Consider the following 57,671-nt stretch of genomic DNA (forward strand, 5'->3'; position numbering starts at 1 on the left):
TCGCTGGGATAGATGAGTGCCAGGACGGAGGCGGCGCGGGCGGTTTCGGGGGCCTCGGTATGGTGTTGGCGTAGCGCGTGACCCATTATTTCCTGGGCCCGGTAGCCGGGAAGCTCACCGGTGGCCAGACGCCGGCGGATGCGATCGAAGTATTCGGTACCCGCGGGGGCGGTGGGCATCTACGGTTTGTTCGACTTCTTGAGGTAGTTTTCCAGGGCCATGCCCATGCTCGGTACCCGGGGCGGGTCGGGGGCAATATTGACCGTGAGCCCGTGACGCTCCACGGCGGCGGTGGTCTTACGGCCGGCTACGGCCAGGCGGGTGTCCCGCTGTTTGAAGTCGGGAAAGTTCTCGTACAGCGAGTCGATGCCGAGGGGGCTGTAGAAGATGATGATGTCGTAAAATACGCTGCCGAGGTCGCTCAGGTCGGCGGATAGCGTACGGTACATAAGGGCGGGCGTCCAGTCGAAGTTGTTCTCGTCGAGGTACTGCGCCACGAATTCGGAGCCGAGATTGCCGGTCGGCAACAAGAATTTTTCCTTGCTGCGGTGCTTCTTGAGGGTGGGGGCCAGATCCTGTATGGTCCGCTGGCCGTAGAATACCTTACGCTTACGGTATACGATGAACTTCTGCAGGTAGTTGGCGATGGCCTCGGTCATGCAGTAGTACTTCGTATCCTGGCTCATCTCAATGCGCAGGGCCTTGCAGAGCCGGAAGAAGTGTTCGATGGCCAGTTTGGAGGTGAAGATCACGGCGGTGAACTCGTCCGGGCGCACGCGCTCCTTGCGGAACTCCTTTTCTGAAAGGCCTTTGACCTCGATGAAGGGCCGCCAGTCGATCTGTAGGCCGTACTTTTCCTCCAACTTGGCGAAAGGACTCCGCTCGGGTTCTGGCTGGGAGACCAGGATAGTACGTACGGGTTTGTAACCTTCCTGTGGGGATTGACTTTCAGCCGCCATAGGTGTCAATTGTAATCAGTGAGTCTTTTAGGGATCCTCCACTCAAATCAGTGTGTTGTTCAAATAGTGGTAAACCAGGAGCAGAGGGGCAATTTCGATGGTGCAAATATATAACAAAAAATGCAGCGGTCTGCTCCCTACGTATTGGTTAGCAATGAACAGACCGCGGAGCAAATGCAGGAGGTAGACCAGTACCAGAATCCCCAGCCCCCCGTAAAGAAAGTACGGACGCCACGGTACGGGGGCGTAGCTGATGAGCAGATTGACCGGCACCAGCAACAAACCGGTCAGGATGGAAAACACCATAAGGGCAAAGGCGTAACGGCTTAATTCCTTACGTAGAGGATATATCCGGCCGAGCAAGAGCAACACCACGAACTTGAGGCCGACGGCCGCGGCTACGATCAGGCTATAGGTCAGCCAACTTCCCCAAATGCCCAGGCCGAGGTCCACGGAATACTCCGCCGCAAAAAGGTACAGATAGAAGCCAGCCGACAATAAGAAGAAGCCGTAACACAACCATAGGGCCCCGACCTGCCCTCCGGACCGCCTCCGGTACAGCTGGGTCATGATGCTGTCGTTGAAGATGGCCGCTACGCACTGTCGCAGCAATCCGCGGAAGAGCACGTACAGGCTGGCCATCGTAAGCAGTAACAGCAGGTGGATGAAAATCACCCCGCCCCCGCCGGGAGGAGCTTCCCGCGCGGGAGGCTGTACCGCTGCCGGTGGCCGGGTCCGCTCCGCCGCCGCCCCGGCCGCTCCCCGCCGCACGTCGAACGGGTTGACCGCACTATCCCGTGCGGGTAACTGTGCCGCCGCCGCCACCCGGTCCGTGCGATCGAAGGGATTGCTTCCCGACTGCCCCCACGCGCCGGTGGAAGCCATTACGATCAGCCACAATGTGAGGAGGAGGTAGCGCAAAGCAGAAGGGTATCGGACGACAAAGGTAAGGCCCCGTCACGCGAGCGATCAGGCCAGCAGCTGGTACACGACCATGGCGCCTACGTAGGCGATGACCGTCATGAAGGTGAACTGCACGATCGGCCACTTCCAGCTGTTGGTCTCCCGCTTGGTGACGGCCAGCGTAGACATGCACATCATAGCAAAAACGTAGAAGATGAGCAAGCTCCAGGACGTGGCCCGGTTGTAGACCGGCTCGCCCGTTACCGGGTTACGCTCCTCCGCCATCCGTTCCCGGATGCGAAACTCGTCGTCGGAACTGCCCACGCTGTAGATGGTGGCCATCGTACCCACGAACACCTCCCGGGCGGCGAAACTCGTGAGCAAGGCAATGCCAATCTTCCAGTCGTAGCCCAGCGGGCGGATGACGGGCTCGATGAACTTGCCGAGGTGGCCGGCGTAGCTGGCCTCCAGGCGCTCGGAGGCCAGCAGGTCGGCTGCTTGTTCCTCCGATAGCTCCCGCGCCCCAGCCTGCTCCATAACCTGCGCTTCGGCGGCCGCCATATCGTCCGACGGCCCGTAAGTAGACGCTGCCCACAGAACGATGCTGATGAGCAGGATGATCTTACCGGCCTCGAGCACGAAGGTTTTCGACTTTTGCCACACGGTGGTGGTCACGTTGCGCCAGACCGGCGTGCGGTAGTCCGGCAGTTCGAGCATGAGAAAGCTGCGGTCGGGGGTACGCAACAGATACTTGAAGGCCAGGGCCGACAGCATGGCCCCCGCGATGCCGAGAAAATACAGTCCGGCAAAGGCAAGTCCCTGTAATCCGACCCAGCCGTTGAGGTAGGTCACCTGCGGTACGGCAAAGGATATGAGGATGACGTATACCGGAATACGGGCCGAACAGGAGGTCAGCGGCGTGACCAGGATCGTGAGCAGCCGCTCCTTCCAGTTGGCGATCGTGCGGGTGCTCATAATGGCCGGAATGGCGCAGGCGTGCCCGCTGATCAGGGCCACTACCGAACGGCCGTTCAGTCCGAAGTGCTGCATCAGGCTATCGAACATGTAGGCGGCCCGGGCCAGGTATCCGACCTCCTCCAAAATAGCGATGAAGAAGAAGAGAATGGCGATCTGGGGTACGAAAACGAGTACGCCGCCCAGCCCGGCGATGATGCCGTCGACCAGCAGATCGGTAAACCAGCCCGCGGAAAGGGTAGCGCGGATCGTTTCCCCCAGGGTGCCGAAGGTGAGCTCGATGAGGTCCATCGGTACGCTCGCCCAGGCGAAGAGGGCCTGGAAGAGGAGGAGCATGAGGACGATGAAGATGACCGGCCCGAAAACGGGGTGGGTGACGATATTGTCGATCCGGTCACTGTGGGAAGCCGTATCGCCGGCGTGACGCACGCTCGACTTTACGATGGGTTCGAAGGTGTTGTAGCGGTCCATCGTCTCCTCGACCTGAGCGCGCAGACTGTGAAAGCCGTGACGTACGCGGGCGGTCTGGACCTTATGGCGGGTCGGCTCGGGAATGTGCTTGAGCCAGGGAGCGTGGTGGGTGAGCAGGAGGGCGTGGTAGTCGTTGCGTGCGGGCAGTTCCCGGCGGAGTTCGCCGAGTACGTCGCGCGCGCTGGCACCCGGCTCGTAGAAGGGCAGCCGCGGGCGGAAGGCATCCGGTGCCCGCAGAAGATCGGTGATGGCGGTCTTCAGTTCGGTGATGCCGCGGTGCTCGCGGCTGCTGACCGGCAATACGGGCACGCCGAGTTCCTTACTGAGGCGGGGAATGTCGACGGTGAGTCCGTTGTTTTCCATCAGGTCGGCCATGTTCAGCACCAAGATCATGGGGAGGTCCAGGTCGCGCAGCTGGGTGAACAACAGAAGGTGCTTGTCGAGTTTGGTGATGTCGGCGACGTAGACGATGGCATCGGGGAAGAGATCGCCGGCGGGGTTGGTGAGTTCCTGTACGACGAGGCGCTCGTCGAGACTGGTGGGGTAGCAACTGTAGGCGCCGGGAAAATCGACCAGCTCGACCGTTGGCAGACCGGGCAGCCGGAGCATGCCGGCCTTTTTCTCCACGGTCACGCCGGGAAAGTTGCCGATCCGCTGGCGCAGACCGGTGAGCACGTTGAAAAGGGAGGATTTTCCGCTATTTGGGTTGCCGACCAACCCGACGACGGGAGTGGCCTTTATTTGACCATTATGCATGCCAACTCTTTCTTGCGCAACGCCAGACACTGCCGGTCGATCTTCACGTACCAGCTTCCCCCGAAGGGCGACTTGCGCACTACCCGAAGACGGGAACCGGGGCGTACGCCGATATCCAATAACTTACCCGCCAACTGCTCGTTCGTAAATCGCTCGATGGTACCCGACTGGCCGGGCGAGAACAGCGAAGCGGCGGCGGGGAGCGAAAAGGGCATGAGCGTTGGGTTGGTCAGTAGGTTCGGGGCAAAGATACGTAATCGATCACTGTCTATACCCAGTCTAAATAAATTTGTTTCCCCGTGACCCCTCCGGAAACGGTAAGAAGCGATGTGCCCCGGGTACCGTAGTTTTACCGCAAACTTAAAACCATGAAAAACATATCTTTCCTTGCCCTGGCCACCCTCTTACTGGCCGGCTGCTCCCCCAAGATCGCCCCGGTCGTGGGAGAAGACGGTACCGACTGGAACGCCCGTGCCGCCGAGTACCGCGAGAACCCCGCCGCCCTGCGCGATTTGGTCGAGGATTGCGACCGTCGGCAGGAAGAAGTGGTGACGCTGCGCCAGCAGCTTACCGGCTTCGAAAGCCAGCGCGGCGAAATGCAAAACCAGCTCTCCACCGCCGAAGCCTCCGCCGAACAGGCCTACCAGGAGATTCAGGATTTACGCCAGCAGCTCGCCACCCTGGAAGCCGCCCGCCAGCCCGACGAGATGATCACCGACCAGCCCGCTACCCAGGTGAAGGGTGTAGTATTTCAGGTACAGCTCGGCGCCTACGCCCAGCAGCAGAATAAGGTAAACTCCGACATGGCCACCGGCGATGCCCTCGACCTTACCGATCAGAACGGCATGCAGAAGGTGGTCGTAAGCCGCTTCCGCACTTACCAGAATGCGGCCAACCTGCGCGATCGCCTGAAGAAGATGGGCGTAAAGGATGCCTTCGTCGTGGCCATGAACGACGGCCAGCGGATCGACGTGCAGGAAGCCATTCGCATGAGCGGCCAGAACTGATCACCGGTGCGGGAGACCGACTTCATCGAGCGCAACCGGGAGAAGTGGAAACGGTACGAGGAAACCCTCGACCAATCCGACCCGGATCCGGAATTGCTCGCGCAACTCTACGTGCACACCACCGATGATCTGTCGATCTCCCGCACTTTCTACCCCAACCGCTCCGTGCGGGTCTACCTCAACGGGCTGGCCCGGCGCACCTATCTGCACCTCTACCGGGGGCGCCGCGGGGAGGCGGGCCGCTTTGTAACCTTCTGGACGACCGAGCTGCCCCTCACCGTTCACGCCAGCCGCCGCCCCCTGCTGGTAGCCCTGGCGGTCTTCGTGCTCGCCATGCTGATCGGCATCCTGAGTTACCGCATCGACCCCGACTTCGCGGAGATGATCCTCGGAGCCGACTACGTTCGCATGACCGAGGCAAACATCGCCCAGGGAGACCCCATGGCCGTGTACGCGGGCCGCGATGAATTCGGCATGGCGCTCCACATCACCCTCAACAACCTTTCCGTCGCCCTGCTCACCTTCGTGGCCGGGGCGTTTTTTTGCGTGGGCACCATCGTGCTGCTCGTGCGCAACGGCGTACTGCTGGGGGTATTTCAGTACTTCTTTTACGCCAACGGAGACTACGGAGGGTCCGAAGTCACTACGGCGACGACCACTTGGCTCTTCCGTGGGCTCAGTTGGTTGCTTACCGCCGGCGGCGGCGGACTGGAGCACGTATTATCGACCCTCCGCTACCTCGGTACCGGCACCGGGGTCTTTCGCGAAAGCCTGCTTACCATCTGGATCCACGGCACGCTGGAGATCAGCAGCATCGTCCTGGCCGGGGGCGCGGGGCTCACGCTGGGCAGCGGACTCCTGTTCCCCGGTACCCGTACCCGCTTGCAGGCCTTCCGGCGATCCGCCCGTGCCGGACTCAAGATCATGCTGGGTACGGTGCCTCTCTTCGTCGTGGCGGGATTCCTGGAGGGATACGTCACCCGACAAACGGACCTCCCGGATCCTCTGCGCTTCGCCATCATTCTTTGTTGTCTGCTGTTCGTCGGTTGGTACTACCTCGTGCTTCCCCCCGCCGTGGCGCGGCGTGCCCCCCGTGCCCGCGCGGACCGTCAGGATCCCCTGGATACGGTCCCCGGGGAACGCCACTTTCAGCGGATCCGCTCCGTAGGGGAGCAACTTTCCCTCACCTTTTCCGTGCTGCGCAGCCAAGCCGGTCGCTTACTGGGGGGTGCCGCCGCGCTGTCACTGGTCTACTGCTTGTTATCCTTCGCTTTCGGGGGGGCGGCCGAATTTCGTTACCGGTTCGTTGCTTATCCCTTCGGCGATCTCGAGAACTTCTACGAGCTGCTGGCTTCCTTCGGCCGGGGGCGGGCGCTTTCCTTCGCGGTACTGGTCACCCTCGGGTTTTATGCGACCTTCCGCCTGGCGTTGAGCATGCTCTTCCGTACTACGGACCTGACGCCGAAGCCCCGCTCGCGACGCCGGGAACTGCGTTTACTGGCCGTGTGTGGATTGCTGACGCTGAGCATGAGCTTCGGGGGTGCCGCCGCGGCCCTTATCGTCTTTCTGACCTTCCCCTTCCTCCTGTCGCTGGGCGTGAGCGCTTACCTGGGCGGATCGTCTCCGGGGCAGGTCTTTCGCATGGTGTACACCAATCTATCGGCCAGCTACGGGCTCTGTGTCCTGGTGCTGCTGATCGCCTTTCCCCTGACGTTCCTGGTCGACACCGTGATCGGAGCATTCCTATTCACCTTTCTGGACTGGGTTATTTATACGGACGTCACGACCATCGATGGCCGCAACGTGATGTTGCAAGCCTTCTGCTACTATTTTCTCCTCGTGCTGGTGAGTTGTACGTGGATCGTGGCCCTTGCGTTTTCGCTGGGCACCCTACGGGAAATCGAAACGGCCACGGAACTGAAAAAGGCCATCGCGGGCGTAGGGGGGAAGCGGCGCCTGCGGGGCGTGGAACGGGAATAGGGCGGGTGCGCGGGAGCCGGTAAACACCGGACTAAGCAAAGCACGCTTGGCATTTAACTGCGACCACGATGGCTAACCGGATCTGTTCTACCGTTATCACGGAGCGAGCACCTATGCCCCGGCCGACAGTATGTACTTCGTGTCGCTAATCCTCCAAGACGACCATAGACTGATCAAAGATTAATGGTCGTTGGGCCCCGTTAGACCGCTCGCTGACCGCGTTCGAAGCGAACGACCTCGATATCCTCGACGTGGCGCTCGAACCAAATGAGGGGGGCGGGATTCTTGTCGCCCGTACTCGTATCGCACTTGAAGAAGAGGTAATACAATTGCCAGTAGTCGCCGACCCGTTCCCTTAGCTGTTCCAGACGGGATTCCGCCTCCGACACCTTACCGTAGAGGTGAGACAGTCGCCAGCAGTAATAGGCCTCGTCGTGCAGTTCCACGACGTTCAGCAGGAGAGGGTCGTCTACGTAGCGGGCCAGAAAGTTGCGGGCATAAACGGAATGGTGCTTCGACCAATCGCGTGGGTTGCCGCGGTGTTCGACGTGCTTGAAGGTATCGTGAACGAAGGATACGATGCGCAACTTGCGGCGGGTATCGGGGCAGACGGGCAGGGCGTCGATGTTCCGGTTGATCTCGATGATGTGCCGCCAGATGGTCCCCTCCGGATGTCCGTAGCGGGGTACGCCCCAGACCAGGCCACGGCGAAACTCCTCATCCTGCAGGAAGCGGGCTTCAAGGGGCGTTTCGGGGTCGAGCAGGTCGGTAAGTTGCTGGGTGGTCAATGGAATAGGGCGGGCTGCGGGGTGTTAACGTCCGTGAAAATAGCTTAGTTGCCCTAAAGTCGGCGAACAGCTAACCAAATGCCGGGTATCTTCTGTTTCCTTAGCGATGAAATTCCGCTACCTGTTTCTTGCTTCCCTTGCCGGCGGCCTGGTCGCGGCCCTGGCCGTAGTGTGGGCAACGGACCGGGACGCCGCCCGCGTCACCACCCTGACGTCCGCCCCCCGCACGCCCCTGTACTGGTCGGAGGTCACTCCCGCGACCGCGCCGCTGGCTGATCTTCCCGTAGCTGCCCTGGACCTGCGCCCCGCCGCCCGTCGGGCCACCCCGGCCGTCGTGCACGTGGATGCTCGGGTGGTAGGACGGGACCGGGCCACCGTCAAGGCGCTCTTCGGACGGGAAGAATCGTCGGGTACGCTCGGCGGCGAGGGGTCCGGAGTCATTTATTCTCCCAACGGCTACATCATCACGAACTACCACGTGGTCCAGGCCGCGGACCGCATCACGGTGACGACGTCCGACCGTCGTCGGTACGCCGCCGAGATCGTGGGTACCGAACCGAAGAGCGATCTGGCCGTGCTCAAGGTGGAGGCCTCTGACTTGCCCTACCTAGAATTGGCGGATTCCGATACCGCTGAGCCCGGACAGTGGGTGCTCGCGGTGGGAAGTCCGCTTGGACTCACCAGTACCGTGACGGCGGGTATCGTCAGCGCCAAGGGGCGGAGCCTGAGCATACTGCGCGAACCCGACGCGATCGAAAGTTTTATCCAGACGGACGCGGCCGTCAATCCGGGCAACAGCGGTGGCCCGCTCGTCGACGCCGAGGGTCGTTTGCTGGGGATCAACACCGCGATCGCCTCCCGCACCGGACGCTTTCAGGGGTACAGTTTCGCGATTCCGATCAACCTGGTCCGCCGGATCGCCGACGACATCATAACTTACGGGCGCTATCGCCGCGCGTTGCTGGGAGTCGAAATCTCCACGCTGACCGTGAGCGACATCGACCGACTCGATCTGCGGGACCGCAGTGAAGGGGTGATCGTAGACGCGGTGATGCCCGGGGGCGCGGCGGCCGTCGGCGGGTTGCTGGCGGACGACCTGATCGTTGCCGTTGATGGTCGCGGCATTCGGGATCTTCCGGAGCTGACGGAAATCATCGGACGGGCCCGCCCGGGCGATCGGCTCCTGCTCACGGTGGTGCGGGAGAATAAACTCCTCGAATTGGGCATTAACCTTCAGCCTGCGGGCCAATAAATTCAATCCATGCGTCTGAAGAGCGAAAACCTGGTCAAGAAATACGGCAGCCGAACGGTGGTCAAGGGGGTCAGTATTCACGTCGATCGGGGAGACATCGTCGGCCTACTCGGTCCGAACGGGGCCGGCAAGACGACCACCTTCTATATGACCGTCGGCTTCATCAAGCCCAACCAGGGCCGCGTCTACCTCAACGACGACGACATCACCAACCTGCCCATGTACAAGCGGGCACAGCGCGGCATCGGGTACCTGCCCCAGGAACCCTCCGTATTCCGCAAGCTGAGCGTGGAGGACAACATCTCGGCCGTGCTGGAGATGACGAAACTCAACAAGTACGAACGCGCCGAAAAGCTGGAGAGCCTGCTCGACGAATTCAGTCTGCATAAGGTCCGAAAGAGCCACGGCGACACCCTCAGCGGGGGCGAGCGCCGGCGTACCGAGATCGCCCGTGCCCTGGCAACCGACCCGAGTTTCATCCTGCTGGACGAGCCCTTCGCCGGCATCGATCCCATCGCCGTGGAGGACATTCAGTACATCGTCGCCAAACTGAAGACCAAGAACATCGGCATTCTGATCACCGACCACAACGTGCAGGAAACCCTGAGCATCACGGACCGGGCTTACCTCATGTTCGAGGGGAACATCCTGAAGGCAGGTACCGCTGAAGAACTAGCTGCCGACGAGATGGTCCGTAAGGTCTACCTGGGGAAAAATTTCGTGCTGCGCCGCAAGGTCATGGACGTCTAAATTTTAAATTGAAAATTGGCAATTTAAAATTGTCACCCCAGCATTCCCCCGTCGGCCACGATCACGCTGCCCGTTACGTAGCTGGCGGCATCACTGGCGAGGTAAACGGCCAGACCGGCTATCTCGTCGGGGGTCGCCATGCGGTTCAGGGGGATGGCATTTTTCCACTGCGCCTCCGCGCGTTCGTCTTCCCAGAGGGCCCGGCTGAGTTTGGTCTTGACCAGTCCGGGACAGATGACGTTGACGCGAATGTTGTCCCGGGCCCACTCCGTCGCCTGACTCTTGCCGAGCATGATGATGCCGGCCTTGGAGATGTTGTACGCCGCAAAATTGGCGTTGGCGTGCAGGCCCTCGATGGAACTGATGTGAATCACCGATCCCCGGCCCGACGCCCGTAGGTGGGGTAGGGCCAGGTTACTGAGTTCGAGGGCGGCGGTGAGGTTAACGTCGAGGGTTTTCTCGTAAGCGGCGGCGGTAAGGTTTTCCACGGGACCGAAGTAGGGATTGGTCGCCGCGTTGTTGACCAAAATATCGATACGCCCATAGGCGGCCAGCGTGCGATCGATCAGTTCCCGGCGGGCGGCGGGGTCGCCGACGTGGCAGGCTATCCCCGTGGCTTCCAGGCCGTCCGCACGGTACCGCGCGACCACTTCATCGACGGCTTCCTGACTCCGGGAACTCACGATGACGCGGGCACCGAATTCGGCCAGTCCGCGGGCCATGGCCTCCCCGATCCCCTTGGAGGATCCGGTGACGATGGCGACGCGGCCGGTCAGGTCGAAGCGGGAGCGGATTCGAGATTCCACGTCGGCCTAATGGTCGTGGTCGCCGTCGCCGTCCATGTGCTCGTGCATTTCCTGATTCAGAATGCGCTCGGCATTGGCCAGACTGGCTTTAATGTTGGTTTCGATCTGGGCGATGTCGGCGGTTTCGGTCTTGATGTGCTCCATCATCTTGTCGCCGTCCATCTCGGCCCGGATCTCGTCGAGGGGGCGGATGCGGTTCATCCAGTTCATCATCCCGTCGTTAGCGTCTTCGAGTTGCTCGTTGGCGGCGATGAGGAGCTCGCGGTATTCCTCGCTGATGCCGCCGGCGGCTAGCTGTTCGGTAATGGTGCGCTGTGCCTGATTGATCTTGCCGATCATGGGCATCACCCGGTCGTGGCCGTCCATCATGGACTGGTAGGCTGCTTCCTGAGCAGCCAGGTTAGCGTCCTTGGAGGCTTGTTCGGCGGCGTTATCGCTGCTTCCACAGGCGGTCAGGAGGAGGATAAGGAACAGAGAAGTAAAGATCTTCATGGGGTAGATTTACGGTAAAGGTAGGTTGCCCGCGGACGAGCCACTATTCGGGCGGGTACGCGGGTGCAATGATAGGCGGGTAAAGCGACCAACGTCACCCGATCGACGGTGCTACAGCCAGGCGAAGCGGTAGCTCAGTACGGGAATCAGGCCGAGAGCGGCCCTTTCGTTGGGGCGCCCTAGTTCTACATCGTAATAGATCGCGGCGGTGTTGGAAATTCCCGCTACGTTTTGCAGATCGAGGGCCAAAGTGGCGGTGGTCCGGTCCTTTCGTACGGTTCGGTACAACCGCAGATCGGGGCGGAAGTAGGTGCCGTTGGAGTTCACGAAGCCCTGGCGGTAATCGGGGGCCGCGAAGTAGGCGTTCACGTTGCCGGCGTAGGCATTGGTAATGATGCCGGTCCGTTCGCCGCCGTACGCGATCAGGGCCAGGTTCATGCCGTAGGTCCGCTCCCGTTCCCGCCGGTCGGTACCGGTCCATTCCCGGCCGAGGACGAGCTTTACGGCATAGTCGCTGCTGTACCGGTCTTTAGTCCACTCGTCGTCGGCCTGTTGCGTTTCCGCCCGGTACACCGAAGTGCTGCCGCGGTAATACCAGCCCTCCTGCCGCCGGCCGCCGCCGACTTCGAGTTCCAGTCCGTACCGGCGGGTCGCGGTGCGTTCGGTAAAGGCAAAGGAGGGGTCGAATTCGAGAAAGTTATTGGCGCTAAGCAGAAATCCCTGCACGCTGGCGGCGTAATCTTCCGGCGTGTACTGAAAATAGGTGGACAGCAGGGCATTGATGGGGCCGATACTGCGTCCGTAGGCCAGGCTCAGTTGATGGTTGACCGGAATGAAGTCCCGGACCGAGGTGCGACTGAGCAACAGGCCCGCGTAGGGAGTCTGGCTCACCCGTTCGGCAACGGCCACGATCCGTTGGCCGTTCCAGCGCCGCCGGAAGCGGAGGCGGGGTTCGGCGATCCAGGCCTGCACCAGCCGCGGCTCGTCGTACCGCGCAACGCGTAGGCTGACGTCCAGATCATTTTCGCCGAACAAGTAAGAAAAGGACAGGTAAGGGGCGAAGCTGGTAACCGCGGGTACAAGGGTCCGACTGTTCGTTAAGGTGTCGCGGTCGTAAAAGTTGAGGACCTGTTCGTAGCGGTCGGCGAGAATCTCCACGCCCCCCCTGGCCACAAGATTGGCCGTGAGCGGATTCTCGACTTGGAGTTGCGCGCTGATCCGGTTAAGTTCCGATCGCTGGTAGTTGATCCACCCGCCGCCCCGGGTGAACTGTTGGAGTCGCTGGGCGGCGGTCCGGGAGTAAGCTACGCCCGTACTCAGCTCGCCGAACGACAGACGTGTCCGGTAGGTGCCGCCCGCTATGGCGATGTCGTTGGTATAGTCGATGTCGAAGAGGTCCTTTTGTTCCGTCACGGGCTCCTCCGGGTCGGGGGTAAAGGTGTTGGTGCTCGTGCCTAGAATAGCGAAAAAGCTGACCTCCCCGTCGGGGAGTTCCCGGTGGAGGTGAAGGTTGAGGTCCGAAAACCCGATCGCTTCACCCCCGAAGTCGACTCCCGCCTTCGCCAGCAGGCCCGTGAAACTGTACCGGCCGTTGACGAGGTAGCTGGTGCGGCCGTCGCTTCCCAGCGGGCCCTCGGTAGCTGCATCAAAGCCGATGAAGCCGGCCTGTACCTGGTGCTGTCGGCGTTCCGTATTGCCGGGACGTAGCCGGAGGTCGAAGGTGCCGCCGGTGGCGTAACCGTAGCGGGCGGGCAGGCCGGCGGTGAGGAATGCGGAATTGTCGAGGACCTGCGCGCTGAGGGCGTTGACGCCCCCGCCGCCGAGGGTAGGGTAGTCGTAAAACGTGCCGGCGTTGGAGGTATGGTTGGGGTTGGCGATGGCCAGTCCGTTAAGGCGCCAGAGGTTGGCATTGGGGCTATTGCCCCGCACGCTGAGGTGGTTGGCCTGATCGTTGGTTTGGACGGTGCCGGGCAGCAACGCGATCAGGCGGGCGGGGTCGTAGAAAGTAGCCGGGAGCCGGCGAACCTCCTCGATCGTAAAGGCCTGAGCCAGGGGGCTCACTTGTCGGTAGCTGGCCCGTACCTCGGCACCGGGCAGGTCGATACCCCCGAAACTCAGACTATCCTGAGCGGGAAGCAGGAGGGTAGCGAATAGGAGAGCGCTGAGGAGCAGTAGTCGGGTCATGTCGGGGGGAGTGGGATCGGTAAAATTACCAAATCTTCCGCCGCCTACTTGCAGGATTCAGGAGCGCGAATGTATATTTGCGGTCCCTTAAAGGAAAGGGCGGTTAGCTCAGTTGGTTCAGAGCACCTCGTTTACACCGAGGGGGTCGGGGGTTCGAGCCCCTCACTGCCCACTTTTACTTGCGCTGCCGCCGGCAGCGTTTAAAAAGCCCCATCGGTACCGATCGGGCTTTTTTTGTTTGGAGAATGGTCGCAGGGGGCACAGCCGCCCTGCGACGGAAGGACGACGCCCTCCGGGGTCGGTAAGTCTGACTACTGACGTAGAAACTTGTAAATGATATGCGACGGAAGGACGACGCCCTCCGGGGTCGGTCTATTCTTTAACCCAGAGGTCTACGGCTTCGAACGCCTCCCCATCGAATAAGCCGAGGTCGCTAAGTTTCAGTTTGGGGATGACTAGCAGGGCGAGGAAGGATAGGGTCATGAAGGGAGCCTGCAGGCCGCAGCGAAGCTTGCGACGTACGAAGCCACTGATCTCGCCGTAGCGGGCGGCTACACGCGGACCGGTATCCAGGCTCATGATGCCGGCGACGGGCAGGGGGAGCACTTCCAGGTACTCATCCCGACCGGCGGCAATGCCCCCCCGTTCGGTAATGATGGCATTGACCATACGGCAGATGGCATCGTCGTCGACTCCCACGACAACGATATTATGACTGTCGTGGGCCACGCTACTGGCAATGGCCCCCCGTTGGAGTTTCATGCCGGTGACGAAGCCGACGGCCGGCGGGGCATCCGCGTAGCGATTGACGACGGCGATCTTCAGCAGATCGCGCTCCGGAGCGGAGACGGGCCGTCCGTCGCCGTCCAGCACCGGTGTCAGTTCGCGGGCACCGGTCGTGATTTCCCCATCGGTGACTTCGATGACGCGAATTTTGCCCCCCGCCGGCCCCGCCGCCGCCCGGAAGTCCTCCGGTTTTTTGAGGCCGCAGTTGAAGTTGTTGATTGGCTCCGGGCGGTAATCGGACAAGAAATGTGCGCCGGCCTCTGCGACCTTCTTACCGCCGATCCAGGTCGCCATGATGCCGAAGTGGCGGAGATCGTCGACCTGAATGAAGTCGGCGCGGTCCCCTACCCGCAACTGCCCGACGTCAAGACCGTAGTGGTCTACGGCATTCCGGCAGGCAATCCGGAGCACGTCGAATACATCGTGGCCTCCGCGCACCGCCCGAATGACGAGTCGGTTAATGTGGCCCGCCAGCAGGTCGTCGGGATGACTGTCGTCGGTACAAAACATCAGCCGATCGGGAAACTCGTCGATCAGTTCCTCCAGGGCGGCATAGTTTCGGGCGGCACTTCCTTCGCGGATGAGGATCTTCATACCGGCGGCGAGTTTATCGCGGGCCTCGGCGGCGGTGGTACACTCGTGGTCGGTGGAAATGCCGGCGGCGGCGTAGGCGGTCGCCGCTGCTCCGCGTAATCCGGGGGCGTGACCGTCGACGGGTTTGCCCGCCGCCCGGGCGGCGGCGATCTTGGCCAGTACCTCGGAGTCGCCGTGCAGTACGCCCGGGTAGTTCATCACCTCGCTTAAGTAGCGGATGTCGGGGCGCGCCAGTAAGTCCGTTACGCGGTGACTGTCCAGTACGGCACCCGCGGTTTCGGCCGCCGTCGCCGGCACGCAGGAGGGGGCACCGAAGTTGATGGACAGGGGCGTATGGCGGGCGTTGTCGATCATGTACTCGACGCCCTCCATACCCATTACGTTAGCGATTTCGTGGGGGTCACTGACGGTAGCCACGGTACCGTGCACGACGGCCAGTTTGGCGAACTCGACGGGCAGCAGCATGCTGGATTCCACGTGTACGTGAGCGTCGACGAAGCCCGGCATGATAAACCAGCCCCGGCGATCGCGTTCGGGGTCACGTTCGATGCGCTCGATGCGGCCGGCATCGTTGATTGTCACGACCGCGCCGTAAATTTCCCGGGCGTCGATGTCGACGTAGCGCCCTTTAATCTCCTGCATGCTGGTTCTGCTTTGTGAGCGGAACGGATTGTCGGGGCCGGGGTTGCAAACCCGTCGGGTAAAGTCGGGTTAGTCAGAAAGGAATGGACAGACTGCGGGAAATCATTTTACTGGATTATAACGGATTTAGCGTCAGTGGCTACCAGCTGCTGCTCATCGCCGTTGCCGCCTTCGTGCTGCTGGGCGCCCAGGCCGTGGTGTTGCGGCGCACCCTCCCCTGGTATTACGGTCGGGAGAACGTATCGGAGAAGAATCGGAATCGGGTACGGGCCGTCATCCGCTTTTCGCTGCTTAGTTTGCTGGTCATTGCCGTACTGCGGATCCTGGACATCGACATCACCTTTATCGACGAGGCGATTCAACAGGCCTCCACGGAGGACGGTCCGCCGGTGTACCTGACCGTCCGCATCAGTACCATCGTCAAGGCCCTGCTGGCCTTTATCGTGGCCAACGTCCTGGATATTCTGATCGAAGAGTTGCTGGTGCAGCGATACCACCGGATGCACCTGTCCAACTCAGCTACGGCACAATCCCTGACCGAGGAGCAGGCGGCGGCCGATCGCTTTCGGGCGGTGCGGCCGTTCATGTACACCCTGGCGGTGTTGGTGGTGTTGCGCGATACCGGCCTGGGTAGTTACGTACTTTACTGGTTCAACGATCCGGGTGATGAGGGCGTCAGTACCATCACGGTGGGGAACATCGTTTTCGCCATCGGCATCTTCCTGTTTCTGCGCCTGCTCCTCATGACGATCACCAATTTGATCCTGGGGGCCTACTACCGGCGCTCGAAGGTGGACGTGGGTAGTCAGTACGCCATCAATCGCCTGATCACCTATTTCGTCTACGTAGTGGGCGTGCTCCTGGTCCTGCAGGCGGCGGGCTTTAATCTGCTGGTGCTCTGGACCGGTGCGGCCGCCCTCCTCGTCGGCATCGGCATCGGGCTGCAACAGACCTTCAACGACCTGATTTGCGGCATCATCATCCTCTTCGAGCGGGGCGTGATGGTGGGCGACGTAGTCGAGATCGCCGATCATCAGGTCGGTACGGTGCGTAAGATCGGTGCCCGGACGGCCACGATCGAAACCCGGGACGACATCATTATTTTCGTGCCTAATTCCAAGCTCATCGGCGAGAACGTCGTCAACTGGAGCCACGTCGAGCGTAAGGCCCGCTTCCACGTGGGCGTGGGGGTAGCCTACGGGTCGGATACGGAACTGGTCAAGGAGATTCTGCAACAGGTTACCGCCGACCATCCGCGCATCCTCACGTCGCCCAAGCCCATCGTTCGTTTCCTCGATTTTGGCAGTTCGAGTCTCGATTTCGAGGTACTATTCTGGTCGCGGGACCTGTTACGCATCGAAGACGTTAAGAGCGACGTACGCTTCGCCATCGACAAAGCCTTCCGGGAGCGGGGCGTGGAAATTCCCTTCCCCCAGCGCGATCTCTGGATTCGGGGCGGCGCGGGGCTGGACCGCGCCATTCGGGCATCACCTGAATCGGGCGGGGACGCAGGAGCGTAGACGTCCAAGTCGTGCGGTGCTCAATTACGAAAGGAAAACTTATGCAACTCAACCACAAAATTTTCGGCGAAGGCCCCCCCCTCGTCATTCTTCACGGGCTTTTCGGTAACCTCGACAACTGGCAGACCCTCGCGCGTAAGTGGGCCGAGCACTACACCGTGATCCTCGTCGACCTCCGCAACCACGGTCGCTCGCCCCACGCCGAGGAAATGACCTACCCACTGATGGCGGAGGACGTAGCCGCGTTTCTAGAGACCCAGGGCATCGATACCTGCCACGTGCTCGGTCACAGTATGGGCGGTAAGGTAGCCATGCAGGCGGCGCTGTCGTATCCTACCCTGGTGACGAAGCTGATCGTGGTGGATATGGCGCCCCGCCGCTACGGTCGGGGGCACGATGACGTTTTCGCGGCCCTGCACGCACTGGATCCGGCCAGCCTGAGCGATCGCCGGGAAGCTGACGAACGCATGGCACCCCACATGGAAGACGCCGGAGTACGGATGTTCCTGCTCAAGAACCTCACCCGCGACGACGATACCGGTTTTCGCTGGCGCATGAACCTCGAGGTACTGCACCGCGACTACGAGAACCTGATCGATTCCGTCGGAACGCTCGGGCAACAATATAACGGCCCCGCTCTCATCGTGCGCGGCGGCGAGAGCGGTTACGTGCACGACGACGATTGGCCGGCCATCGAGCAACGCTTTCCCGCCGCGAAGCTCGTTACGGTAGCGGAAGCCGGTCACTGGGTGCACGCCGAACGACCGGGAGAGTTGGAACGACTGGTGCGCGATTTTCTGGGGTGAGGGTGTTGCCGTGCAGCTGGACGGATGAAGTCATCGCTACACGTGAAGATTGATAATTGGAGTGGTCATTGCCGTATAGCATGACGACTAAAGTCATCGCTACACGTGCAGCTTGACGACTAAAGTCGTCGCTACACGTGAGGATTTATAATTGGAGCGGTCGTTGCTGTACAGCTTGACGACTGAAGTCATCGCTACACGTACAGCTTGACGACTGAAGTCATCGCTACACGTACAGCCTGACGACTGAAGTCGTCGCTACATGAGAGGTTAGATAACCTGAGTGGTCATTGCCGTACAGCTTGACGACTAAAGTCGTCGCTACACGTGGAGTCGTCGCTACACGTAAATCTTGTAACTTGGCCCCCGATGCGCCACCGAATTAGCCTTGCTCTTCTCGTTGTTCTTTGCTCCTGCGTCCCCGCCCTAATGGGAAGCCTGCAAGCGCAGTCCAGCCACCGTGCCCTCCGGCGGGGAGACCAGGCCTACCGGGAAAAAAACTACGCGGAAGCCGAGCGGGAGTACAGCGCGGCCATCGGAGAGGAGAACAGCGCGAAGGGCAACTACAATCTCGGTAATGCCCTCTTCGAAAACGGGGAATACGCCGAAGCGGCCAAGCGCTACGAGGAGGCCGCCGGACTGGCCGAGGATCCGGAAATTCGTTCCCGGGCCTACCGGAACCTGGGCGACAGCTATTACCGCCAGGAAAATTACCAACAGGCGGTGGAGTCCTACAAGAACAGCCTGCGGCTCAATCCCGACGATCAGGAAACGAAGTATAATCTCACGAAGGCCATCCGGGAAGTGCAGCAACAACAACAGCAGCAGCAACAAGACCAGGACCAGGAGGGGCAGGAGCAAGAACAAGACGGACAGCAGCAACAACAGCAGCAACAGAGCGGGGAGGGCAGTGAGGGCGGCGACCAGCAAGCCAGCGATCAGCCCCCCCAGGACGGTGAGCCCCGCGAGCAGACCGGCGAAGAAACCCGTAACGAAAGCGGCGGCCAGCCCGACGCAAACCCCGACGGAAGCCCGCAAATGAGTCGGGAGGAAGCCGAACGCCAGCTCGGGATCGCGGCGGAGGAGGAAAAGCGCACCCTCAGTCGCCTGCGGCAGGGCAACCGCGAAGGCTGTACCGGAGATAAAGACTGGTGATGAAGAATGGGCTCCTGATCATACCGTTGCTGCTGTGGGCAGTCGCGTTGGCCGCTCAGCACCAGGACATCACCTTCACGGCCGAGCTGAGTAAGGATCGTATGCTGCTCAACAGTACCGTAGCCTACAACCTCACGCTGCGTAATGCGCAGGGGGAGCAACTGACGCCGCCCGACTTCAGCGATTTTGAAGTGCTGCAGGGCCCCAACCGCTCCATCGGTACGACCATTTTGAACGGCGTGGCCTCGAGTCAGATGACCTTCTCCTGGATGCTTCAACCCAAACGGACCGGTACCCTCACCGTAGGACCCGCCACCGTACGGGCCGCCGGACGTACCTACCGGGCAAACGCGGAGCGAGTCGAGGTGCTGGACGCCGACGCCGGTAACCCGGGAGCCGCACCGGAAAATTTTCTCCGGGCCGAGGTGTCGACCGACCGCGCGTACGTAGGCCAGCAGATCATCCTGAACCTCAACCTGTACGCATCGGTCAATCCCATATCCCGTAATATGGTTCGGGAACCGGATCTCGACGGTTTCTTCGCCCGCCCGCGCCGCCGCTTCGACGCGGCACCCACCAACGTGATCGAGAACGGGCGGGAGTACCAGCGCCGCACCCTGGCCAGTCTGGCGCTGTTTCCCATCAAGAGCGGCACTCTTACCATCGACCCCTACCGCATGGTGATCGGGGCGGTGCGCACCCGCGGCAACAGCAGCTTTTCCCGCCGCTTCACGGAACAGATCCCCGTCAACTCCGATACCGTCTACGTCGAGGTACGAGAACTGCCGCAACCCCGCCCGGCGGACTTCAGCGGCGGGGTGGGTACTTACCAACTGGACGTGCAGGTGGACCGGAACCAGCTAACCACCGACGATGCCCTACAAATCGTGATGCAGGTGACCGGACAGGGTGACGTGCAGCGCATCGAGGCACCGACACCGGTGGACGCCCGGGACTGGAACATTTACGATCCCCGCGTTACGCGCGAAGAGTTTCTGGACGGCCCGTCAGGAATGTTCGGCCGTAAGACCTTCGAGTACCAGCTGGTACCCAAACGGAGCGGTACGTACGACGTCGCTCCGAGCCTGACCTACTTTGACACCGACCGCGGGGAGTACGTTACGCTTACCCCCGAGAATTTTGCCGTCACGGTAGCCGGGGGAAGCGGGCAGAAGAGCTACACCATCGATACGGCCGCAACGGTGGTGGAAGCGCCGCTGACCCTGCGCCCCGCCCCGCCCCTCCGTCCCGGCCGCCGCTTCGACGCCGACCCGGCGGCCCGGCCCTGGTTCTGGGGAATGATGGTGTTACCGTTGCTGATCGGGGGAGGCATCATCGGATGGAGCCGGTACCGCGCTCACCGCGACGCCCGTGACCCGGCAATCGTCTTGCGGGAGCGTGCCGGCCGGGTGGCAGCGGCCCGTCTGCGGGAAGCGAAGGTGCACTTGGATAAGGTCGAACCCCGACCCTTTTACGATGCCATTGAGGGGGCTTTGCTGACGTATCTGCGGGATCGGTTTTCGTTGCGGGTAGCCGATCTCGGCCGGACGAACATTCGTCAGATACTCGGGGCGGCGGGGGCGGAAGCCGGTTTGATCGAGCGGTACGACCTGCTACTGGGGCGGTGCGAGATGGCGCTGTACGCCGGACAGGATTCGGCCGCCGACCTCGGGGATACCTACGCGACGGCCGCGGAACTGATCACGGAGACGGAGCGACAGTTAAAATGATTCTATCCCTCTTTCGCACTAACCAATCCTACGCGAGCCTGCTGTTGTTCGGCTACGCGCTCGTGCTGCAACTGCCGGTGTTCCTGCTGGGGCAAGCGGAAAGTGAAGGCGAACGGGATACTTACTACGGCGGACTGGTACGGGAGGCCGTCGGGACGAGTGGCTGGGTATCCGTGCTGATCCCGGCTCTGCTGATCGCGGTGGCGGGGATCGTGGCGAACAACTACGCGGATCGCTTCCGGGTATCCCGGAAAGTGACGCAGTTTCCGGGGGTGTTCGTCGTATTGCTGTGGGCCCTGTCGCCGGCCTTTCACGCCTTCGATCCCCTGCAGTTCAACCACCTATTCCTGTTACTGGCTATAGGTGCGCTGGGGAGTACGTATAAGGGCAAGGCCACGGAGGTGGCCCGCTTCAATGCGGGGTTCTGGCTTGGCCTGGCGTCCCTGTTGCACCCCAGCTACCTGATCTTTATTCCGGCCTTCGTGGTGGGCATCGGTATCTTCGGAACGGCAAAATTGCGTACCGTCTTTCAGCTCATTGTGGGGGTGTTAATCGCCTACTTCCTCGCAGGCACCTGTGCCTACCTGCTGGATGATCTGCAGTCCTTCTATGCGACCCAACTTGCCGGACTGCGGTTCGGGGAGTTCGAGCCCGCCGGGCGGTACGCACTGGTCGGGGCGGGGCTGCTGGCATTGCCCCTGCTGATCGTCGTGCTCGGCGGCAACCGGGCCCGGCTCATGCTGAACATCGAGGGTAGTAAAAACGTGTCATTTCTGTACTGGGTGCTTTTGTTTGCCCTGCCGGTGGCCACCTGCGCGGTGGTGCTCCGCGTGGCGGATGCTCAGGTTGTAGTCCCGCCGCTGGGCCTGCTGCTGGGTCTCTGGTTTACCCGGCAGCCGCGGGCACGCGCCGAATTTTATCACCTCCTGTTATTTGCCGCGGCGCTCGTACTGACGACCGTGGCGCTCATCGATTAAACCGAATCCATGGCTGGATTTTTGCAAGAATTTAAGAAGTTCGCCGTCAAGGGCAACATGATCGACCTGGCCGTCGGGGTCGTTATCGGAGCGGCCTTCAATAAGATCGTCGACGTACTCGTCAAGCAGATCATTACACCGCCCCTGGGCTACCTCACCACGGGAATCGAACTCGCCGACCTGGCCTGGGTGCTTAAGGAGCCGGTGCAGAACGAGGCCGGGGAAGTGACCGACCCGGGCGTGGTGATCGGCTACGGACTCTTTTTGGAAGCCGCGATCGACTTTCTGATCATTGCCTTTACCCTGTTCGTCATCATTCGCTTCATCAACTCCCTACGCGACAAAGCCGAGGATGCCGGCGATAAAACCGTCCCGACCCCGAAGGATATTCAGTTGCTGACCGATATCAGGGAAGAAATGAAGAAGTTGAACGGATCGGCGAACCCAACGTCAACGCCGCCCCCAGCCTGATGCCCGCCAGCGCACTATTGCCGGTGGTGACGAGCGTCAGAAATTTATCTGAGGAGGCGAACAGCCGGAAGCGCCCGGGGCTGGCGTAGAGGTGAAGGCCCACGTCGGTCCGAATATCCGGGCGGTGGTTCACGTTTACCCCGAGTCGCAGCCAGTCGAGTACCGCGTAGCGGCCCATCACCGCGAAGGCCGGAACGGTCTGCCCCAAACGTTGTTCCAGTACGACGAGCGCTCCGGCGGACATGCGGTCGGTAATTTCGTATTCGCCCCCGAGGTAAACGGTAGTACCGATCTCGGAGCGGTAGGCCGCCGATACTTGCTCCGGCTCGAAGGAAAGCGTGAGGCTGTCGACGGCGGCTTCCAGGGAAATGGAATCCCGCAGCAGATCGTCGAGCAGATCGAGTCCGCTGAAGGTGCGGGTTCCGGAAAACCGGAGCGTCGTGATGTCCTCGGTCCAGTCGATCGCCGCTCCGATATCGGTAATCGATGCGTTCAGACGAAGCCGATCCAGGTTTACCGCAACGCCCAGGTCAACGGCCAGCCCGTTGTCGGGGGTGAACAGGTCGCCGGGGTGAAGGCGACTGGGGTTGTACTCCAGACCGGGATTGCTGAGGCTTTCGTAGGTGAGGGCCCGCACGGTATTCAGGGTAAGGTTTTGCTCCACGGTCAGGCCGAAGTTGGCCGCGTCCGTCGTCAGGCGCAGGCTGCTTCCCTCGGCAATCTGGATGCTCGATACTCCGGCCAGGTACTTGATCCGCCCGGCCAGCGCGATCTTATCGGAGACGGCATAACTTAATCCGAGTCCGATCTCCTGAAAACTGATCACTTCCCCCCGGGGGGCAATGTCGCTCGTGCGGCCGATGAAGGGGGCGTTGCCGAGCGCCAGCAGGTCAACGAGTGATTTGGGATACTCCGCGTCGCCCTGCACCCGCAGCCGGTGGTAGGCACTGAATCCGAATCGCCCCCGCCGTACGGCGGCCCCGAGCGTTTCGATGGAGTAGACATTCTGGACGCCGTTGCTTTCGCCGGCGAGTAGCGACCAGGTATCGAGTTGTAGAACTCGCTGGCCATTGATCTGGGCGAAGATGTCGTCGTAGTCTACGTTCTCCAGCCGCAGGTCATTAGCCACGCCGGGAAGGCCCAGAGTCGTGGTCGTGGGGAGGAAGTGCACCATCGCCGGATTATGGTACGTCGACTGCCAGCTTCCCGACAGCAGGGGAGCGGTCAGGTTCTGCGCCGATAGGGTGCCCGCCGTCAGGAAAACCGAAGCGATCAGGAGGGGTAAAAAGCGAGTGAAGAGTATTCCCATGCTAGGGGTTATTAACGGTCAGCCGGACACCGACGCGTATCCGCAGATCCTGGTCGTTCGTGATCCGGACATTTGTCGTGGCGGGGGAGGGGGTGGCGAAGGCGGTCTGCAGAATGAGTTGGTTCGCTTCCCGGAGCCGCTCCAGGCGGTCGCCGGTGAAGGTGATATCGGTGGTCGTTTGTCGGCTTTCCGTAGGATTACCGGCCGTATCGACCGGACTGGCGCTGACGACGAGCAGGGCACCGTCGGTCAGGTCCACCAGGGCATTCCCCCGGGCGTCGACGAACGTACCGATAACGGAAAGATCGAGGGGCAGGTTGTTGTCGGTGGTAATGCGGAAGGTCGCCGCGCTTACGTCGCCGTACTTGTCCCCGAGATCCAGCGGGAAGCTGTCGCGTACCGTAAAGTCGCTTGCCGATCCGTAGGTAGGCAATTCGACCTCCAGGGTGGCGGTATAGGTACTGGTGTCGGCCAGAAAGCCGGTGATCCCGGCGTCGGCGTCGGGATTGAGCAGGGCCCCGATCCGGTAGTGCAGGGCCACGGGATTCGCGGAAATCAGATCCAGTACGTTGCTGTTACGCTCGTCGATGAGGTAGGTGGTGTAGGCGTTTTCGCCCTCCGTCGTGGGATAGTCGAACGGAAAGCCGTTGGTAACGACTTCCCCGGTCACGTCGATCCGCTCCCCCGTCACGGTGGTTACGTAAAGCTCCTCGATGGCCGCGCGGGAGGGCACTCCGAAGCCGTTTCTGACCTCCACCCGGATGAGGGGGTTGACGAAACTAACCGATCCGCTGACGTAATTCTTGAAGAAATCGATCTCCAGTACGTCGCTCACGCCCGGGTAGGTGGAACGGCCGAAGTACCCCTCGATGTAGGAAAATTCGAGATTGGACAGTGCCGTCACGGTCCCCGGGGCTGGTTCCAGCGGCGTGCCGTCGAGATCGTTGATGGCGTAGTTGATGAGCAGCGAGTCGGAGGAGAAGTCGAGGGCGTAGCCCGCGAAGTCGAGGGGGTTGGCGGCGTTGCTCAGGAGCGGTGGGGTGCCGTTCCCGGTGTGGGCGGGGAGTTCGCCGGTGACCCGGAAAGCTTCTCCGCCACGAGTAGCGTTCGGGATTTCCAGGGTGATGCGGACGGGACGGTCGTAGGTATTGGGCAGGTAATAGGTGAATTGTCCGCGACGGACCCGCAATTCGTCGAGAGAGATGTCCGCGGGGAGGGGAAAGGGCAGGGCTTCCCGGCGGCGCGTGATCGGCAGGGGTATACCGCGGCCGAGGGCAGCAAGTTGGTTAAATAACGGTCCGCTCGTCACCGGGGGGACCGTATCGATGTAGTGAAACCGCAACAGGCCGTCGGGATCGATGGTCAGGGTGACGCGCTCGTCGACGATACCGGTCAGTTCGGGCAGGGCGGTGCGGCTGTCGACCAGGGGAATAGCGTACTCGGCGCGGTGGCGCACCGCATCCGGTTCCAGGATGATTTCCAGGCCATGGTCGCAGCCGGTCGCGAACGCGCAGCAGATCAGAAGTAGCAATAGGCGCATACACGGGGATTGATTTGGGAACGGATGAAGACGGGGCGGATAATAAGTTGACCGGATTTGGCATTCCATATAGGCGACGTTACCTTCGATCAAATCGCCCGGCCAAAAACGAGTTTCATGACCACTGGACGTTTCAGTGCATTACACATTAGCCACCTGGCCGATCAGGCGGAGCGGTTCATGCTGACGTCCTATGAACGTCTGCCCCGCTCCCTGGTATTGCACAACGACAGTTGGGCACTGTCGCTGGCCGCACATTCCCTGGAAATCGCCCTGCGGCGACCGGGCGTTTCCCCCGACCTTCCCCACCTGGCCCGGACGGTCGCGTTTCTGGAGGCCTGTCGCTACTGGGGTCCCGGCAGTGAACTCCGTCGGTGGAACGAAGTGGCCCAGGAGTTTCGCGACTGGACGGGCCCCGACTACCTGAACCTACAGCTCACTCTCGCTACCGTGCTCCCGGAAGGAAGCTCCAGTCTCCGGGCCGAGGTCGCCGACGTGCTCTATGATGCCCAGCTTGCCCAGCGACTGCTCAGCGGATCGGAGGGGGCCGAACTGACCTGGCTCGAAAATCGCTACGCCCTGGACACCGGCCTCGGCCCACGGCGCAGTATGAACCGGACCGATGCCCTTTCCCACTACCTGAACGAACTGCGGCAGGCCCGCTTCCGCGACGGTGAACTGCGGCGGCGGTACCAGCATACCCACAGTGCCGTACTGCTGGACCTGCAAAAACTGGTCGACCGCCTCGAAAAGAAAGAACCCCGGCAGCCCCTGCAGGAAGTGGAGGGGGAAGAAACGCGACATAGCCTCAACGGCGTGGAGAGCGGCCCCACCCGACAGGCAACCCAGACCTACTTCCGGACCGTGTTCCGCAACCTCATTCAGCTCAAGCAAATGGCCGATCAGAAGGCCGCCATCATGGTCAGCGTGAACGCCCTGCTGATCGGTGCCCTGATCACCTTCGTGACTTACCGGAACTGGGCCCAGTCACGCCCCGAGATTTTGCTGCCGGTGGTGATCTTTATTGCCTGTGCTCTGGCCAGCCTCGTGTATGCTCTCCTGTCTTCCCGGCCCAACCGTCGGGTGGGCGAAGAAGACAACCTGGCCTTCTACGGCACGGTGAGTAAACTGGACCGGGAAGAGTTCATTCGCCGTATGGAGGGAACCTTACTGGAGCCCGATGCGCTGTACGGCAATCTGCTGAGCGACCTGCACGGATTGGGTACGACGATCGACCGCAAGTACGGCCTGCTGCGGGTCTCCTATACGATCTTTCTGATCGGGCTGGCCGTAAGCACTTTGCTGGTCGTCGCGATCGTGTTCTTCCTGAAGTAGGGCGGCAGCTAGTTTTTGCCTTTCTGCTCCTCTTCGTTGGGTTCCGGAGCTTCCCCCTCGGCTTCCAGCTGGGCGGCCTTTTCCTCTTCCTTGCGTTTGCTCACTTTATTGAGCAGAATGGCGGCCTTGATGAGGAAGTCGTCGTGGCACATCGTGTACTCATTGAAGACCATGAGCAGGCGGGCGGCGTCAAAGGCGGCGGTGCCGGGAATGATCTGGCGGGCGGCGATGGGGTGCAGCCAGTACTCCAGGTTGTTGGAGCGGAGGTAGGACCGATCGGTATTGAAGTTGATGACCTTGGCCAGCTTATTGAGGCTGAAGAGGTAGTCGGTTTCCCGGTTCAGGTCTTTCTGGATGTCGATGATGTTCGTGTAGTCGAAGCGGACGCCGCTGCGCTCGCAGAGGAAGATGTCGCGGCGGCCGTCGAAGACGATCATGTCCTGGAACCGGTACTTATGCAGGTTCTTGTTCAGGAAGTTCCGGATGGCATTCTTGGTGGAGCGCAGGTTGCGGAAGGCAAACTGCAGGTCGTTTTCGCTGAGGCGGAAATCATCGTGGTAGGGGTAACGGCGATTGGTGCGCATGTTGAGCACCTCCCGTACGCGGCGCACGGTGTGTCCGAGTTCATCCGTCTCGGCGTATACGTCTACGATATCGACATTGGCCTGGTTGATCCAGCTTTCGAGGAAAATCTTGTTGGACCCGCGCTCGAAAACCAGCAGGGCGATCTCACTGATCGCGTAAAAGTTAGGATATCCGCCGTATATGTTCCCGTACTTAAGTTCTAAAAAGGCGATGTTCTCGTTCACGGCTCAGGGTTAATGCAGTAAAAAATGGGGTTTCGGTATGCAGAACAGAATTCAAAAGCAAGCCAGTATCAAAGATAACGATTTTTACCTGGAGTTGCCCGCTCCTTGGCTCTTCGAGTGGGCGTTGCTCCCGCGTCCGCGCCGCCCGCAATTGCTTCCTTAGGTTTGCTTTGCCACCAGGCGATCCGTGAGAAAGCGGCCGTCCTCGTAGATGAGCTTGTCGTCGGCGTACACCTTTCCTCCGGCCCGCATGTTGGCGATCATGTCCCAGTGCACCGCGCTTTCGTTCTTACCGCCGGCCTGGGCGTAGCTCTGGCCGATGGCCATGTGGACCGTACCCCCGATCTTTTCGTCGAAGAGAATTTGCTTGGTGAAGCGGTCGATGTCGTAATTGGTGCCGATGGCCGCTTCCCCGAACCGCCGCGTCCCGGGGATCGCGAAGGTTTCGTCGAGGATGGTCTGGCCGCTGTCCGCCGTCCAGCGTTGTATCTCCCCGTCCTTCACCTCCAGCGTAACGCCGCGGACCTCCTCGCCGTTGCGGATGGCGGGGTAGTCGAAGTAGATGGTGCCGTTGACGCTGTCTTCCTCGGGGCTGGTATAGACTTCTCCACTGGGCATATTGGTCTGTCCGTCGCTGTTGATCCAGCTGCGGCCCCGGGTGGTAAAGCTGATGTCGCTGCGATCGTTGACGTACCGGAAGCTCGTGCAGCTGTTCAGGTGATCGACTACGGCCTGCTGGCGTTCGCGGACACCGAGCCAGGCGGCGCGTGGGTCGTCCTGGTCCAGCTTGCAGGCGCGAAAGACGAAATCGGCGTATTCCTGTTCCGCCATGCCGGCTTCCGCGGCGAGGGCAGGGGTGGGGAAGATGCACATGCTTCGTTTGAGGCGGCGGTCAGCGGTGCGGGCGAAGTAGGTCTGGTGCAACCGCCGGGATGCTTCCCGGCGAGCGGCCTGGAGCTCGGGTGCCGGAGCGGGCTGCCGTAGATCGAAGGGAGCCATGACGTTGATGTAGGCCTCGAATTCGTTGATCGCCTTGCTGTACAGCGTGGGTAAGTAGGCGAACTGATCGGGACTGCCGTAGTCCCTCAGGGCTTCCTCCTGCCCGCGGGTCGCCAGCGAGAACTCGCAGTGGCCGCCGGCCTTCAGGGCTTCGCGGTAAATGGCGGTGACGAGGGGTTCAGCCAGGGTGGTCGAGCTTACGAACAAGCGCTCTCCGGCCTGTAGGCTGACGCAGTAGTTGACGAGGAGGTGGGCGTATTTGCCGTAGTCGTCGGGAGAATTCATGGGTGGTAGATTGACGTGGCGTAAAGGTCGGTTGCCCCCGCCTTTATTTAGCAATGTCCTGCGGATCGGTGGGGCGGTTTGCCGCGATTCCGGGGTTCGGACTGGAAAAATTATGTCGGCACCCGTACGGAAATCAGGGCCGCGGAAAGGTCCGCCGGCTCGGCGCGGAGGCGGCAGTGGTCAGGGTAATACACGAAACATTTCATTACGTGTTCGGACAAAATAGATAAATATGTAATTATGTGAGTCGGTACTTCACAAATTGCCGGATAAGCCACGCATATAATATATAAATCTCCACCGGGGGGAATAATTGACAATATTATGCTCAAATCCTCGACGGATAGGTATGCTCGGCTATGAAAATGATTACACACCATATGTGAAAAATATATACTCTTGGCCCTGAAATGCTTACTTTTTGAACAATTAAAAAAATTGTCCATTAGGGCAATTTTTTTTCCAAGATTTTGGAAAACAGTCCAACAATGCTGTAGATTTGCGGTATACGTATATGTTGCTTTTTTATTGTGTATTAGCATTAGCCGTATGGCCGCCTAAGTTGCGACGATACGCCGTAGCGATTTTTCAATAGTACGCCACGCTATTCAACAATGCATTCCGTTATGTACGAATGCATGTTGGTAAGTGTCCGGTTTGTTTGATTGTCACCAATACAGTTAGTATACCAATCCCAGCGTACACCTGAACCCCGAAGATTAACTATTTGTACGCAAACTCTACCATTTACACTATCCACGTTTCCTGGAGCTTATAGCTTCGACTCATCCCTACGGAAGACACTAGGCTTATTATGCCTTATTGATTTGAATTCCCAGGATTGATCGGACCTGCCATGTCTACAGGGACCAAAATTTACACTATGAACAGAAAGTTTACCTTAATTATCGTGCTATTCCTATGCCTATGCGGCACGTACCGCGCGTACGGGCAGGCGGGGACCGCGCTTAAATTTAACGGGGGAAGCGAGCACGTCGACCTCCCCGATATGCCATTCGCCCAGAATTCTCCCTATACCGTAGAGGGTTGGGCGCGGATCAACAATGGCAGCCTCGCCGGAGGGCAGGTCATTGCCGATTTTTACCCGACCGCTTCTTCCTCACTGGGGACCAACGGTAACTTCATTTATCTTGATATCCTTGAGAGCGGTAAGTTGCGGTACCTTCACCGGCCCAGTGGCAGCAATAATGGAGGGGATCAACTAACTTCAACGACCAGCCTCGCTAATAACACCTGGTTTCACTACGCGGCTACTTACGATAGTAAGGGGACAATGTCCCTGTACATCAACGGCGTACTAGAAGCTCAGAAGCTGGGTACGACGCCTACTTACGTTCCCGAAATGGTGGACGGTCGCCTCGGCAACCTCCATTCGGACGGTTCGCGTAAACTGAAGGGAACCCTGGACGAACTCCGCCTCTGGTCCCGCGCGCTCGACGCCACCGACATTGAGGCCCACTACCAGAAATCGTTCTCTGACCCCACGACCCCGGCCGCTCCGACGACCTGTCTGGCCGCCTACTACAAATTCAACGCGGGCTCCGGTACCTCGGCCGCCGATGCCTCCGGTAATGGGTACACGGGGTCGGTGATCGGAACCAACAATTCCAACTGGGTCACCTCCGGCGCCGGAGTGACCGCCCAGGCCGCGCCCGCCTGTAGTACGCTGGGTACCTCCACGAACTACGCCCTGGACTTCGACGGGACGAACGATTACGTCGCGATTCCCACCCTGGCGAGTTTCGAAAACTCCACCTTTACGGTAGAAAGTTGGTTCGCTACCGCGGCGACCACTAGTGGCGTGTTATTCGAAGCCTTTGAGAACAGCTCTTCCGCATATCTATCTATTGAGACTCAGGCATCCGGAATTCTCCGGGTGGTCTACCGACCCAATGGGGGCAATGCCGGTGGTATCCAACTCTTGTCCACGTCAGCCGTAAATACCGGTACTTGGAAGCACGTTGCGGTTGTACTGAACATCAACAACACGCTTTCCCTCTACATCGACGGGGTCGAGCAGGCTACCTCGGGTACCATGTCCCGCATTACCGACGCCACGGTGAACGCCTCTATCGGGCGCCGGAGCAACGGGGCTGTACACTTCAACGGCAAGATCGACGAGCTCCGCATCTGGTCCCGGGGACTGGCCGCCGAAGACATCCTGGCGCACTACGACGACTCGTTTACGGACGCGGAGAACATCGCGAACTGCCTGGAGGTATACTACGACTTCGAGGACTCCTTCGGTACATCCGTAACGGATCGTACGACCAACGGCAATACCGGTACGCTGACCAACATGGACAACGCCGACTGGATCGTCTCCGGTGCCGGCGCCACCGCGGCCACCGCACCGAATTGCGCCGACCTGGGCGGCGACGTGAACTACGCCCTGAATTTTGACGGCGTCAACGAACAGGTTCTCCTACCCGTGCTGAACACCTTCGACAATTCGACCTTCACCGTGGAGAGCTGGTTCCGCACTGAACCCGGTATCGCTTCGGGGGTACTCTTCGACGCGTTCGAACTGTCCGGACCGGACGGAACGACTTTAACGGGTAACTACATTACGATCCAGATCACCACTGCCGGAAAACTGCAACTGACCTACCGCTCACCCGCCAGCAGTGCCGGGGGGCAGGGGCTAATCTCGACGACGAGCGTAAATACGGGGAGCTGGTTCCACTATGCGGTGGTACTTAATCCCGATCACACCCTTTCGCTGTACATCAACGGAGTGGAGGAAGACACCTCTACGGGAACCGTTTCCCTGATCGACGACAATTCCGTCTACGCTAAACTCGGCGCACTCAGTAACAATACGCGCTACCTCGCCGGACAAATGGACGAAGTCCGCCTCTGGTCCCGCGCACTGGCCGCCGAGGATGTGATCGATCTCTACGACGATTCCTTCACCAACGCGCCCAGCGCCGGCGAGTGTCTGGACGTGTACTACCAGTTCGAGGAATCGCTCGGCAGCACCGCGACCGACGCTTCCGGCAACAACAACGACGGATCGCTCCTCAATATGGAGGACAACGACTACGTCCTATCCGGTGCTAGCGTGACGGCGGTGAACGCGCCCGACTGTGCCACCCTGAGCGGTGATATCGACTATGCCCTGAATTTCGACGGCGTCAACGACTACGTGGAACTGCCGACGCTCACCTTCCTGGCCAATACCGGCTTTTCCGTGCAGGGATGGTTCCGTACCGACCCCAACGTGAACGGGGTACTCTTCGAGCTTTTCCCCGTCGGCGGAACGGATGGGAAAAACTATATGAGCGTACAGACGCTTACCGACGGCAGGCTGGTCGCGAATTACCGGTCGCCCGCAAACAACGCCGGAGGTCCCGCTCTCTTTAGCTCGTCCTCGCCCGTGGTCTCGCTGGCGGATGGTAACTGGCACCACTACACCGTGGTCCTGAGGGAAGACCTGAAAATGTTCTCCCTGTACGTGGACGGTGTTCTCGCAAGCGAATCGGCAGCTAATTACCAACCCCTTCCGGGAGATGTCAGCGCTACCATCGGTCGCCTCAGCAGTGGCGGCACCGGCAGCCGCTACTTCTCGGGAGAGATCGACGAAACGCGGGTGTGGTACAGCGCGCTTAAGCCCGCCGGCGTCGCCGAGACGTACAATAAAACGTACACCAACTCCGGCGAAACCGCCGCTTGCCTGGGCGCTTACTACCGCTTCGAGGAGTCCATCGGTACGGCCGCCGTCGACGCGACGGGCAACGGCAACGACGGTACCCTCAACAACATGAGCAACAACGACTACGTACTGTCGGGAGCTCCGGTCACGTCGCAACCCTCCGTAGCGTGCTCGGCGGTAGCGCCGGTCGAACTGACCTACTTCACCGCACGGGTTGAGGCCGGTTCGGTCAACCTCAGCTGGGAAACCGCCTCCGAGCAGGGTAACCGGGGCTTCGAAGTACTCCATTCGGCCGACGGCAGCGCCTGGACGACCATCGGGTTCGTAGAGGGTGCCGGCACGTCGGATCAGACCCAACGCTACGGCTACGTACACGATCAGCCGGTGGGCGGCGACAATTTCTACCGCCTGAAACAACTGGACTTCGACGGTGCCTTTGCCTACTCCGGTATTGCCCTAGCTACGCTCACCGACCAGGCCGGAGCGCTGCAAGTAGCACCTAACCCCGTACGCAACGGTCAACTGGCGGTATCCATTCCCGCCGCACACGTCGCTGACGCCGAACTGCGCTTGTTCTCCGCCCGGGGCGAACTGGTGCTGACTCGCAAGCTGAGCCAGCCCACGACCACCGTGGAAACCGGCAGCCTGCCCAGGGGAGTTTACGTCGCCGTCGCCATTATGAACGGCGATCGCTACACCCGCAAGGTGGTGATTCAGTAAGGCTCACCTCCCGATACTACGGCAAACGGGCCGTGACGACCATCCGATCGTCACGGCCCGTTGTCTTTCCGGCACCCCCTAAAGAACTAACGTACTAAAAAACTAACCGACTACCCCTAACTTCCTACCACTGCTTCGCGATATACGGGTACGTCTGCTGGTACTCCTGCTTGACGAGTTCGGTGAGGCGCTGACGGAGCAGGTCGACGTTCTCCTTCGTCTGGGCGCTGATCAGGAGGGCTTCCTGCCCGAACTCCGCCTGGAGGCCCCGCGTGAGATCGGCTTCCACTTCCTCGCGGCCGTCCTGGTCGAGGTACATATCGTAATTCCGCTCCCGAAAGAGGTCGATCTTATTGAAGACGAGCAGGGTCGGTTTATCCTGACAGTTCATCTCTTTCAGGAGTTGCTGAACGGTGCGGATCTGATCGTCGTGCTGGGGATGGGCCACGTCAACCACGTGCAGGAGAATATCGCTCTCCTTAACCTCGTCGAGGGTGGAGCGGAAGGATTCAATAAGGTGGTGTGGCAATTTGCGGATAAAACCGACGGTATCCGTGAGCAGGAAGGGCACTCCCTCGTAGGCTACTTTCCGGACGGTGGTGTCCAGGGTAGCGAAGAGCTTATCCTCGGCGAAGACGTCGCTCTTGGTCAGCAGGTTCATCAGGGTCGACTTGCCCACGTTGGTGTAACCCACCAGCGCCACGCGCACCATGGCATCGCGGCCCTTGCGGCGGGTTTCGGCCTGCTTGTCGATCTTTTCGAGATCCTTTTTGAGTTTGCTGATCTTATCGCGCACGATCCGGCGGTCGGTTTCGATCTCCGTCTCCCCGGGACCCCGCATACCGATACCACCGCGCTGCCGCTCAAGGTGAGTCCACAGTCCGCGCAGTCGGGGCAGGAGGTACTGCATCTGGGCCAGTTCTACCTGGGTCTTGGCCTGGGCGGTCTGGGCCCGGCGGGCGAAAATGTCGAGGATCAGCGTGGAGCGATCGATGATTTTCACCTTCATTTCCTCCTCGAGGATGTTGACCTGCTTGCCGCTGAGGTCGTCGTCAAAGATGACCATGGATACGTCTTCGTGCTGGTCCACGTAGCCGGCGATTTCCTTGGCCTTACCACTGCCCACGAAGGTGCGGTTATCGGGATGGTCGAGTTTCTGCACGAAGCGTTTGACGGTCTTTGCTCCTGCGGTTTCCGCCAAAAATTCCAGTTCGTCCAGGTACTCCGTGACCTGCTCCTCGGTCTGGCCGCGCTGCACGACCCCCACCAGGACGGCGTGTTCCGTCTCCTGCAATAATCCGTTGGCCTTCTCGCCTACATTCCATTCGTTCGCCATAGGTAAGGAATAACCGGTAGGCCGCCGGATAAGTTGATTCGCGGGGCGGCGGCGCGCGGGAGCAAAAGGGGAGGGGAGGAAGCCGACCAATTGGTGTGACAAAGCCTATATTGAAGTCATAACACCTTGTAGCGGCGGTGCGGTAGCAAGCATCCCGGATCTCCGTACGGTAAAAATTTGACGTGCCCGATGTTCTTCCAGTCCCGTAACCGGTTCACCGCCTATACCGAGGCTAAGCAGAAGATTACCTTCTCGCGGGCCTACACGACCCTTGATTTTGAAAACTCGGCGGTCGTCATACCCAAGGACGATCACGCCCGGGAGTCCCTTGCGGTGACGCCGGCAATGATCTCGGCGGGTGTCGGCATCGGCTACCGCTTCCTGACCGATCAACTGGCCAGGCGGAAGGCTCGGTTCGTGCACCGGGATGAACAGCGGGCTACCAACCTACAGGCAGGTAGCTTTCGGGTACCTAAGATCACCTACACGCACTTCATCGTCCCGAAGGACACCCCGGTGGCCGCCCTCCGCATCGGCTTCGAACCCCTGCACGTCCGGGGAACGAACACCTACGTGTACCAGCTTACCTCCCTGGAGCTCACCTACGGCCGGGCGAAAACGAGCGACTGGAGCGACGGTTACGATTATACTCTCCAACTGACCCTGTACTCACTCAACGGTGATGACATCACCGAACGCGCGCTGGGGCCCTTAACCGTCCAGTCCGTCGGTTTCGGCCGGCACGACCTTACTGCCCGCAGGCTCTATTCTTCCCCCATCCCCCTCGAGAAAAATGCCTGCCTGATCGAAGCGAGTTTAACGGTCGTGGAAACCAACCCGGCCCTGATCAACACGAGCGAGGTACTGGATCTACTGGTGGAAAAGGAAGAAACGATCCGGGAGAAACTCGTGAATATCCTCACCCAATTGCTGAACCCAAGGTAAGCCCGCCATGTCCCTGCAAACCGCCTACACCACGGCCCGCGTAATTGAAACCCTGGAGAACTACGCTCAGAGTGACGTGGTAAACGATTGCTCCCGCGACCCCGCCGAACCTAGCCGGACGGCAGCCGGAGCCTTTTCCGACGAGCACTTCTGGCATACCGTGCTCGGCGACGTCGAAGGAACGTGGAACCAACGGTTCAACCTCGAAGACGTTTTTCTATCCGAACACGTGGCGCGGGTCCCCGGCCTGTACTACCACCCCCAGGCGCAGCACTTTAAAAACATTCTCGACGTCCACAAGGAATACGTGACCGACCGGTGGACGCACTACAGCCCCCCCGGAAAGTCGCAAAAGATCCTCGGCGGCATCGGCACGCTGCAGATTCCGCCCACCCTGGAAGACTGGCGCATCGCGAGTGTGAGCAGCGGGAACAACGCTTCCCTGGGCATTCCGGTCCTGATTCACGAGGAAGTATGGCAACACCACCGCCTGGAGGAAGGCAGAAGGATCGCGCTGCTGTCCGCCCCCTGGAAACAGATGGAGGCCTCCTGGGCTAAACGCTTCTACTCGGTGCGCGGACTGCCGAAGGGCTACCTGGTCATCGACAACCCCGACCAGTTACGGATGGACGGGGGCGTATATCCGACGATCTACCATCCCTTCACGGTGATGGAGTACGAACAGGACGGCTCCCTCTTTTACGACTTCGTTTTCGTGACGGTCGACTCCTCCGACCCCAACTTTCGCGACGATATCCGGGCCTTCCTCGGGGAGTACCGCTACATGAAGGGGCGGCACGGACACTACCTCATCGAACCCTTCGTGAACAACCCCCTGCTCCACGATCGCGACGTGATGTACCACTCGCCGGAAGAACTGCGCCAGCGGGATGCTTCGGCGAACTCCCACCTGAACCTGCTCGTGGAGCGGATCAAACAAGAGCGCTTCAACCAACTCACCCTGGATGAGATCAAGATTTTCATGGACAACCACCTGGACGTCGACGAACTGAAAGCCTGCTCCGACGACCTCCTCATCAACCCGAATGCCTGGTTCGGGGGGCGCCGGGTCTACGACGAGTCCGCCAATTTCCTCAGTGCCGTAGTCGACCGCAGGAAAGTGGATGAACTGGTGGACATCCTACCCAAATACGGACTAACCCCCTGATGCCATGCCCGCCTGGAACACGAAACTGACCGAACTGAGGGGCATCCTCACCGAACTATACCCCGAACGGGACGATGGCCGCATGGTCGTTGACGTGACGGGCATTCCGGCCTCCGCGATCGCCTTCAGCGACAAGGCCCGGCAGAACTGGCACAATATTCTGCGGGAGGCCAATAAGCGGGGCAAGGTCAGGGATATCGTGCAGCTTGCTATTCAGGAGTACCCCGAGCGGGAAGAACTCCCGCGATTATTCACCGAAGTGGAAGCGACGGAACCCCTGACCTCCGCCCGCAGCCTGAACGGCCTGCTGGCCCGGGAGGGCGGGATCACGGTGCCGGAGCTTCCCCGGCCGGGTGCCGCGGGGGACGTTTCGGAGATACTGCGGGAAGTCTTGCGCGGGCGCTTGCACCACCTGGATACCGGTACCCGGGGGACCAGTCCGCCGCGGACACCGCCCGCCTACGACATTCTCGTGCCCGGCCGCCGCGGACTGCAGAAAATCGTGAAGAGCGACAATCTGATCGACATCATCGCCTGGGTGCAGGGGGCCATGGAGCAGTCGAGGACGGTGTGCAAGATCGAGACGGCCGCCGGAGAGAAGGGCACCGGCTTTCTGCTGAAGGGGCAGTTGTTGATGACGAACAACCACGTCATCCCGGACGTCGCCACGGCCGCCAGCACCCGCCTGGTTTTCAACTACAAGACGGATAAGGACAACAACGTCCTGGAACAGACCCATTACCGCCTCGATCCCACGGGCTTCTTCGTCACCAGTGCCGAGGACGAACTGGACTACACCATCGTCCGCATCGTAGACGACGGGCGCACGCCCCTGGCCGGGTGGGGGCACGTACAGCTGGAGGATTTTTTCGACCCGAACGTCGACGAGAAGGTGACCGTCATTCAGCATCCCGGTGGCAACTACATGAAGATGGCCCTCCCGGACGATATCATCAGCGTATGGGGCAGGTACCTCTTTTACACCACCGATACCCGCGAGGGTTCGAGCGGCGCGCCCGTGTTCAATAAGCACTGGAAGGTCGTGGCCCTGCACCACGCCGGTAAGAACGAGCAGTCGTACGAGGGCGGCTTGCAGATCGACGCGGCGGGCACGATCGCGCCCTCCAACCGCGGCATTCTGATTAAGCACATTCTCGCGGACCTGCAACAACGCCAATTCTCACTACCCCAATAACCGCCTGCCGTGAAAAACCCGATCACCGTCCCCGAACTGGAAGCCCTGCTGGAAAATGAATCCACCCAGGCGGCAACTCTGGAAGCGTACTTCGAATTCCTGCCCACCGGACCGTTCGCGGGGGAATACCGGCTACGCAGTCATGTGCAGATCGTACCGGAAGGAGGGGACGTGGCGGCGGGGCTTACGGAAAGCGTACCCCTATTCAACATCGTGGCGAGGATCGTGGACAAGGCGAACTCCCTCGCCCGTCGCGATCGTGACCGTCAGTTCGAACGGAACCGCGCCGACGGAAGCCGGGTAGTTATCGTTACCGAGGGCGATTCCTGGTTCCAGTATCCCCGCTTCAAGCGACTGGGCATTACCGTTTCCAAGGAGGTAAAGGACGTCGTCGACTACCTGATCGAGCACCCCCGCTATGCCGTGAAGAGCCTCGGTAGTGCCGGCGACGTCATCCGCAACATCTACCACCTGAGCGAATACCTCGAGGCGATCGAAACGTACCGGCCCCGGGCGTTCGTCCTCAGCGGCGGCGGCAACGATTTCTTCGAGGTGTTTCCCAATATGGTACGCCCGGGCAGCGTCGACGACGTGGAATCCTTTCTGAAGACCACCTGGCTGACGGAGATCAAGGTCATTCGTACCTACTACGAGGGGATGCTGGAGATCCTGACCCGGGAGCACCCCGACTTGCACGTCATCCTCCACGGATACGATTATATCATGCCGCGCCCCGACGGAAAGTGGATCGGTAAACCCATGATCGATACCGGTGGGCTTACCGCGGACAAGGACCGAAAAGCACTGATCCGCTTCATTATGGACGCCTTCAATCAATCGATTGAGGACCTTGCGCGGCCCTACGCGAATGCCCACTTCATCGATGTGCGGGGCACCGTGCCCCAGGATCCCCGATTCTGGCACGACGAGATTCATCCCAACGACTATGGCTTCCGACTGGTGGCCGATAAGTTCATCCGTAAGCTCGACGAGATCGTGGTGCCGGCATGATAAGTCAATGAGTCAAGCAGTCGGAATTGAAATTGGATTTATCGCAAAAAGCGAACTTTTATTGTGAAATGTCGATGTTTTAACAATTAAAGTCTATATTACAGACTACAGTACACCCCGCCCACCCCCCTCATACATCAAGGCCGTTTTTACCCAGTCCCTTCCCCCGGGAAGGATAAACCGTATCTCATGCACTACCGTATGTTCATGCTCGCGCTATGTCTGGCGCTGGGCAGCCCGTCCTTCGTATCCGCCCAGTACTTTCCCGAATGTGCCGAACTCAATGATGGGTTTGACGGCAGCGACGACATCCATCGCTTCTGTGTCTCCCAGGGCACGAGTGATTACTACATCTATTTCAGTTACCAGAACATTTCCCCGGCCGGGGCGGTGTGTGACTGTGAAGAGAACCAGCGGGAAATTATCGTAGCGCGCAACAGTTTTCGCAGCGGTAACAACTACTTCCGGTTCTCGCCTTCCAGCAGTGTCGTGACGGGTTCTTACAACTACGCCTTCGGGCCGGACAACTCGGGTGACTTCTATCCCCGGGCGGTGTATGCCGGTAAATCCAAGCGTATTACCTGCCTGACCTCCGGCACTTGCTACGAGGAGACGCGCAACGATAACTCCGGCAGCCTGGGTGCCATTTCCGGATCTACCGAAGCGATTCGGGAACCGACCAGCTTTGCCGCCACCGACGGTACCCATTCCGATAAGATCGTGCTTACCTGGACCAGGGAGACGGACATTCCCAATCATTTACACAGTTACCGGATCTACCGTAACGACACCCTCCTGACTACCGTAGCGGGAAGCGCGAGTTCTTATACGGATAGTAACATCGGTGCTAATGTGACCTATAAATACGCCGTTACCACCTATACTTCCAGTTGGGGCGGCCACGAGTCGCGGCAGGTGAAGGATCAGGGATCGGCCTACCTGCCGTTTCTGAATGCATCGGACGGTACGCGCTACAATTCCGTGCGGCTGGAGTGGGCCAACATGTCCAACGTGGCGGACGAAATCCGCCTGGAGCGAGAGCACACCAACCGTCAGGGGGCGAAGGTCCGCGAGGAGCTGGCCGTCCTGGGTAATAACGCCACTGGCTACAACGATCAGGACGCCATTCCGGGCTTTGCCTATACCTACCACCTGGTGCCGATCGGGGGAACGGCTTCCCCGCTGAGCGATCCCGGGTACAGCCGCCCGGACGGGGTGATCAAGGGATACGTCCGCTCCAAACTCGGGGCCGGGGTGAGCGGGGTCGACGTTACCGTAACCCTCACCGAAACCATTCCGGCGGGGGCGGCGCCCTATCCGTCGAACTGCGCGACCACGAGCTACTGCGCGACCACCGACATCGACGGATACTACGAGATCCGCGACATTTACTACCACGAGGAAGCCACCTTTCGCATCACCCCCGAAAAGCGGGGCGACAGCGTGGTTCATGTGTTTAATCCCGCTCTCGTAGAGCGGACCATCGACGTGAACGCCAAGACGCTCAATGGGGTAGACTTTACCGACGAGACGGTCTTCACCGTCGCGGGTAAAGTGCACTTCCCCGCCTACATGGGCCTAGGTCCGGAGTGCGGTATGGCCGAGGTCGCGATCTTGATCGACAGTGCTGATTTTGGCATTCGGACCGACGGTCGGGGTGAGTGGAAATTCTCCATCCAGAACGAGGGTACCTATTCCTTCACGCCCGTTTTCCTGCACCACACTTTCATTCCCAGCGGGGCGGTCACCGATCCCACCAGCGTACGGGTCGAGGGTGACGTAGTGGGGATCGACTTCGAGAATACCACGACGGACTCTCTGCAGATCGTGGTCCAGGGAAGCTGTAATACCACCCTCGGCACCGAAACTAAGGTGCGGGTGACCTCCGAAGACCCCCTGTGCTACAATGTGGAGTATGACGTACCCGAGAGCGGCGTCATGACCATTTATAACTTACCGGCACGGGCCTACAAGGTCCGGGTGAGCGCAGTGGCGTCCACCAATGTCTTCGACCAGATCGGCAATAAACCCCTGACCGTCGACCTTACGGTCCGCGATACCGCCGAGCTGATTACGGAGAATGAGACAACCACCATTACGCCGGCCATTCTCGATACGCTGAGCAACGATTCCATCATCGTGGTTCAACCCGCCGATACGGTGTTTGCGGGAAGTTTCGACACGCTGCGTGCGGAAGTGGAACCGGCCGCTCGCTTCATCTACCGGGCTCCCCTGGTACTCAGTACGGACTTCGTGGCCGCGGGGGCGGAGGTGCCGGCCTGTACGCCCGGCCCCGGGGTCCCCGAACTGATCATGGAACAGGGGTTCAGCTACCCCATCACCATAGAGATCCGGGAAAACGTAAGCGTCGACTGTTATCTCGATACGGGCTTCGTGAAGATATACGACTTCATCTCCGACCGGGGCGGGGAAGCCATCCGTCTGCCGATACGCAACGGCCGGGTGCAGTATACCATAGAACCGGGCATTCCGAACCTGGCAACCAATGGCGGTGACCGCGACTACCAGAAGTTACTATACATCATTCCCGAAGTAGACTTCGCGGAGAGCCAACCCGTAGAGTACTGGGCCCTGGTCGAAGGGATCAAGACCAACACTCCGACCTTCGTAAGCCGCTCGCCGGACATTCCGATGCTGATCCTGCACGACCCCCCGGGCGATAATAGCTACGCTTACGTGGAACAGGGGACCACCTTCGAATCCTTCACCACCGTCGAAACCGAAGTGGGGGGCGCGGCCGGAGGGTTCGTCAATCTGCTGCTCGGAGCTAAGTTCAAAACCCCCTTCAGTGGTCACGGCTTCGGTACGATCATCAAATTCTCCGCCGAGGCGGGGCGCGACAACTTCAACCGAAGCGGGATCAGGACCTCCATGACCTTTACGGAAACCTTCAGTACCTCCTCGATGGAAAATCTCACCGGTAATGACGGTGACGTTTACATCGGCGCCGCCTTCAACCAGGAGTACTCCCTCTCCGAGGAGGTTTCCTTCAATCCGGACAGTTGCCGGGCGGAGGTAGACATTGTACCGGCGATGGCCGACAATACCTTCGCGACCACCTTCATGTACACCGAACAGCACATCAGAAACGTCCTGATTCCTACTTTCGGGCTGCTGCGTGCCGAGTTGCTCGAAGAGATCGACACGACGAACCTGGCGCAGGTTACCCGAGTCAATAATTTGCGGGCCGACAGTCTCTCCTGGGAAAACATGCTGGCGCAGAACGACACGGCCCGGGGTGAAAACGCGGTATTTCAGGAAAATATCAGCTTCAGCGCCGGAGCAACGTATGCCGAGGACTGGGAGGAAGGGTCCGGTTCGAGTGTATCGTACGAGTATAATCGATTCGTCAATACGGAATTCGCGCTGGGTGCCAAGATCGATAACGAAGGAGGCATCTGGTTCGACAGCGAACTGGGTTTCATGGGTCGTTTCCGTTGGTCCACTACTAACAATAGCGGCACGGAAGCCGATACCACTCGCAAGGTGGGCTATGTTCTGGAGGACAACGACATCGGTGATTTTTTCAGCGTGGATATCCTGCGCGACACCAGTTACGACGTACCGGCCTTCGACTTGAAAGTGGGTACCAGCAGCTGTCCGCAGGAACCCAATACCCAGGCCCGCGACCGGCCTCAGATTCAGATACTACCCCCCGAGCGGGACGACGTGCCGACCGACGGAGTAGCTTCTTTCAATTGCCTGATCACCAACTTCAGTGAAAGTCGGGAAACGCGGGAGTACCACGTGCGTACCGTAAGTACCACGAACCCCGACGGCGCCGTCCTCTTCCTCGGTGGCCACCGGATCAATAACAGCCCCGCCTCCTTCTTCCTTGATTACGGGGAAACGATGACGCTCGAGCTTGCCGTCGAACGCGGCCCGCGTGCCAGCAACTACCGCGACATCGGCCTCATGGTGTACCCCCCCTGCGAGTACGAACTCTGGCAGGACAACGGCGTGTTGCGCAATGCCGATACGGCTTATATCAAATTGCTCAACTACGAAACGGAGTGTACTAACGTAAGTCTGCGTCACCCCTTCAACAATTGGGTGGTGAACGGCGCCTCACCGGATTTCATGAAGATGACCTTTTCCGGCTACGATCTTAACAACGTGAACTTCGAGTCCATCACGCTGGAAGTACAGCGGGAGGGCGAGGGATACCTTGAGGTAGCCAACGTTCCGAAGTCCGCCCTGGAGGGGGCCAATTATGACTTCAACGTCGACCTGAGCAATTATCCCGATGGGCTCTACCGTTTCCGGGCGGTAGCTAACTGCGGCCAGGATGGGGTCACCTATTCTACGGAAAAACAGGGCATCATCGACCGCCGGTCCCTGGCACCGTTCGGCTATCCCCAACCCAGCGACGGCTTCCTGCGCCCGGGCGGCGAAATTTCCGTCACCTTCGACAAACCCATCAACTGCGCCTTCCCGGCCGTAGACTACAATCCCGTGTTCCGCATTACGCGTGCGGATACGGAGGAAGAAATTCCGGTTACGGTCAGTTGTAGTGGGGACAAAATCATTCTGCAGACGAATCCTCCGCTGGCGCAGCGTCCCGACCTGTCCGGCGTCGTACTGCATGCCCGGGTGGATAGTCTGATGGATCTGAACGGGAACGTACAGAAGTACGCGACCGACTGGTCCTTCCGCGTAAATTCCCGACCGGTATTCTGGGATCCGTTGCCCATTACCTATACCGGCTACGCGGGGGAGACCCATATTGTCGAGGGCGTACTGAAGAACAATTCCTTGCTCTCCAAGCCCTTCACCCTCGATCTGCAGGACAGTTCCGGTGTAGTCCACTATCCCGACTGGCTGCGGGCGCGCCGCACCAACGGCACGTTGCTGCCGAATGCGGACGACGTGATCCGCTTTGATCTTGATCCCGAACTGGATCCTGGGATATATACCGATTCAATCGTCGCGCTGGTCGACGGCGAAGCCGTCGCTACGCCCGTTCGGGTGGAACTTCTGGCCCACCCCGTGAACTGGCCCTTCGATCCCACGGCCTATCCGTACAGTATGACCGTCGTAGCCACCTTCAGCCTAGACGAGACGGATAATCTGCTCTCCACCGACGAACGCGATCTGGTCGGCGCCTTCGTGAACGGAGAGATCCGGGGAGTAACCAACATCGAATATGTGCCTTCGATCAACCAGTACCGCGCTTTTCTAACCGTGTACAGCCACGATGTCGGTGGCAACAATGGCGAAGAAATCACCTTCCGCTTCTGGCATGCCCTCAATGGGGTAGAGTACGGTGCGATCGAGACGCTGACTTTCGTGTCGGAGACTTCCGCCGGATCTCCCGACGCACCGCTCATCTTGCATCCCGAAGGAATCTTTCAGGTCATCCCCCTCCACGTAGGTTGGAATTGGATCTCGCTGAACGTCCAAACTACCGACATGACCCGCGAACACCTGCTGAGCAGCATCGTAGGGGCCCAGACGGCCAACGACGTAGTGATCAAAAGCCAGTCGAAAATGTCTTCCCACGAGGCGGGTAAGAGCTGGAACGGCAATCTGAAAACCCTGCAACTCGGAGAGGGCTATCTGCTTCATCTGAGTGCCCACCCGGATACCCTGAAGGTCGTAGGTTTACCCAGTCCAACCCCGCTCGACGTTAGCGTAGCGAAGAACTGGAATTGGATCGGCTATCCGCAACTACTCCCGCGACCGGTCAATGGGGTGCTCGACGGACTCACCACCACCGTGGGCGACCAGCTGAAGGGACAAAGGATCTTCTCGATTTTCAATGGGCCGGCCGCCGGCTGGGTCGGTAACCTGAATCATTTCGCCCCCGGCAGCAGTTATAAGCTCCACGTAGCCAAGTCGGGCACCATCAGCTATCCGGCGCCGAAGGGAGTGGACGAGACGGTTGACCCGGGCCTGTTCGAGCACAATATGAGCATAGTGGGCACCTTCGACCTGGCGGAGATCGGCGAGCAGGCCTACGATGACTTGGATGTGATAGCCTACATCGACGGGGAAGTCCGTGGACGGGGCAAACTGGAGGCCTGCCCAAGCGTAGACGGATACCGGACGTTTCTGCTGGTACACGGTAACGCGGCGGACTTCGACCGGGAGATCACCTTCCGCATCCTAAACACCGAACGGGAAACCGATTACGCAGCTACCGGGGAACCCCTTCCCTTCTATCCGGACCTGCTGATCGGGTCCATCGACGAGCCCTACCCCTACATGGGCCTGAGTACGTCGGTTCCCTCGGCCCTGCCCCCGGGATACGCGCTGCTCGGCGCCGCTCCGAATCCGACTACCGGACTGACGACCATCACCTACCGCGTTCCTCGGCCTGAATCCGTCGTGTTGCGGATCACCGATCTGACCGGCCGCCCCGTAGGACCCGAGGTGCGTACGGAAGCCACTGCCGGTCTGAACCGCCAAAGTGTCGACCTCACTCACTTGCCGAAGGGCATCTACGTTTACCACCTGGAGTCCGCCGGCTTTAGCGCGGCCCGTCGTGTCGTAGTGCAGTAAGAGGAGGCACGGTCGTAAAATCGGCCTGCCCGGTTGGTCCGCTCGGTTTGCATTACCCGGCACCCGCGCGCCGCCGCAAAGCACCCTGAAGCACCCCCGTTGGACCGCTATAGCCGTTGGACGGTGTCACACCGTCCAACGGCTATAGCGGTCCAACGGGGTTAACTTGCTACGCGATGGTTCTTCATCTTATTACCTAACCTAGGACTGAATATGGACTGGACAAGCGCGAAAGTGGCCATCGAGGCCAAGGCTGCCCCCCTGCACCCGCGAATCCGACCGGACGACTTCCACCACACCATCCTGATCTCGCCGCGCCACAACTACTTGTACGCTAATGTACCCAAGGTAGCCTGCACCACTATCCGCAAGCTGTTGATCGATGCGGAGTTCGGAGAGGTGCGGCCCTATTCGGAACGCATGGATACGCTGCACTTCAATGAGTTTCTGCCCTTCCTGAACGTTTGGCAGGTAGGCGATCTGCCCCGGTATCTGCGGCAGCGGCGGCCGTTCCTGTTCTGCTTCGTCCGCAATCCCTACACCCGGATGCTTTCGGCCTACCTCGATAAGATCGTGGGCCGGGAAGGCGAACGGAACATCATTTTGCGACAGCTCGGCCGTTTCCATCAACCCGACTACGAGATCACCTTCGCCGACTTCGTCGACACCGTATGTGCCACCCCCGTAACCTACTAGAACGCCCACTGGCGTAACCAGTACGATCAGACCTTTCAGGACGGACTAAAGTATAACTTCATTGGTCGATTCGAAAACCTCGAGGCCGATCTGCGGAAAGTAGCCGGGCGCCTGGGCATCGCGGACTTCATTGGCCCGGATACCTTCGGGCCCGTCGGGAAGGCCGGGCGGCACCACGCGACGGGGGCCGGCAACCGGCTTCAGGAATTCTATACGGAGGCGCTGGCGGAACGGGTGTATGAGGCCTACCGCAGAGATTTCGAAGTCTTCGGGTACGAGCGGGAGTTCAGTTGATGCTGTCCCTAAGTATGGGGAAATTTCGGGTTGTCGGGAGTCAGATCGTGCGTTAGGCCACGTATATTTGGCGTAACCTATCATCCATGTGTTTTGCCCGCTACGTCCTACCTGTCTTAGGTCTGCTCTTTCCGGGCTGCGAAGTCATCGATCCGCCCCCACCGCCTACGCGCATCGAAACCTGGCTGGCCGGACAAATGAATAGTTTGCGGGCGGAATACCAGGACATGCAGCTGATGAATGCCCTGCACCGGGCACGGCAGCTGGGGGTGACGGTAGACCGAAATCAGGATTCCATATCCGTAGGAGCCCGCGCGGAATTGTATCAGTACCTGGCGCAACTGCACTTTCAGCACTTCGTGTACACGGATTCGGTCGACTACTATACCCGCCGGGCGGATGCCCTGGTAAACCAGCATTCGCCCGACACTCTGCGGGCGCGTCAGCTATTGTGTGCCGCCTACAATGGGTTCGAAGACTGGAATTGGCAAGACATGCAAATGCAGGCGCAGTTGGGCCGTCGTCTGCTCGAACGGGCGGGACAAGATCGATCGCTGCTCAACGGTCTTCTGCTCACCATCGAAGGGCGCGCGGCGAAGAAGTACGGAGATATTCCCGGCGCGCCAACTAAACTGCGGGACCTTGGCTACGCGGTCAGCGAGGACCGGTACCGCCGGGCCGTTGCCCTGTTACGATCCCTGGGCTCACCGTGGGAAAATTACGCCCGCGAGCAGTTTGCCATCCTACTGATCCGGGATCCAGCCAACGATCGGCGGGTTGGCAACCAAGTGGATACTCTGCGTGCGGCCGGGCGCGGGAGCGGAGCGGATAACGCTTACGCCGACCGGGTGCGGGGCTACTGGCGCCGGCGGCGGGGCGATCCAGTGGGTAGCACCTTTTATTACCGGCGGTTACTACGGCGTGACGACCAGTTTTTGGGCAAGCCCGATGCGGAGGCACGTTACGCACTGGAGGACTACGCTCTCCGGCGGGGAGATTACGATGCCGCCATCGGCCACCTGACCGCAGATATGGTGCGTCGCAGTTGCTGTCCGGAGGGGGAGGAGCCACAAGTGCCGGAAGACGTGGTCCTGTGCGACCGTCGGCCCTCCTGTATTCACTTCACTAGTGCCCTGGCCGGTCTGCTCCAGGCATGGAACGCCGAAAGCCCCGATCCCGCCCGCCGGGATCTGGCCTACTCCCTCGCCGCCCGATCCGTGGATCGGTACGAACGGACGTTCCGCTCCGCCAGCGAGCAGGACGTGCTCAACAAGAATCCGGTTCTCGGCGATCGGCTCATCGCCTCGGCACTCGACATCAGTATGGACATCGGCGAACGTACCCGGAAGCCCGCCGGGTACCACGACGCCGTCTTCCGGGCCATGGAACTCGGAAAGTCCATTTTGCTCACCCGGGAAATCAGCGAAGCGGCGACGGTCCTGGCGGGGGACGGCGGTGGAGCTATCGCCGTCCGTATACGCGATCTCGAGCAAGAACGGCATCAGATCCGCAAGGAATTCGCGACGACCCTGGAGCTACCCATCGACCGGCTGCTGCGGTTCGAACGGTTGCGCGTGGAACTCGCTGCTCTAGGGGAGGGACCAGAACGGATAAGTGCGGAAACGCCTTCGATAGCCAGTGCCCTACCTTCCCTGGAGGAGGTCCGCCGGAAGCTGAATTCCCGGCAGGCGCTCGTTGAGTTTGCCGAAACGGATAGCCTACTATACGTGCTCTACGCCGACCGGGAAACCAGCCGGGTCTACCGACTGCCCCTGGACTCCGTGCAAGCTACCGTGGCGCGACTGATTGACTTACTGACCCATAACGACCGCACCGGGGTAGTGGAATACGCCGGGGCCGCCTACGAACCATACCGTCAGCTGCTCGGGCCGGTGGCTGATCTGCTAGCCCGGCGGGAGGAGTTGATCGTGATTCCCAGCGTAAGTCTGGCTGCCCTGCCCTTCGCCGCGCTCACGCTTGGGACGGTGACCGATCCGGATGCCTCCTTTGCCGACCTGCCCTACCTCGTCCGCACCCACGTCATTCACTACACCGACAGCTGGCGGGCCGAGCGGCAATACGAGCGCCTGCGGCAGCGACCGCTCGCCCCCCGGCAAGCGCGGGTGGGGGCCTGGACCCATTCCGAGCTGCAAAACTATCTGTCGGCTACCGCGGAGCACGTACTGGCGAATACGGCTTCCGGCGGACGCCATTATCAAACCGACGCGTGCAGCAGTTCCTCCTTCCTGGCCGATGCGGCGAACTACGACTGGCTGCACCTGAGCGTGCACGCGACGAGTCGCGCGGACAGGTTACATCAGAACTTCCTCCACCTCAATCGCCGCGATAGCCTGAACGGATCCGCCATCGGGGAGCAGGTGCTTCCGGCACGCCTGGTAGTACTGGCGGCCTGCTCCACTTCCCGGGGCGTGGCACAGCGTTGGGAGGGGACCTTCAGTATGCGCCGCAGCTTCCACCGGGCCGGCGTGCCCGACGTGGTGGCTTCCGTTTACGACATTCCGGCCGCGGCTACGGCGGACCTCCTGGAGGTATTTTACACCCACCTCTTCGCGGGTTGCCCGCCGGCCGAGGCGCTGGCCCATGCCCAACGGGCGTTTGCGAACGGAGACCGTGGCGCCCGCAGGACCTGGCCCGGTGCCTGGGCGGGCCTGGTGGTCGGGTAAGTGGCTTCCGCGGCTATACCGCTTCGCCAACGGTAGCGACCTCCGCGGTCCGCCGGCGTGGCCCCTGGTTTGGAAATTGGGTTAGTCTTCCGACCAACGTCGCGACCGACATCGAGCAGCCAGGTAGGTCCCTTGCCGACCGGCAACCTACGTATCAGCGGTACTCGACTATCGTCGTGAACATAAGGGCAGTCAGCGGACCGGTGAGAATGGCTATTCACCAAAAAATGCAAAAATTAACACAACTCCATTCACAGTGGAGTGAGGCGCCGGATAATTGTCCTATAATTAAGTCACTCTTTAAATAATTTATTTATGAATTCGTCATCTTTTACTCCCCTTAGCAAGCAGGCAGTAGCCTCAACAGAAGGTGGTTTCATCCCAATTGTTATTGCCGGGTACGTTATTTCCGCCAACACCGTCGCTACGCTTTCCGGCATCGCGGCCGGTGGCCTCCTTTATGCTATCACTCACTAAATACAACATAATGCAAGTTCTATCAAATATTGAGATTCAGCACACCGCAGGTGGGATAGCTCCATTAGGCTGGTTTCTCATAGCATTTATTTCTACCTATGGGGGATGCGCTATAGTTGACTCCGAAGTCGCTCACATGGGAATCAACGATAGCAATGGAAACTGCAAGTAGTATGAAAAATCAAGCCACTTTGCCAAAACAAGAATTACGGTCAATCTTCGGTGGTGCCGGTCCCTGTGCGTACGACCCACCCGACGGATTCTTTAACAAACTGGATTATTTCATCGGGTACACCTACGGCAAGTTCCGAATGAATTTTGGACTTTGATCGATAATCCTTATCACCTTAGCCGGAGAGTTCTCCGGCTAAGGCATTTTTCAGCTATGATGAGTAGACTTCTTTGGAGTTGCTACGTGATCGTAACGGTCTGGATAAGCGGGGTACTATCGAACACACTTCCGGGTGATGGACCAGTCCTGTTCGTAGGGATCAAAGCTCTCCTCTTCCTTCCGGTGTGCATCTACTTATACCGTAGTATCCGTCTCCCCGACGGATGGAAGCACGGACCGTGGGACAGGAAGCTACTATTGCTGTTCGCGGGCTGGTTCTTCCTGTTCGTAGGTCTGCGTTTTGCTGTTGACAACATTGAAATAAGCTTCACGCTGCTCGCATACGCCGTGGTCACTACCCTGGTAATGGTGGCTCTCGAGGAACTGATATTTCGCGGCATTACCTTTAGTAAGGGCGGAGGGGGCGCATCGATCAGGGGGAAGCAGTATGGTTCTTCGCTTTTATTCGCCCTGCTCCATGCATTTAATCTGCTCTACACCGGAAACTTGGGAGAGACCGTACATCAGATGGTGCTGGCTTTCGGAATGGGGATGTTTTTGTCGTCCGTCTATTTAAGGTACGGCCGGATTCTGTACCCGATTGCTCTTCACTTTATGGTCAACGTAGTACCGGAGTATAAGATGCTGTTACATCGCCCCGCAATACATTGGTCATCCCTCAGTAACTACAACTATACGCTGGACGAGCGTGTCCTTTTTAGCCTCGTGACGTGTATTGTCCTGACTGTAGTAGCACACTCCGTGCTCCCGGGTAAGCGACTCCCGCAGTCGTAATGTTAATTTCACCGTATGGGAAAAGGCCCGCTAAGTAAGGCCGATCCGTCGGGGTGGCTTCGGTGCTAGGACATAGTATCTATATGCCCTTCGGTGCAGCACTAAATGGTGAAGGATATGCCACATACGCCGGCTTCGCGTCAGTGGTGCCGGACCCGCGCCCCGCCGCCCGTATCTTCCGTATGCCGGCGATTAATCTATGAGTAAGGAGCACCAGGAGTAAGCTATATGTGCGTTGTCATACTGATCCACCGTATCCTATGCTTCTACCGAACCGTTTGCTCGTGCTTATATGCTTATTGTTTACGTGTCTACCCCTGAGCGGTCAGAGTAGTACCGATGTATACCGGGAAGGTCTCGCGGACTGTCTGCCCGGTGATGACCTGCGAATGATTACCGAGCTGTATACGGAAATCGATGCCTGGACGACCGAAGTGTTCAGGGTAGAAAATCCGTATTTCACGCTCGCCCTCCGGTACTGCACGGACCAGCTGGACGAACGATTCTTCAGGGTCGCTGCCGGATCGCGCCTGGATAGTCTGATCCGCTCGGGAATGCAATCGAATCTCTGGAAAAGGCGAATGCTACCGGGAACGAAGGATGATGCGGACGTGGACATGATCCCGCCCGGGGGGACTGTGTCGGCCCGCGATCCGGCTACGGCGGAACGGGTCACTTTCGATCCACGATCATCATTTATCAACTGCTCAAAAGTATACACGCTCCACCCCGCCCTCGCGCGGATCTACCAGCGCTATGATGTATATCACGTAGCCGGCTCCAACGTGAAGTTGTGCGCGCTCATCGATTACCTGACCGCTGCCGACTACGAACTCAACTCCGTCAAATACTTTATCGCGCTGGACATCGTCCTGCAACGCATGCTGTTGGTCAACGGATACGGCGACTTACTGGAAGAAGGCTAACGATACGCTTTGCCGGGTCGGAAGCGCCCCGCTACCCCGATTTCCCTCGCATACCGTTTCTTACGGTCCGATCTGTAAGCCAAACCCCACTCCGCGCATGCCCACCCGCTCCCGCCGTCATTTTCTCCGCCAACTTTCTACCGGACTGCTCGCCGCGCCACTGCTTTCCGAATCCGCGGCGGCGAGCACGCTGGCGGCACCCCGGATGTCACTGGCGGCAAACGACCGAATCAATCTGGCCTGTATCGGACTCGGTATTCAGGGGTTTAGTGACCTGCGGGCCGCCCTTCAGGTCCCGGGCGTGCAACTGGTCGCGGCCTGCGATCTTTATACCGGCCACCTGGAGCGGGCGCGGGAAGTGTATGGCGAGGACGTTTTTCTCACCCGCGATTACCGCGAGATCCTGTCGCGGCCCGATGTGGACGCCGTCATCGTGGCCACCCCTGATCACTGGCACGATACCATCACCATCGCGGCCCTCGACGCCGGTAAGCACGTATACTGCGAGAAACCCCTGGTCCAACAGCTTGGGGAGGGGCAGGCGGTACTCGAGGCCGAACGCCGCAGTCCGGGTATTTTGATCGTGGGTAGCCAGCGGGTCAGTTCCGTCCTTACCGAACAGGCTCGCGAAATCTACCGCCGCGGCGACCTCGGACAACTCGTATTGGTGGAAACCTTTAACGACCGTTTCAGCGCTCTCGGGGCCTGGCAGTACTCTATCCCCCGCGACGCCTCGCCGGCCACCGTCGACTGGGATACTTTCCTGAAGGATACCGGCGACCGGCCCTTCGACGCCAAACGCTTCTTCCGCTGGCGCAACTACCGCGATTACGGGACGGGCGTAGCCGGCGACCTCTTCGTACACCTCTTCTCCGGCAGTCACCGCATCCTCGACTCGCTGGGGCCGGAGCGCATCTACGCGACCGGGGGGCTCCGCTACTGGGACGACGGCCGGGACGTGCCCGATGTCTTCATTGCCAGCTGCGACTACGGCGAGCAACCGGGTCATCCGGCCTTCAATATGCAACTGCGCGTGAACTTCGTGGATGGCGGCGGCGGCGGTTCACGCACCCGCTTCGTGGGTACGGAAGGCAGTCTGGAGATCAGCGGCAACAGCATTACCCTGAACCGCAAAACGCTCCCCGCCGCCCCCGGCTACGGGGGTTGGGATACCTACGATACGTTTCCGCAGGCCACGCGCGCGGAGTTTGAGGCGTGGTACCGCAGCGCGTATCCCCCCTCTCCGCCGACGGTGGTCGGGCCCACCGAGTGGACCTACCGCGCGCCGGAGGGCTACAGCGACCACGTTCATCACTTCGTTAACTGGTTCGACGCCATACGCAACGACGGGACGGTCGTAGAAGACGGCGCTTTCGGGTTCCGTGCCGCCGCCCCCTCCCTGGCCGCCAACCAGAGTTACTTCGAACGGCGCGTAGTGGAATGGGATCCGGTGAAGATGCGGGGGGATAGCGAGGGTCCAAAGTAAGCGGTAGCGCCTCTGAAGTACAACCTTCGTTGAGTTCCGCTCTCCCCAGAAATGAAGAAACCGAAAGCGAGGGTTCGCTTCCGGTCTCTTCATACTTACCGCGGGGGTGTCCGTTAGGGTCGACTACTTCTTGTCGCCCTTCTTGTCGGCGCTTTTGCTGCCGCCCGACTTCGAGTCGCCCGACTTGGAGCCGCTTTTGCTCTCGCCACTCTTAGCCCCGGAAGCAGATTTGTCGGTTTTACCCGGGGACTTTTTGGAATCATTTGATTGCTTAGCCATTACAGGTGTGATTATGATCGACAGTGAATTCCGTCAACCGTGAATGATAGTGGTAGAATCCACCTGATTGCTGATTTGTTTGAAAAAAATACGGTCGGGCAGACAAAAAATTGGGCGATGCCGAAATAATCAGAATACCCGGTAGATTCACCTTGACCCCTTCGTGTCGCGCCAGTTAGCAGTGCCGTCTTGACTACTGCATCCCCGCCCTGATCTTTGCCCGCACGGCTCTGGCACGTTCCCCCGCGGGGCCCGTCGGATCGAGGGCGATTGCCCGTTCGTAGTGCTCCAGGGCGCGGATGGTGTCGCCAGACTTCCAATATGCTTCGGCCAGGCTGTTCCAAACGTCAGGGCTATTGGGGAACAGCTCGGCGTTCAGTTGGAAGACCATGACCGCCGCTTCCCCCGCTCCCTGCTCGAGCAGCAAGTGGCCCGTGCGGTCGAAGTTGCGTTCGAAGGGATAGTAGTCGTAGCGGGGATCTTGCACCAGACGATGGGCTTCCGTGCGGACTTCGGCCAGTTTGCCGGCCTTGTATAGCTCCTCGAGGTGGTGCATGGGGTCCGTCAGGTCGATCTCCCCGTCGTAGCGTAGAATAGCGGCCAGGGCCGGATCGCGGTTGTCGCGGTAGTCGGCGAACGTCATACCGACGGCCAGGTGGGGAGCCAGCCAGTCGTCGTTTTCCCACTGCGGCTTATCCTGCCACCAGGCGAAGGAGAGGCGGGGGCGCAGGTGACTGTTGGGGAGCTCCGTGGGCCGGTTGTCACCGTAAAAATTAACGTTCTCCGCGGTGGGCTCTCCCACGAAAATAGCGTTGGTGTAGTGGTGCAACTCGTTTACGAGGTTCTGGGCCGCGGAGAAGGTGCGCCGCCCGATGATCACGAAAAGCTTCCCTGGCTGGTCGATCTTTTCGGTCCGGATGATGCCCCGTACCACGTCCTTATTCTTGTAGTTATTGCCGCCGCCGTTCAGGCGTACGTCGAGGACCAGCCGCTCTACATCGTTCGTTTCCACGAAGCGAAACACTTCCGCGTAGAAATCCGACAATCCCTGCCCACTGTCATCCTCCACCTGACTTTGCCGCACGTACACCGTTTTACTGTCGGCCAGGTAAGTGTAGTAATAGATCCGGTCGAGCTCGGCCAGCCAGGCCGGGGTCGTTGTGTTGTCGCGGGCATCCAGCCAGTGATCGTCTTCCTGTATCAGGCCGTACCGGAGGGGAGAAGCGGGCGCGGACGCGGGAGCAAAGGATACCTCGTACGGTGCTCCTTCCCGGGCGAGGGTCAGGGTGATCTCTCCTTGTAGTGAATCGATTACCCCCTGCGCATGCAGAACAGCCGGGGTTCCGAGGTAGTGCACCGCGGAGGCTTTGAAGAACTGTTCGTTTTCTACGGAGACGACGGGCCGTACCGCCTCCAGCGCCTCTTCCACCGGGACGCCGGCCACGTGGGTGACCCGGGCACCGACCGCCTCCGCGTAATCGCGGTGGGCGCCCTGCACGTACACCCCGTCCGCGAACCAGTACAGATTGTACGGCATTTGCCGGAAACCGTAGGGGTTGCCGGGGTCCCAGCCCGTCAGCCAGAGATTGGTGTGCCCGTATCCGAACAGCGCTACCAGGCGCGCCAGCCCGACGATGACCTCGTGGTCGTCAAGGGCGGGAAGGTCAGCATGGAGCTTTTCGACCGCCGCATCGAACGCTTCGGCGCTTACCTTCTTAAAGAGAAAGGGATAATCGGTGTGTACCGTCTCCTGGAGGAAGCGAAGGTCCTGCCGCCACTCCGCGGGGGTCAGGTCGATCTGGGCCGTCGCGGAAGCCGACGCGCAAAGCAGGATAAGCGTAAGTAAGGTATGTCGCATGGAAAAACAATTTGCATCGAGCCCCTCACCCCCCGCAAGATCGGTCCTTACCGCTAAACCGACGAGTTTGCCCACGACCGCTTGTGCTTCCCGGGTCGACGATGGTACCTTATCCGCTATGCGCGGTAGCGCATTTCCGCACGGAGGTGATGGCAGGGAATGGAATGCTATACCGGGACTCATGGCTGTTTGTCCTCACCGCCCCGCTCCCGCGCCCCGCCGCCCGGAGATATCGTTTTCCCCGTGGGCATGAACATTCGTCCCTCCGCTTACGAATAGCTACGCAGAACGCATCAATTATGACACCAATCGACCGTAGCCGCCCCGTCATGGTCACCGGCGCTACCGGCTACGTAGCCAGCTGGCTGGTCAAGCGGCTCCTCGACGAGGGACTGACCGTGCACGCGCCCGTCCGGAACCCCCGCGCGCCGGAAAAAGTAGCCCACCTGGATGCCCTCGCAAACAGCACGCCCGGTCGGATCCGCTACTTCCACGCCGATCTGCTCGAAGCGGGTTCCTACGCGGAAGCTATGGCGGATTGCCAACTGGTTTTCCACACGGCTTCCCCCTTTACTCAGCATTCCGAACACCCCGAACAGGAATTGCTCCGCCCCGCCGTCGAAGGCACTAAGAACGTGCTCGAACAGGCCAACCGAACCGCCTCCGTCCGGCGTGTCGTGCTTACCAGCAGCACCGCCGCCATCGGCGCCGACGCTACCGATAGTCGTCGGGGGAGTCTCACCGAGGCCGACTGGAACACCTCGGCCAGTCTCGAATACCAACCCTACGCCTTCTCCAAGACCGTGGCCGAACGGACCGCCTGGGACATCGCCCATGCCCAGGACCGCTGGGACCTGGTCGTGATCAATCCCTGCCTGGTTATGGGGCCCGCCCTCAATCCGGTCAGCGGTACATCCGAAAGCCTCCGCCTCCTCAGGAAAATGGGGAGCGGGGAACTTAAATTCGGGGTGCCCCGCGTCGGAATCGGACTGGTCGACGTGCGCGACGTCGCCGAAGCCCACTACGCCGCCGGTTTCCGGCCCGCCGCCGCCGGCCGCTACCTCACCTGCGGGCACTGTACCGACTTCGTAGAGCTGACCGCGGCCCTGCAACCCAAATACGGCGACGAGTATCCCATTCCCTCCCGCTCCGTACCGAAGTGGCTGCTGCGGTTAATCGGTCCGCTGGTCGATCCCGCCCTTACCCGGCGCTTCGTGCGCGAGAACGTAGACGTGGACTGGCGGGCGGACAACGGAAAGGTCCGTCGCGAACTGGGGGTAAGCTTCCGTCCGCTCCGGGAAACTATGGAAGAGGCCTTCGGGACCCTTGTGGAAGCCGGCGTGATGGACTAGTGCGGCCCGTGAAATTCCCCTACCTTAAGGGACCACCAACCGCGGAGCACGCCATGGAATCGGAAGAAGACATCAAGCAACACCTGTATCGCTACGCCCGGGTATATGCCTTCACCCAGGGTTATCAGTTCGGGGCCGGCGCCACCCACGACGTGGAGGATATGTCCGGGGCGGCCGCCCGAAACATCCTGGCACCACCGCCGCAATTTGCGAATGCCGACCGTGCCCAACTCGTGCGGATCGCGGAGAAGCAACTCGGCATCCTGGTCGACCATATGATCATCGCCCGGGGGGAGGTGTACGCCGGGGGAGAGAAGATGAACGTCATCGGGGAAGAAACCCTGGCGTGGGCAAGGAACATCCTCTGTCCGATGTGGCCCATCTGCTAAGTCGTCGGTCATGCGGGAGCAACGGAAGAAAGCATTCGATTTTGCCGCGGAGAGCACGAAATTGCTGATCACCCTGTCGACCGGCATGATCGCGCTCACCATCACCTTCTCCCAGGCGTTCATCTCCGATACGGCGAAGGCTACGCTATGGCCTCTACTGGTCGCCTGGGCGTGCTACCTGGTATCGGTCGTTTTCGGAATAGCGACCATGCTGTCCCTCACCGGCACGCTTTCGGAAGTTAACTCCGCCGACGAGACCGGTGCGAGCGAGCCTTCGGTGTACGCGCCGAGCATTACGGGTAAGTCCCTGTTACAGATCGCTTTCTTTTTGTTGGCCCTGGCCTTCACTTGCGTACACGGCTGCGTATCGATCACCAACGGATAATAAAACAGCAGCACGATTGGTATTTTTTCTGCCGGTGTAGGTTAACTGGGCGGGGGCTTTGCGGACAGTCCTTACTTTGGTTGCTTCCCGCCGCGGTACTAATCACCCGAACGTCTTCTCCTAATGCGACCATCCCTGCAAGCCTGCGTGCTTTCGCTCCTCATCCTTATGCTGCTTACCGATTGCGCGACGAAGTCCGTCGGCCGGAAAGGTAGTCCCGACCGACCGAACGTGATCATCGTCATCACGGACGACCAGGGCTACGGCGACATGGGACATACGGGCAACCCCCTCATTCAGACGCCCGCGATCGACCGCTTCGCCACCCAGTCCGTAAACCTCACTAACTACCACGTGGGGACCACCTGCGCGCCGACCCGCGCCGGTCTGCTGACTGGCCGCAACGCAAATCGGAACGGTGTCTGGCATACCATTATGGGGGCCTCCCTGCTCAACAAGCGGGAAACGACCCTGGCCGATGTTTTTCGGAGGAGTGGCTACTCTACTGGTATGTTCGGCAAATGGCATTTGGGGGACAACCACCCCTTCCTGCCCCAGGATCGCGGCTTCGATGAGGCTTTCTACCACGGCGGCGGCGGCGTCGGCCAGACGCCCGACTACTGGAACAACGATTACTTCGACGATACCTATTTCCACAACGGCGAGCCCGAGCAGCGGTCCGGCTACTGCACCGATGTCTGGTTCGACGAGGCGATGCGGTTCATAACGGATAAGCAGGACGATCCCTTCCTCTGTTACCTCAGTCTGAACGCCCCCCACGGCCCCTACAACGTGCGGGAAGAGTACTACAATCGTTACCGCGATACGGAGGGCATCACCGAAACGCAGAAGCGGTTCTACG

General features: G+C 60.0%; 42 protein-coding genes, 1 tRNA gene and 1 pseudogene (2 of these 44 cut by a window edge). 27 read left to right on the forward strand and 17 right to left on the reverse strand.

Annotation, left to right across the window (positions count from 1 at the left end; translation table 11 throughout):
• The 5 genes in view from NMA52_RS00225 to NMA52_RS00245 are tightly spaced (at most 48 nt apart) and all read right to left on the reverse strand, a layout consistent with a single transcriptional unit that may run on beyond the window.
• Positions 1 to 179, reverse strand: the start of a protein-coding gene (locus NMA52_RS00225; protein WP_254825614.1) for a CoA pyrophosphatase. The gene continues 466 nt to the left of window position 1, outside the view; 179 of the gene's 645 nt are visible here — the first part of the coding sequence; it begins with the start codon at positions 177 to 179; the stop codon falls past the left edge of the window.
• The gene (locus tag NMA52_RS00230) at positions 180 to 959 is read right to left on the reverse strand and encodes a uroporphyrinogen-III synthase (RefSeq protein ID WP_254825615.1); all 780 of its coding nucleotides are present in this window, start codon (positions 957 to 959) and stop codon (positions 180 to 182) included.
• A gap of 42 nt (positions 960 to 1,001) precedes the next feature.
• Entirely contained in the window at positions 1,002 to 1,880 is an 879-nt protein-coding gene (locus tag NMA52_RS00235; RefSeq protein WP_254825616.1) for a DUF4271 domain-containing protein, read from the reverse strand.
• 48 nt (positions 1,881 to 1,928) lie between these two features.
• On the reverse strand, positions 1,929 to 4,064 hold the full coding sequence (gene feoB / locus NMA52_RS00240; protein ID WP_254825617.1) for a ferrous iron transport protein B: 2,136 nt from the start codon (positions 4,062 to 4,064) through the stop codon (positions 1,929 to 1,931).
• Positions 4,046 to 4,279, reverse strand: a complete 234-nt coding sequence (locus NMA52_RS00245) for a FeoA family protein (protein ID WP_254825618.1) — start codon at positions 4,277 to 4,279, stop codon at positions 4,046 to 4,048. The genes feoB and NMA52_RS00245 overlap by 19 nt, the downstream gene beginning before the upstream one ends.
• Positions 4,280 to 4,432: 153 nt before the next feature.
• On the opposite strand from NMA52_RS00245, the gene NMA52_RS00250 reads away from it, so the two are divergent.
• Positions 4,433 to 5,071, forward strand: coding sequence for a hypothetical protein (locus tag NMA52_RS00250; RefSeq protein WP_254825619.1), 639 nt, complete (start codon positions 4,433 to 4,435; stop codon positions 5,069 to 5,071).
• Between the two features lie 6 nt (positions 5,072 to 5,077).
• A complete protein-coding gene (locus NMA52_RS00255; RefSeq protein ID WP_254825620.1) occupies positions 5,078 to 7,051 on the forward strand; it encodes a stage II sporulation protein M in 1,974 nt (657 codons plus the stop codon).
• A 200-nt stretch (positions 7,052 to 7,251) separates the two neighbouring features.
• On the opposite strand, the gene NMA52_RS00260 is transcribed toward NMA52_RS00255, so the two are convergent.
• Entirely contained in the window at positions 7,252 to 7,839 is a 588-nt protein-coding gene (locus NMA52_RS00260) for a hypothetical protein (RefSeq protein WP_254825621.1), read from the reverse strand.
• A 106-nt stretch (positions 7,840 to 7,945) separates the two neighbouring features.
• On the opposite strand from NMA52_RS00260, the gene NMA52_RS00265 reads away from it, so the two are divergent.
• Both NMA52_RS00265 and lptB read left to right on the forward strand, forming a co-directional pair.
• Positions 7,946 to 9,091: a S1C family serine protease gene (locus NMA52_RS00265; protein WP_254825622.1), complete on the forward strand. Its 1,146-nt coding sequence runs from the start codon at positions 7,946 to 7,948 to the stop codon at positions 9,089 to 9,091.
• A 9-nt stretch (positions 9,092 to 9,100) separates the two neighbouring features.
• Entirely contained in the window at positions 9,101 to 9,841 is a 741-nt protein-coding gene (gene lptB / locus NMA52_RS00270) for an LPS export ABC transporter ATP-binding protein (protein ID WP_254825623.1), read from the forward strand.
• Between the two features lie 32 nt (positions 9,842 to 9,873).
• On the opposite strand, the gene NMA52_RS00275 is transcribed toward lptB, so the two are convergent.
• From NMA52_RS00275 to NMA52_RS00285, 3 genes are all read right to left on the reverse strand, one after another.
• Positions 9,874 to 10,647: a glucose 1-dehydrogenase gene (locus NMA52_RS00275; RefSeq protein ID WP_254825624.1), complete on the reverse strand. Its 774-nt coding sequence runs from the start codon at positions 10,645 to 10,647 to the stop codon at positions 9,874 to 9,876.
• Positions 10,648 to 10,653: 6 nt separating this feature from the next.
• The gene (locus NMA52_RS00280) at positions 10,654 to 11,139 is read right to left on the reverse strand and encodes a hypothetical protein (RefSeq protein ID WP_254825625.1); all 486 of its coding nucleotides are present in this window, start codon (positions 11,137 to 11,139) and stop codon (positions 10,654 to 10,656) included.
• A 111-nt stretch (positions 11,140 to 11,250) separates the two neighbouring features.
• Positions 11,251 to 13,323 carry a hypothetical protein gene (locus tag NMA52_RS00285; protein WP_254825626.1) on the reverse strand — a complete coding sequence of 691 codons (2,073 nt, stop codon included), beginning with the start codon at positions 13,321 to 13,323 and terminating at the stop codon, positions 11,251 to 11,253.
• A gap of 97 nt (positions 13,324 to 13,420) precedes the next feature.
• On the opposite strand from NMA52_RS00285, the gene NMA52_RS00290 reads away from it, so the two are divergent.
• Positions 13,421 to 13,495 (forward strand) — tRNA-Val (locus NMA52_RS00290).
• A 200-nt stretch (positions 13,496 to 13,695) separates the two neighbouring features.
• On the opposite strand, the gene ade is transcribed toward NMA52_RS00290, so the two are convergent.
• Positions 13,696 to 15,345 carry an adenine deaminase gene (gene ade, locus NMA52_RS00295; RefSeq protein ID WP_254825627.1) on the reverse strand — a complete coding sequence of 550 codons (1,650 nt, stop codon included), beginning with the start codon at positions 15,343 to 15,345 and terminating at the stop codon, positions 13,696 to 13,698.
• Positions 15,346 to 15,428: 83 nt separating this feature from the next.
• Between ade and NMA52_RS00300 the strand changes: the two genes are divergently transcribed.
• The 6 genes from NMA52_RS00300 (at position 15,429) to mscL (ending at position 22,004) form a co-directional block, all read left to right on the forward strand.
• A complete protein-coding gene (locus NMA52_RS00300; RefSeq protein WP_254825628.1) occupies positions 15,429 to 16,865 on the forward strand; it encodes a mechanosensitive ion channel family protein in 1,437 nt (478 codons plus the stop codon).
• 41 nt (positions 16,866 to 16,906) lie between these two features.
• Positions 16,907 to 17,671 carry an alpha/beta fold hydrolase gene (locus NMA52_RS00305; RefSeq protein ID WP_254825629.1) on the forward strand — a complete coding sequence of 255 codons (765 nt, stop codon included), beginning with the start codon at positions 16,907 to 16,909 and terminating at the stop codon, positions 17,669 to 17,671.
• Between the two features lie 369 nt (positions 17,672 to 18,040).
• Positions 18,041 to 18,826, forward strand: a complete 786-nt coding sequence (locus NMA52_RS00310; RefSeq protein WP_254825630.1) for a tetratricopeptide repeat protein — start codon at positions 18,041 to 18,043, stop codon at positions 18,824 to 18,826.
• On the forward strand, positions 18,826 to 20,556 hold the full coding sequence (locus NMA52_RS00315) for a BatD family protein (RefSeq protein WP_254825631.1): 1,731 nt from the start codon (positions 18,826 to 18,828) through the stop codon (positions 20,554 to 20,556). The genes NMA52_RS00310 and NMA52_RS00315 overlap by 1 nt, the downstream gene beginning before the upstream one ends.
• Complete coding sequence (locus NMA52_RS00320; protein ID WP_254825632.1) at positions 20,553 to 21,533, forward strand: hypothetical protein; 981 nt, start codon at positions 20,553 to 20,555, stop codon at positions 21,531 to 21,533. Before NMA52_RS00315 ends, NMA52_RS00320 begins: the two co-directional genes overlap by 4 nt.
• 9 nt (positions 21,534 to 21,542) lie before the next feature.
• Positions 21,543 to 22,004: a large-conductance mechanosensitive channel protein MscL gene (gene mscL / locus NMA52_RS00325; protein WP_254825633.1), complete on the forward strand. Its 462-nt coding sequence runs from the start codon at positions 21,543 to 21,545 to the stop codon at positions 22,002 to 22,004.
• Here mscL and NMA52_RS00330 read toward each other — a convergent pair.
• Together NMA52_RS00330 and NMA52_RS00335 are read right to left on the reverse strand one after the other, a co-directional pair.
• Positions 21,940 to 23,313: a DUF5723 family protein gene (locus tag NMA52_RS00330; RefSeq protein WP_254825634.1), complete on the reverse strand. Its 1,374-nt coding sequence runs from the start codon at positions 23,311 to 23,313 to the stop codon at positions 21,940 to 21,942. The two genes, mscL and NMA52_RS00330, sit on opposite strands and share 65 nt — an antisense overlap.
• A 1-nt stretch (position 23,314) precedes the next feature.
• Positions 23,315 to 24,853, reverse strand: coding sequence for a hypothetical protein (locus tag NMA52_RS00335; protein WP_254825635.1), 1,539 nt, complete (start codon positions 24,851 to 24,853; stop codon positions 23,315 to 23,317).
• 117 nt (positions 24,854 to 24,970) lie between these two features.
• Between NMA52_RS00335 and NMA52_RS00340 the strand changes: the two genes are divergently transcribed.
• Positions 24,971 to 26,188, forward strand: a complete 1,218-nt coding sequence (locus tag NMA52_RS00340; protein WP_254825636.1) for a Pycsar system effector family protein — start codon at positions 24,971 to 24,973, stop codon at positions 26,186 to 26,188.
• Positions 26,189 to 26,196: 8 nt separating this feature from the next.
• Here the strand turns inward: NMA52_RS00340 and NMA52_RS00345 are convergent, their stop codons facing one another.
• Complete coding sequence (locus NMA52_RS00345) at positions 26,197 to 26,997, reverse strand: hypothetical protein (RefSeq protein WP_254825637.1); 801 nt, start codon at positions 26,995 to 26,997, stop codon at positions 26,197 to 26,199.
• 159 nt (positions 26,998 to 27,156) lie between these two features.
• The gene (locus tag NMA52_RS00350; RefSeq protein WP_254825638.1) at positions 27,157 to 28,281 is read right to left on the reverse strand and encodes an aminopeptidase; all 1,125 of its coding nucleotides are present in this window, start codon (positions 28,279 to 28,281) and stop codon (positions 27,157 to 27,159) included.
• A gap of 883 nt (positions 28,282 to 29,164) precedes the next feature.
• On the opposite strand from NMA52_RS00350, the gene NMA52_RS00355 reads away from it, so the two are divergent.
• Entirely contained in the window at positions 29,165 to 32,677 is a 3,513-nt protein-coding gene (locus NMA52_RS00355) for a LamG-like jellyroll fold domain-containing protein (RefSeq protein WP_254825639.1), read from the forward strand.
• A gap of 124 nt (positions 32,678 to 32,801) precedes the next feature.
• Here the strand turns inward: NMA52_RS00355 and hflX are convergent, their stop codons facing one another.
• Entirely contained in the window at positions 32,802 to 34,013 is a 1,212-nt protein-coding gene (gene hflX, locus NMA52_RS00360) for a GTPase HflX (protein WP_254825640.1), read from the reverse strand.
• A 189-nt stretch (positions 34,014 to 34,202) separates the two neighbouring features.
• Between hflX and NMA52_RS00365 the strand changes: the two genes are divergently transcribed.
• The 10 genes and pseudogenes from NMA52_RS00365 (at position 34,203) to NMA52_RS00410 (ending at position 52,546) form a co-directional block, all read left to right on the forward strand.
• A complete protein-coding gene (locus NMA52_RS00365) occupies positions 34,203 to 34,958 on the forward strand; it encodes a hypothetical protein (protein WP_254825641.1) in 756 nt (251 codons plus the stop codon).
• 7 nt (positions 34,959 to 34,965) lie between these two features.
• Entirely contained in the window at positions 34,966 to 36,126 is a 1,161-nt protein-coding gene (locus tag NMA52_RS00370; RefSeq protein WP_254825642.1) for a hypothetical protein, read from the forward strand.
• 4 nt (positions 36,127 to 36,130) lie between these two features.
• Positions 36,131 to 37,321: a trypsin-like peptidase domain-containing protein gene (locus NMA52_RS00375; protein ID WP_254825643.1), complete on the forward strand. Its 1,191-nt coding sequence runs from the start codon at positions 36,131 to 36,133 to the stop codon at positions 37,319 to 37,321.
• Positions 37,322 to 37,330: 9 nt separating this feature from the next.
• On the forward strand, positions 37,331 to 38,332 hold the full coding sequence (locus tag NMA52_RS19010; RefSeq protein WP_254825644.1) for a GDSL-type esterase/lipase family protein: 1,002 nt from the start codon (positions 37,331 to 37,333) through the stop codon (positions 38,330 to 38,332).
• A 189-nt stretch (positions 38,333 to 38,521) separates the two neighbouring features.
• Positions 38,522 to 44,857, forward strand: a complete 6,336-nt coding sequence (locus NMA52_RS00385; RefSeq protein ID WP_254825645.1) for a T9SS type A sorting domain-containing protein — start codon at positions 38,522 to 38,524, stop codon at positions 44,855 to 44,857.
• 213 nt (positions 44,858 to 45,070) lie between these two features.
• Positions 45,071 to 45,847 (forward strand): annotated as a pseudogene (locus NMA52_RS00390) (sulfotransferase family protein).
• Positions 45,848 to 45,933: 86 nt separating this feature from the next.
• Positions 45,934 to 48,531, forward strand: a complete 2,598-nt coding sequence (locus tag NMA52_RS00395; RefSeq protein WP_254825646.1) for a CHAT domain-containing protein — start codon at positions 45,934 to 45,936, stop codon at positions 48,529 to 48,531.
• A gap of 862 nt (positions 48,532 to 49,393) precedes the next feature.
• Positions 49,394 to 50,134: a CPBP family intramembrane glutamic endopeptidase gene (locus tag NMA52_RS00400; protein WP_254825647.1), complete on the forward strand. Its 741-nt coding sequence runs from the start codon at positions 49,394 to 49,396 to the stop codon at positions 50,132 to 50,134.
• Between the two features lie 284 nt (positions 50,135 to 50,418).
• Positions 50,419 to 51,060, forward strand: coding sequence for a hypothetical protein (locus NMA52_RS00405; protein ID WP_254825648.1), 642 nt, complete (start codon positions 50,419 to 50,421; stop codon positions 51,058 to 51,060).
• 97 nt (positions 51,061 to 51,157) lie between these two features.
• Positions 51,158 to 52,546, forward strand: a complete 1,389-nt coding sequence (locus NMA52_RS00410; RefSeq protein WP_254825649.1) for a Gfo/Idh/MocA family protein — start codon at positions 51,158 to 51,160, stop codon at positions 52,544 to 52,546.
• Between the two features lie 123 nt (positions 52,547 to 52,669).
• Here the strand turns inward: NMA52_RS00410 and NMA52_RS00415 are convergent, their stop codons facing one another.
• Together NMA52_RS00415 and NMA52_RS00420 are read right to left on the reverse strand one after the other, a co-directional pair.
• The gene (locus tag NMA52_RS00415; RefSeq protein ID WP_254825650.1) at positions 52,670 to 52,825 is read right to left on the reverse strand and encodes a hypothetical protein; all 156 of its coding nucleotides are present in this window, start codon (positions 52,823 to 52,825) and stop codon (positions 52,670 to 52,672) included.
• Between the two features lie 193 nt (positions 52,826 to 53,018).
• Positions 53,019 to 54,683: a tetratricopeptide repeat protein gene (locus tag NMA52_RS00420; RefSeq protein WP_254825651.1), complete on the reverse strand. Its 1,665-nt coding sequence runs from the start codon at positions 54,681 to 54,683 to the stop codon at positions 53,019 to 53,021.
• A gap of 299 nt (positions 54,684 to 54,982) precedes the next feature.
• Here NMA52_RS00420 and NMA52_RS00425 point away from each other — a divergent pair, with 299 nt between their 5' ends.
• The 4 genes from NMA52_RS00425 to NMA52_RS00440 all read left to right on the forward strand — a co-directional run.
• Positions 54,983 to 56,035, forward strand: coding sequence for an NAD-dependent epimerase/dehydratase family protein (locus tag NMA52_RS00425; RefSeq protein WP_254825652.1), 1,053 nt, complete (start codon positions 54,983 to 54,985; stop codon positions 56,033 to 56,035).
• Positions 56,036 to 56,088: 53 nt separating this feature from the next.
• On the forward strand, positions 56,089 to 56,424 hold the full coding sequence (locus tag NMA52_RS00430; RefSeq protein ID WP_254825653.1) for a hypothetical protein: 336 nt from the start codon (positions 56,089 to 56,091) through the stop codon (positions 56,422 to 56,424).
• 10 nt (positions 56,425 to 56,434) lie between these two features.
• A complete protein-coding gene (locus NMA52_RS00435) occupies positions 56,435 to 56,809 on the forward strand; it encodes a hypothetical protein (protein ID WP_254825654.1) in 375 nt (124 codons plus the stop codon).
• A 123-nt stretch (positions 56,810 to 56,932) separates the two neighbouring features.
• Positions 56,933 to 57,671, forward strand: partial view of an arylsulfatase gene (locus NMA52_RS00440; protein ID WP_254825655.1) — the 5' portion only. Its footprint extends 1,088 nt past the window's final position; 739 of the gene's 1,827 nt are visible here — the first part of the coding sequence; its start codon is at positions 56,933 to 56,935; the stop codon falls past the right edge of the window.

This window comes from Lewinella sp. JB7 (assembly GCF_024297185.1).
GTDB lineage: Bacteria > Bacteroidota > Bacteroidia > Chitinophagales > Saprospiraceae > Neolewinella.

Coding starts and splice junctions, on each gene's coding strand:
- NMA52_RS00305 (WP_254825629.1), top strand. CDS start 16,907: ATGCAACTCAACCACAAAATTTTCGGCGAAGGCCCCCCCCTCGTCATT.
- NMA52_RS00335 (WP_254825635.1), bottom strand. CDS start 24,853: ATGCGCCTATTGCTACTTCTGATCTGCTGCGCGTTCGCGACCGGCTGC.
- ade (WP_254825627.1), bottom strand. CDS start 15,345: ATGCAGGAGATTAAAGGGCGCTACGTCGACATCGACGCCCGGGAAATT.
- NMA52_RS00395 (WP_254825646.1), top strand. CDS start 45,934: ATGTGTTTTGCCCGCTACGTCCTACCTGTCTTAGGTCTGCTCTTTCCG.
- NMA52_RS00400 (WP_254825647.1), top strand. CDS start 49,394: ATGATGAGTAGACTTCTTTGGAGTTGCTACGTGATCGTAACGGTCTGG.
- NMA52_RS00310 (WP_254825630.1), top strand. CDS start 18,041: ATGCGCCACCGAATTAGCCTTGCTCTTCTCGTTGTTCTTTGCTCCTGC.
- NMA52_RS00320 (WP_254825632.1), top strand. CDS start 20,553: ATGATTCTATCCCTCTTTCGCACTAACCAATCCTACGCGAGCCTGCTG.
- NMA52_RS00435 (WP_254825654.1), top strand. CDS start 56,435: ATGCGGGAGCAACGGAAGAAAGCATTCGATTTTGCCGCGGAGAGCACG.
- NMA52_RS00285 (WP_254825626.1), bottom strand. CDS start 13,323: ATGACCCGACTACTGCTCCTCAGCGCTCTCCTATTCGCTACCCTCCTG.
- NMA52_RS00365 (WP_254825641.1), top strand. CDS start 34,203: ATGTTCTTCCAGTCCCGTAACCGGTTCACCGCCTATACCGAGGCTAAG.
- lptB (WP_254825623.1), top strand. CDS start 9,101: ATGCGTCTGAAGAGCGAAAACCTGGTCAAGAAATACGGCAGCCGAACG.
- NMA52_RS00280 (WP_254825625.1), bottom strand. CDS start 11,139: ATGAAGATCTTTACTTCTCTGTTCCTTATCCTCCTCCTGACCGCCTGT.
- NMA52_RS00250 (WP_254825619.1), top strand. CDS start 4,433: ATGAAAAACATATCTTTCCTTGCCCTGGCCACCCTCTTACTGGCCGGC.
- NMA52_RS00265 (WP_254825622.1), top strand. CDS start 7,946: ATGAAATTCCGCTACCTGTTTCTTGCTTCCCTTGCCGGCGGCCTGGTC.
- NMA52_RS00350 (WP_254825638.1), bottom strand. CDS start 28,281: ATGAATTCTCCCGACGACTACGGCAAATACGCCCACCTCCTCGTCAAC.
- feoB (WP_254825617.1), bottom strand. CDS start 4,064: ATGCATAATGGTCAAATAAAGGCCACTCCCGTCGTCGGGTTGGTCGGC.
- NMA52_RS00425 (WP_254825652.1), top strand. CDS start 54,983: ATGACACCAATCGACCGTAGCCGCCCCGTCATGGTCACCGGCGCTACC.
- NMA52_RS00370 (WP_254825642.1), top strand. CDS start 34,966: ATGTCCCTGCAAACCGCCTACACCACGGCCCGCGTAATTGAAACCCTG.
- NMA52_RS00420 (WP_254825651.1), bottom strand. CDS start 54,683: ATGCGACATACCTTACTTACGCTTATCCTGCTTTGCGCGTCGGCTTCC.
- NMA52_RS00245 (WP_254825618.1), bottom strand. CDS start 4,279: ATGCCCTTTTCGCTCCCCGCCGCCGCTTCGCTGTTCTCGCCCGGCCAG.
- NMA52_RS00300 (WP_254825628.1), top strand. CDS start 15,429: ATGGACAGACTGCGGGAAATCATTTTACTGGATTATAACGGATTTAGC.
- mscL (WP_254825633.1), top strand. CDS start 21,543: ATGGCTGGATTTTTGCAAGAATTTAAGAAGTTCGCCGTCAAGGGCAAC.
- NMA52_RS00230 (WP_254825615.1), bottom strand. CDS start 959: ATGGCGGCTGAAAGTCAATCCCCACAGGAAGGTTACAAACCCGTACGT.
- hflX (WP_254825640.1), bottom strand. CDS start 34,013: ATGGCGAACGAATGGAATGTAGGCGAGAAGGCCAACGGATTATTGCAG.
- NMA52_RS00410 (WP_254825649.1), top strand. CDS start 51,158: ATGCCCACCCGCTCCCGCCGTCATTTTCTCCGCCAACTTTCTACCGGA.
- NMA52_RS00340 (WP_254825636.1), top strand. CDS start 24,971: ATGACCACTGGACGTTTCAGTGCATTACACATTAGCCACCTGGCCGAT.
- NMA52_RS00355 (WP_254825639.1), top strand. CDS start 29,165: ATGAACAGAAAGTTTACCTTAATTATCGTGCTATTCCTATGCCTATGC.
- NMA52_RS00385 (WP_254825645.1), top strand. CDS start 38,522: ATGCACTACCGTATGTTCATGCTCGCGCTATGTCTGGCGCTGGGCAGC.
- NMA52_RS00375 (WP_254825643.1), top strand. CDS start 36,131: ATGCCCGCCTGGAACACGAAACTGACCGAACTGAGGGGCATCCTCACC.
- NMA52_RS00430 (WP_254825653.1), top strand. CDS start 56,089: ATGGAATCGGAAGAAGACATCAAGCAACACCTGTATCGCTACGCCCGG.
- NMA52_RS00415 (WP_254825650.1), bottom strand. CDS start 52,825: ATGGCTAAGCAATCAAATGATTCCAAAAAGTCCCCGGGTAAAACCGAC.
- NMA52_RS00315 (WP_254825631.1), top strand. CDS start 18,826: ATGAAGAATGGGCTCCTGATCATACCGTTGCTGCTGTGGGCAGTCGCG.
- NMA52_RS00330 (WP_254825634.1), bottom strand. CDS start 23,313: ATGGGAATACTCTTCACTCGCTTTTTACCCCTCCTGATCGCTTCGGTT.